General features: G+C 72.2%; 38 protein-coding genes and 2 pseudogenes (1 of these 40 only partly in view). 15 read left to right on the top strand and 25 right to left on the bottom strand.

Annotated elements, in window-relative coordinates; translation table 11 throughout:
* Positions 1-288 carry the final stretch of a cytochrome bc complex cytochrome b subunit gene (locus ACIRF9_RS18165; protein ID WP_403822614.1) on the top strand. The gene continues 1,332 nt to the left of window position 1, outside the view, so the window shows 288 of its 1,620 coding nt (coding positions 1,333-1,620); its start codon lies beyond the left edge, outside the window; the stop codon is at positions 286-288.
* A 22-nt stretch (positions 289-310) separates the two neighbouring features.
* Here ACIRF9_RS18165 and ACIRF9_RS18170 read toward each other — a convergent pair whose 3' ends face one another.
* The 3 genes from ACIRF9_RS18170 to ACIRF9_RS18180 all read right to left on the bottom strand — a co-directional run bounded on the left by ACIRF9_RS18170 (position 311) and on the right by ACIRF9_RS18180 (position 4,664).
* Positions 311-3,079, bottom strand: coding sequence for an ATP-binding protein (locus tag ACIRF9_RS18170; protein WP_403822617.1), 2,769 nt, complete (start codon positions 3,077-3,079; stop codon positions 311-313).
* An 87-nt stretch (positions 3,080-3,166) separates the two neighbouring features.
* Positions 3,167-3,895 (bottom strand): SDR family oxidoreductase, encoded by a 729-nt coding sequence (locus ACIRF9_RS18175; protein WP_403822620.1) that lies wholly within the window; start codon positions 3,893-3,895, stop codon positions 3,167-3,169.
* A 100-nt stretch (positions 3,896-3,995) separates the two neighbouring features.
* On the bottom strand, positions 3,996-4,664 hold the full coding sequence (locus ACIRF9_RS18180; RefSeq protein WP_403822623.1) for a nitroreductase: 669 nt from the start codon (positions 4,662-4,664) through the stop codon (positions 3,996-3,998).
* 151 nt (positions 4,665-4,815) lie between these two features.
* On the opposite strand from ACIRF9_RS18180, the gene ACIRF9_RS18185 reads away from it, so the two are divergent.
* The gene (locus tag ACIRF9_RS18185) at positions 4,816-5,466 is read left to right on the top strand and encodes an FMN-dependent NADH-azoreductase (protein WP_403822626.1); all 651 of its coding nucleotides are present in this window, start codon (positions 4,816-4,818) and stop codon (positions 5,464-5,466) included.
* A gap of 65 nt (positions 5,467-5,531) precedes the next feature.
* Here the strand turns inward: ACIRF9_RS18185 and ACIRF9_RS18190 are convergent, their stop codons facing one another.
* The gene (locus tag ACIRF9_RS18190; RefSeq protein WP_403822629.1) at positions 5,532-6,017 is read right to left on the bottom strand and encodes a MarR family winged helix-turn-helix transcriptional regulator; all 486 of its coding nucleotides are present in this window, start codon (positions 6,015-6,017) and stop codon (positions 5,532-5,534) included.
* A 216-nt stretch (positions 6,018-6,233) separates the two neighbouring features.
* On the opposite strand from ACIRF9_RS18190, the gene ACIRF9_RS18195 reads away from it, so the two are divergent.
* Positions 6,234-6,980: a sigma-70 family RNA polymerase sigma factor gene (locus ACIRF9_RS18195; protein ID WP_403822631.1), complete on the top strand. Its 747-nt coding sequence runs from the start codon at positions 6,234-6,236 to the stop codon at positions 6,978-6,980.
* 39 nt (positions 6,981-7,019) lie between these two features.
* Here ACIRF9_RS18195 and ACIRF9_RS18200 read toward each other — a convergent pair whose 3' ends face one another.
* From ACIRF9_RS18200 to ACIRF9_RS18215, 4 genes and pseudogenes are all read right to left on the bottom strand, one after another.
* Positions 7,020-7,421, bottom strand: coding sequence for a hypothetical protein (locus tag ACIRF9_RS18200; RefSeq protein ID WP_403822634.1), 402 nt, complete (start codon positions 7,419-7,421; stop codon positions 7,020-7,022).
* A 56-nt stretch (positions 7,422-7,477) separates the two neighbouring features.
* Positions 7,478-8,047 (bottom strand): YceI family protein, encoded by a 570-nt coding sequence (locus ACIRF9_RS18205; RefSeq protein WP_403822637.1) that lies wholly within the window; start codon positions 8,045-8,047, stop codon positions 7,478-7,480.
* A gap of 153 nt (positions 8,048-8,200) precedes the next feature.
* Positions 8,201-8,836 (bottom strand): annotated as a pseudogene (locus tag ACIRF9_RS18210) (SDR family oxidoreductase); the annotation flags it as partial.
* Between the two features lie 66 nt (positions 8,837-8,902).
* Positions 8,903-10,218, bottom strand: a pseudogene (locus ACIRF9_RS18215) (FAD-binding protein); the annotation flags it as partial.
* Positions 10,219-10,898: 680 nt separating this feature from the next.
* Here ACIRF9_RS18215 and ACIRF9_RS18220 point away from each other — a divergent pair.
* Positions 10,899-11,480 carry a hypothetical protein gene (locus ACIRF9_RS18220; protein ID WP_403822640.1) on the top strand — a complete coding sequence of 194 codons (582 nt, stop codon included), beginning with the start codon at positions 10,899-10,901 and terminating at the stop codon, positions 11,478-11,480.
* Between the two features lie 117 nt (positions 11,481-11,597).
* On the opposite strand, the gene ACIRF9_RS18225 is transcribed toward ACIRF9_RS18220, so the two are convergent.
* From ACIRF9_RS18225 to ACIRF9_RS18260, 8 genes are all read right to left on the bottom strand, one after another.
* Entirely contained in the window at positions 11,598-12,095 is a 498-nt protein-coding gene (locus ACIRF9_RS18225) for an Ohr family peroxiredoxin (protein ID WP_403822643.1), read from the bottom strand.
* 322 nt (positions 12,096-12,417) lie between these two features.
* Positions 12,418-15,105: a pyruvate dehydrogenase (acetyl-transferring), homodimeric type gene (gene aceE / locus ACIRF9_RS18230; protein WP_403822645.1), complete on the bottom strand. Its 2,688-nt coding sequence runs from the start codon at positions 15,103-15,105 to the stop codon at positions 12,418-12,420.
* The gene (locus ACIRF9_RS18235) at positions 15,102-15,863 is read right to left on the bottom strand and encodes an SDR family oxidoreductase (protein WP_403822647.1); all 762 of its coding nucleotides are present in this window, start codon (positions 15,861-15,863) and stop codon (positions 15,102-15,104) included. The genes aceE and ACIRF9_RS18235 overlap by 4 nt, the downstream gene beginning before the upstream one ends.
* Before the next feature lie 224 nt (positions 15,864-16,087).
* On the bottom strand, positions 16,088-17,035 hold the full coding sequence (locus ACIRF9_RS18240; protein ID WP_403822650.1) for a hypothetical protein: 948 nt from the start codon (positions 17,033-17,035) through the stop codon (positions 16,088-16,090).
* On the bottom strand, positions 17,032-17,514 hold the full coding sequence (locus ACIRF9_RS18245) for a hypothetical protein (protein WP_403822653.1): 483 nt from the start codon (positions 17,512-17,514) through the stop codon (positions 17,032-17,034). The genes ACIRF9_RS18240 and ACIRF9_RS18245 overlap by 4 nt, the downstream gene beginning before the upstream one ends.
* A gap of 3 nt (positions 17,515-17,517) precedes the next feature.
* Positions 17,518-18,741: a macrolide family glycosyltransferase gene (locus ACIRF9_RS18250; protein WP_403822656.1), complete on the bottom strand. Its 1,224-nt coding sequence runs from the start codon at positions 18,739-18,741 to the stop codon at positions 17,518-17,520.
* On the bottom strand, positions 18,738-19,673 hold the full coding sequence (locus ACIRF9_RS18255) for a patatin-like phospholipase family protein (protein ID WP_403822659.1): 936 nt from the start codon (positions 19,671-19,673) through the stop codon (positions 18,738-18,740). The genes ACIRF9_RS18250 and ACIRF9_RS18255 overlap by 4 nt, the downstream gene beginning before the upstream one ends.
* A 14-nt stretch (positions 19,674-19,687) precedes the next feature.
* Entirely contained in the window at positions 19,688-20,161 is a 474-nt protein-coding gene (locus tag ACIRF9_RS18260) for a carboxymuconolactone decarboxylase family protein (protein WP_403822662.1), read from the bottom strand.
* Between the two features lie 225 nt (positions 20,162-20,386).
* Between ACIRF9_RS18260 and ACIRF9_RS18265 the strand changes: the two genes are divergently transcribed.
* The gene (locus ACIRF9_RS18265) at positions 20,387-21,592 is read left to right on the top strand and encodes an NAD(P)/FAD-dependent oxidoreductase (protein ID WP_403822665.1); all 1,206 of its coding nucleotides are present in this window, start codon (positions 20,387-20,389) and stop codon (positions 21,590-21,592) included.
* Between the two features lie 84 nt (positions 21,593-21,676).
* On the opposite strand, the gene ACIRF9_RS18270 is transcribed toward ACIRF9_RS18265, so the two are convergent.
* Entirely contained in the window at positions 21,677-22,471 is a 795-nt protein-coding gene (locus ACIRF9_RS18270) for an FG-GAP repeat domain-containing protein (protein ID WP_403822668.1), read from the bottom strand.
* Entirely contained in the window at positions 22,438-23,286 is an 849-nt protein-coding gene (locus tag ACIRF9_RS18275) for a S1 family peptidase (RefSeq protein ID WP_403822670.1), read from the bottom strand. Before ACIRF9_RS18275 ends, ACIRF9_RS18270 begins: the two co-directional genes overlap by 34 nt.
* Before the next feature lie 726 nt (positions 23,287-24,012).
* Between ACIRF9_RS18275 and ACIRF9_RS18280 the strand changes: the two genes are divergently transcribed.
* The 8 genes from ACIRF9_RS18280 to ACIRF9_RS18315 are packed head-to-tail and all read left to right on the top strand — an operon-like array spanning position 24,013 to position 32,680.
* Positions 24,013-25,311 (top strand): extracellular solute-binding protein, encoded by a 1,299-nt coding sequence (locus ACIRF9_RS18280; RefSeq protein WP_403822673.1) that lies wholly within the window; start codon positions 24,013-24,015, stop codon positions 25,309-25,311.
* 7 nt (positions 25,312-25,318) lie between these two features.
* The gene (locus ACIRF9_RS18285) at positions 25,319-26,272 is read left to right on the top strand and encodes a carbohydrate ABC transporter permease (RefSeq protein ID WP_403822675.1); all 954 of its coding nucleotides are present in this window, start codon (positions 25,319-25,321) and stop codon (positions 26,270-26,272) included.
* The gene (locus tag ACIRF9_RS18290; RefSeq protein ID WP_403822678.1) at positions 26,269-27,090 is read left to right on the top strand and encodes a carbohydrate ABC transporter permease; all 822 of its coding nucleotides are present in this window, start codon (positions 26,269-26,271) and stop codon (positions 27,088-27,090) included. The genes ACIRF9_RS18285 and ACIRF9_RS18290 overlap by 4 nt, the downstream gene beginning before the upstream one ends.
* Positions 27,087-28,418: a carboxylesterase family protein gene (locus ACIRF9_RS18295; protein ID WP_403822681.1), complete on the top strand. Its 1,332-nt coding sequence runs from the start codon at positions 27,087-27,089 to the stop codon at positions 28,416-28,418. Before ACIRF9_RS18290 ends, ACIRF9_RS18295 begins: the two co-directional genes overlap by 4 nt.
* 8 nt (positions 28,419-28,426) lie before the next feature.
* Positions 28,427-29,557, top strand: a complete 1,131-nt coding sequence (locus ACIRF9_RS18300) for an ROK family protein (protein ID WP_403823606.1) — start codon at positions 28,427-28,429, stop codon at positions 29,555-29,557.
* A 27-nt stretch (positions 29,558-29,584) separates the two neighbouring features.
* Positions 29,585-31,126, top strand: coding sequence for a GMC oxidoreductase (locus tag ACIRF9_RS18305; RefSeq protein WP_403822684.1), 1,542 nt, complete (start codon positions 29,585-29,587; stop codon positions 31,124-31,126).
* Between the two features lie 22 nt (positions 31,127-31,148).
* Complete coding sequence (locus ACIRF9_RS18310; RefSeq protein WP_403822686.1) at positions 31,149-31,757, top strand: nucleoside deaminase; 609 nt, start codon at positions 31,149-31,151, stop codon at positions 31,755-31,757.
* Complete coding sequence (locus ACIRF9_RS18315; protein ID WP_403822689.1) at positions 31,754-32,680, top strand: sugar phosphate isomerase/epimerase family protein; 927 nt, start codon at positions 31,754-31,756, stop codon at positions 32,678-32,680. The genes ACIRF9_RS18310 and ACIRF9_RS18315 overlap by 4 nt, the downstream gene beginning before the upstream one ends.
* A 3-nt stretch (positions 32,681-32,683) precedes the next feature.
* On the opposite strand, the gene ACIRF9_RS18320 is transcribed toward ACIRF9_RS18315, so the two are convergent.
* The 7 genes from ACIRF9_RS18320 to pelF all read right to left on the bottom strand — a co-directional run bounded on the left by ACIRF9_RS18320 (position 32,684) and on the right by pelF (position 39,826).
* Positions 32,684-33,490 (bottom strand): endo alpha-1,4 polygalactosaminidase, encoded by an 807-nt coding sequence (locus ACIRF9_RS18320; RefSeq protein ID WP_403822692.1) that lies wholly within the window; start codon positions 33,488-33,490, stop codon positions 32,684-32,686.
* Positions 33,487-34,149, bottom strand: a complete 663-nt coding sequence (locus tag ACIRF9_RS18325; RefSeq protein WP_403822693.1) for a spherulation-specific family 4 protein — start codon at positions 34,147-34,149, stop codon at positions 33,487-33,489. The genes ACIRF9_RS18320 and ACIRF9_RS18325 overlap by 4 nt, the downstream gene beginning before the upstream one ends.
* Complete coding sequence (locus ACIRF9_RS18330) at positions 34,146-35,045, bottom strand: NAD-dependent epimerase/dehydratase family protein (RefSeq protein ID WP_403822696.1); 900 nt, start codon at positions 35,043-35,045, stop codon at positions 34,146-34,148. Before ACIRF9_RS18330 ends, ACIRF9_RS18325 begins: the two co-directional genes overlap by 4 nt.
* Positions 35,046-35,052: 7 nt before the next feature.
* On the bottom strand, positions 35,053-35,766 hold the full coding sequence (locus ACIRF9_RS18335; RefSeq protein ID WP_403822699.1) for an NDP-sugar synthase: 714 nt from the start codon (positions 35,764-35,766) through the stop codon (positions 35,053-35,055).
* Between the two features lie 47 nt (positions 35,767-35,813).
* Entirely contained in the window at positions 35,814-36,815 is a 1,002-nt protein-coding gene (locus ACIRF9_RS18340) for a GDP-mannose 4,6-dehydratase (RefSeq protein WP_403822702.1), read from the bottom strand.
* An 84-nt stretch (positions 36,816-36,899) separates the two neighbouring features.
* Positions 36,900-38,318, bottom strand: a complete 1,419-nt coding sequence (locus ACIRF9_RS18345; RefSeq protein ID WP_403822705.1) for a hypothetical protein — start codon at positions 38,316-38,318, stop codon at positions 36,900-36,902.
* Positions 38,315-39,826, bottom strand: a complete 1,512-nt coding sequence (gene pelF / locus ACIRF9_RS18350; protein WP_403822708.1) for a GT4 family glycosyltransferase PelF — start codon at positions 39,824-39,826, stop codon at positions 38,315-38,317. Before pelF ends, ACIRF9_RS18345 begins: the two co-directional genes overlap by 4 nt.
* Positions 39,827-40,400: 574 nt before the next feature.
* Here pelF and ACIRF9_RS18355 point away from each other — a divergent pair.
* Both ACIRF9_RS18355 and ACIRF9_RS18360 read left to right on the top strand, forming a co-directional pair.
* Positions 40,401-42,446 (top strand): phosphocholine-specific phospholipase C, encoded by a 2,046-nt coding sequence (locus ACIRF9_RS18355; RefSeq protein WP_403822711.1) that lies wholly within the window; start codon positions 40,401-40,403, stop codon positions 42,444-42,446.
* Positions 42,447-42,512: 66 nt separating this feature from the next.
* Positions 42,513-43,325 (top strand): phospholipid scramblase-related protein, encoded by an 813-nt coding sequence (locus ACIRF9_RS18360; RefSeq protein ID WP_403822713.1) that lies wholly within the window; start codon positions 42,513-42,515, stop codon positions 43,323-43,325.
* The last annotated feature ends 208 nt before the right edge of the window (positions 43,326-43,533 follow it).

Raw genomic sequence — 43,533 nt, forward strand, 5'->3', positions numbered from 1 at the left:
GACAAGGTGCTGCACGGCCGTGAGACGGGAATGATCAAGCGTTTGCCACACGGCGAGTTCGTCGAGGTGCACGAGCCGCTCAGCCAGGAGCAACTGCACGTTCTCACCCAGCACGACCAGTACGAACCGATCAGCGCCGGAGCTGTCTGTGTCAACGGTGCCGCCGAATCCCGCCTCGCTCAGCGCCTGCGTGCCAGGCTCAGCCGGAGCCTCTACGGCGAAGGCACGCAGATCATCAAGCCGACGGCCCATGAGTACAAGGAGATCACCGGCAAGAACCGACACTGAGGGCTTGAAACACCGGCCCGGCCTAGGCAGAGGTCGCCTCGTCCTCGAGTCGCAGGGTGCGGATCTCCCTGCGGGAGGAGATGCCGAGCTTGGAGAACACCTTGCGGAGATGCCATTCGACGGTGTGGGGGCTGATGAACAACTGGGCGCCGATCTCCGGATTCGTGAGCCCCGCGCCGGCGAGGCGGGCGATCTGCGCTTCCTGGGACGTGAGGGCGGCCCGCGTCGTGACGGTGTGGTTGCGGACCTTCGCTCCCGTGGCCTGCAGCTCCCTGCGGGCGCGTTCGGCGAACGCCTCGGCCCCGATCCGGCTGAACATCTCGTGCGCGGAGCTCAGTTGGGCGCGGGCATCGACACGGCGGTTCTCGCGGCGCAGCCACTCGCCGTACAGCAGGTGGGCACGGGCGAGTTCCACCCGGACCCGGGTGCGGTCGAGCCGCTCGGTCGCCTCGCGGTAGAGCCGTTCCGCGGCGTCGCCCCCGCTCAGGAGGGCCCGTGAGCGCGCTTCCACGCCCAGTGCCCAGTCCGTGCCGCTGGCCTGCGTCGTCTCCGAGAGCTGCTCGAGCGCGTCGGCCGCCAGCTCGGGTGAGCCGCTGCGTACGGCCGCCTCGACCAGTTCGACCAGGCCCCATTGCGGTGAGGTGAACTCCTGCCGGTGGGCGGCGGCCTCTTGGGCCGCGGTCCGCGCGTCCGCGTACTGGCCGAGGCCGTTGCACAGCACCGCGTGGTACCAGTGTGCGACGGTGACGGCGGCCCCCTGGCCCCGCGGGACGGCCTCGCTCATGATCGCGTCGATCAGTGCGCGGGCCTCGTGCTCGCGACCACGCCAGACCGCCAGGCCGAGCGGCCCGACGCGCGCCGGGGTGCTCCCCGTCGCCGCACACACCGTTCTGACCTCCTCCACCAGCGACGCGGCCGCCGTCAGCTCCCCGGCGAAGAGGTGCGATGACGCGAGGGAGTCGAGCGCATCGGGGAGCGCGCTGAGCGCGCCCGCCTCGCGGGTGATCGTCACATGACGGGTCGCGACCAGGTGCCAGCGCTCGTCGTCCCACAGATCCGCGGCGAGGACCGATGCGAGCCAGAGCCAGCGCAGCGCCTCCTGATAGGGGATCGCCTCGTCGCAGAACGCCGCGAGGACTCGCTCCATCATCGGTGCCGAAGCCGCGTATCCGTCGGTGAGACGCGCGGCGACGGCATCCAGCAGCAGATCGGGCACGCGCGGCAGCTGCGGCCGCGGTGCGGCGCGGGCAGCCCTGCCCACCTCCCGCAGGCCCGGGCCGCGCGCCAGACGGCCGGCGAATATCGCCGCCGCGACGGCGTTCAAGTAGGTGTCACGGGCGAGTGTGACGTCGAGCCGCCCGAATCGGTCGGCCGCGGCGAGCAGCAGCGCGGGAGCCTCGGTGCCACGGTTCTGGGCGAACGCGATCTCGGCACGCAGCACATCGATGCGGGCGCGCCCGAGTTCGTCGAGGGGTCCGGCCTCCGCCGCGGCGAGAAGGGTGGCCGCCGCCTCGAACGCCCCGGCCTGGAGTTTCGCCCTTGCCGCAGCCACCGCGCGCTGCGCACGCAGGACCGGATCCTGCGTCAGAGCGGTCGCGCGCTGGAGGAACGCGGCCGCCGCCGCGATGCCGCCGCGTGCCTGCGCCCGGCCCGCGGAGCGCTCCAGCTCGGCGGCCACCGTCTCGTCGGCTCCCGCGGTCGCGGCGGCCAGATGCCAGGCACGACGATCGGGATCGACCTGGGCGTCGGTCGCGTCGGCCAGCGCCCGGTGCACCTCGAGCCGGTCGGTCGGGCTCGCCGCGCGATAGACCGCCGAGCGCACCAGGGGGTGCCGGAACCGCACCCGGGTGCCGAGAGTGATCAGCTCCGCCGCGTCGGCGTGCGACACGGCCGCGTCGACGTCGATCCCCAGCCGCTCGGCCGCTCGCCGCAACAAGGTCACGTCGCCCACGGGCTCGGCGGCTGCCGTGAACAGCAGGCGTTGCGTCTCGGCCGGGAGCGACTGGACGCGGCGGAGGAATCCCTGCTCGATCTGGCCGGACAACGGCCAGGCGTCCGGACGTCCGAAGCCGCCGGCCAGCTCCGCCGCGGTCAATCCGTGGGGCAGTTCGAGCAGGGCGAGTGGGTTGCCGCGCGACTCGGCGATGATGCGGTCGCGCACCCGTTGGTCGAGCGGGCCGGTGACGACCGAGTCGAGGAGTGTGCGGGAGTCGGGCTCGGTCAGCCCCGTGACGGGCATCGCGGGAAGGCTGCCGAGAGCCTCGTTCGCGCTCGGCTCGCGGACGGCGAAGACGAGCACGACCGATTCCGCGAGCAGTCGGCGGGCGACGAACTCCAAGGTCAGAGCCGATGCGTGATCCAGCCACTGTGCGTCGTCGACGAGGCAGACCAGGGGCCGGTCGCCTCCGGAGTCCGCGAGGAGGCTCAGCGTGGCCAGGCCCACGAGGAACCGGTCGGGCGCAGCGCCGGCGCGCAGACCGAACGCGGTGCCGAGCGCGTCGCGCTGAGGCTCGGGAAGACCGTCGAGGCCGGCCAGCAGCGGGGCGCAGAGCTGGTGCAGGCCGGCGTAGGAGAGCTCCATCTCGGACTGGACGCCGCCCACCTCGACGGTGCGGCATCCAGTGGCACGATCGCGGAGGTACTTCAGGAGCTCGGTCTTCCCGATCCCTGCCTCACCGCGCAGGACCACGATCCCACTGCGCCCGGCCCTGCCGCCCGCCAGGAGGTCGTCGAGCACCTGGCACTCGTGCTGCCTCCCGAGGAGCCCGGCTCTCGAACCGCTCCTCGCCATGGCAGCTCCCCTGTCAGGACACCTCGATCGGTATGGTAATACGTGTCCGGATCAGTGCACCCGTGGTTCCACGGGGAGCTGGATCTGTCAGGAGAGCCAGTCCGTGTAGCGGGTGGGGGCGAGTCGGGCGTCCTTGTTCGTGAGGACGTCCCCCTTGACGAGGGCGAACATGCCGGCGGTGGGGTCGGTGACGACGGTGCGGTGGTCGCCCTTGTGGGACAGGGTGATCCGGCCCAGTTCGTCCAGGGAGAAGATCTCGGGCCCGCCGATGTCGCGTGTGCCGTTCAGCGGAGCGCCCGCCGCGACCTCCGCCACGGCGGCGGCCACGTCCTTGGCGGCGATCGGCTGGATCGGCGTGGCGGGCAACCGGACGGTGTCGCCGTCGGAGGTCCAGGACAGGACGGCGTCCATGAACTCCATGAACTGCGTCGCCCGCACGATCGAGTAGGGGATCGGCCCGGCCTTGAGGAGGTCCTCCTGGAGGAGCTTGGCCTTGTAGTAGTCCAGCTCCGGCACCTGGTCCACGCCGACGATCGAGAGGATGACGAAGTGGCCGACGCCGCCCTTGCGGGCCGCGGCCAGAAGGTTGTCCATCGAGGTCCGGAAGAAGGCCGGGGAGGCTTCGTCGAAGGTCGGGGAGTTCGTCAGGTTGACGACGACGTCGGCTCCCGCCACCGCCTCGTCCACTCCCTGACCGCTGATGACGTCGAGTCCGGTGGACTTCGCGTGCGGTACCGCCTCGTGCCCGGCGGCGTTCAGGCTGCTGACGACCTGCGATCCGATCAGCCCGGTACCGCCGATAACTGCGAAGTTCATGACATGCCTCTCTTTCGTAGGTATGGGCGAAATATGGCATAGATGCCGTTATGTGGACGCGGCAACGAACCGCACCTCGGTTGGCTGCGGGTCGGCGGTGTCAGTGGCCGTCGGCGAAGGTGACCGTCTCGCCGAACGGTGCCCGGCCCGTACGGGGGTGATCCACGGTGGCGTCCTCGAATCCGATGGACATGCCACAGAAGAGGATGAGCTCGTCCGGGGGCGACAGGACCTCCGCCACGGTCCTGTGATACTTCGCCCATGCCATCTGCGTGCAGCTGTGCAGCCCTTCGGCGCGGAGCAGCAGCATGACGCTCTGCAGGTACATGCCGACGTCGGACCACTGGGCCGGGCCCATGGCGCGGTCGATGTAGCAGAACAGGGCGGCGGGCGCGCCGAAGCATTCCCAGTTTGCGGCAGCGGCCCTCTGGCGTGCCTCCAGGTCCTCGCGCGGGATGCCGAGCGCGCCGTAGCGCTGCTCGCCGAAGGCGGACCGGCGTTCGCGGTACGGGGACTTCAGATCGGGCGGGTACTGCTCGTACTCCGGCTCGTCCCAGGGGTCGCCCGTGGCCACGCGTTCGCCGGTGCGCTTCTTGAGCTCGGCCAGTGACGTGCCGGTCAGTACGTAGGCGTGCCACGGCTGGAGGTTCGATGCGGACGGCGCCCAGGCCGCGGCGGTGAGGACGCGTTCCAGCGCCTCCCGCGGGACTTGCCGGCCGGTGAATCCGCGTACCGCCCGTCGGCTCGTGACCGCCCCGTAGACGTCCAAGACCGCCTACCTCCTCCGTCTGTTCGACGTGTTCCCTCTTCGTTGCAGTCGCGATGGTATCATTCGATACTGTCTCGTGTTTAACTATCGTCGAGCGCAAGTCTTCCGCCCGTGGGCCCCCGCCCCGGACGCCGCACCTTGGAGAAAGCCCATGGCCACGCTGCTGCACATCGACTCGTCCGTGCTTCCCGGCGAGGCGTCCTCGTCCCGTTCGGTCGCGGGCGCCTTCCGCAGGGCCTGGGAGGAGCAGCACCCGCAGGGCACGGTCCTCCACCGCGACCTCGCCGCCGACCCCGTCCCGCACATCACCGCCGCCGCCTGGTCCGCCGGCTACACCGCCCCGTCCGAGCGCACCCCGGAGCAGTCCGCCGCGTTCGCCGCGCGCGTGAGGCTCATCGAGGAACTGGAGCAGGCGGACGCCGTCGTGATCGGCGCGCCCATGCACAACTTCTCGATCCCGTCGACCCTCAAGGCATGGCTGGACGCCGTGCTCCTGCCCGGCCGCACCACGGGCGAGAGCCCCTCCGCCCAGGGCACCCCGGTCGTCGTGGTCGCCAGCCGCGGCGGCTCCTACGCGCCGGGCACGCCGCGCGAGGGCTTCGAGTTCGTACAGAACTACCTGGAGGCCGTCCTCGGGCGCACCCTCGGCCTGGACCTCGACTTCATCGTCCCCGAACTCACCATGGCCACGCGCAACCCGGCCATGAACGAACTGATCCCCCTCTACGAGGCCTCCCGCGCCTGCGCCTTCGAGGCGGCGACCGCCAAGGCCAAGGCGCTCGCGGAGCGCCTCGCGGCGTGATCCGAGCCGTCCGGGTGCGCAGGACGGCGTACGCCGCGACGACGGCCACGGCTCTCAGGGCGCGCCTACTCCTCGGCGCCCGTGGGATGGGCGAACCGGGTCAGCAGATCCCTCAGCCGCTCGGGCTCGCCGGGCGCCAGTTCGGCGACCAGCCGCTCGGCCAGCGGCTCCGCCGCCACATGAGCCGCGTCGAAGAGCTCGACACCCCGGGGCGTGATCTCCACTGCCCGTACCCGCCGGTCCCCCGGAACGGACCTGCGTACGGCCAGCCCCTTGCGCTCCAGGTCGTCCACGACCCGCATGACGCCCGCCTTGTCCGACCCCGTCGCCGCCACCAGGTCCCGCTGCACCGTGGGACCACGGTCGACCAGCACGATCAGCACGGCGAAATGCCGCAACTCGATGCCGAGCGGCCGAAGCGCCTCCTCCATCACCGCGGCCGCGCGCCAGTGCGCCCGGCGCAGCAGCAGGCCGAGCGCGAAGGGCGAGGCATCTCCGGGGCGGTCGGTCACGCGCGCGGGGGTGGTGCGGGGAGGGACGTCGGCGGTCATGACGCCACGTTACAGCGCTCCACTCGTTCGAGACGGTCGCAAGTGAAACCGAACCCGCTGCTGGTCAGACGGCTCCTGAGGTTCGGCCACGGTTCCACCACGGCATGACCACGCAGCGGCCTACGGCTTTCCAAGGGCGCGGTCGACCACCCCCGGGCGCGACGTTGGTGGTGGGCGGCCAACAGGCCGCCGACCCACGGAGCAGAGGAGTCGGTCGTGGACACACAGCTGGCCGAAGCCGGGCAAGGGCGGGAAACGGCGGGCACGACGGCCGCCCCGACGGCCACTCCGACGGTCGACGACCTGGACGACGCGACGTCGGTTTTCGTCCGCGCCAGGCCCGGACTGCTCAAGATCGCCAACCGCATCGTCGGGAACACGGGCGAGGCCGAAGACGTGATCCAGGAGGCGTGGCTGCGGTGGCAGGGCACGGATCGTACGGCCGTCTCGAACCCGTCGGCGCTGCTCAGGACGACGACGGTCCGGCTGGCCATCAATGTCGTCCAGTCCGCCCGGAGACGTCGGGAATCCTGTGCCAGTCCCTGGCTCCCGGAGTCGGTGGATACCCGCGCGACGCCGGAAGCGGTGGCCGAGCGACAGGATGCCGTGGAGCGAGCGGTTTTCCTGCTGATGGAGACACTGACGCCGAGACAACGCGCCGTGTATGTCCTGCGGGAGGGTTTCGGCTACTCGTACAGCCGGATCTCCGAGCTGTTGTGCCTCAGCGCCGCCAATACGAGGCAGCAGGTCACACGAGCCCAGGAGCGTCTCGCCGGGGACCGTCGCCGACAGCCCGTGGACCCGGCCGCGCATCGGCGGCTCGTCCAGGCGTTCTTCATGGCGGCGCAGTCCGGTGACTTCGCGTGTCTGGAACGGGTCCTCACCGCGGACGCCGACGAGCGGGTGGTTGTCGCCGGTGTGGTGCACCAGAAAACTCGAGGGCTGTCTCTGCTCGGCCGGTGAACCGCCAGTGGTCTTCCGGTGTACGGGCAGTCGTTCGACCTACAGGCAGTCGTTCAGGCTGAGACGGCCGATGGCATCCCGATGGATCCGCTGGACTTCGACCCGATCGGCCTGATCGACCCCGGTCCGGGGCCAGCCCAGGGCGACCCGCTCCGGTTCACTGCCGGCACGCTGGATGGCCGCGCGCACTGCCTGAGCCGTGTCGAAGGCTTCATCCACGACGTAGTAAAGCCAAACGGTTCGGCATTTCTCGGTGTGGAATTGCAGCCCCACGAGCCACTTGTCGATATTCCGGACGCGAGAGCCGCAACGAACTCGCTCACCGCCTGCGGAACCACGCCCGTTTCCCTCGGAGAAGCGGGACCCAGAAATCGTCTCGGCACCGGAAGTGCCGACCGCGGACGCGCCCTGCACAAGGCACTTTTGCGTCTGGACCAGCATGTTGATTCATCTCCTCTGGGGGAGTTTTCCCTTCGGTATATGTGGCTGGGGAGGGCCTACGGCTGAGTCCGCGGCACCTCTACGGCCGAGATGTCGAGCAGCAGCTTCACCTTGTCGCTGATCAGGACCCCACCCGTTGCCAGGGGTGTGTTCCAGTCGAGGCCCCAGTCGGAGCGCTGCAAGGTGGCTCTGCCCTCGAAACCGACACGGTTTTGGCCGTCGGTGTCCTGGCTCGCTCCGCCGAACTCGAGGTCGATGCGGATCGGCAGTTCGACGTCCTTGATGCGGAGGTATCCCCCCACGCGGAACCGGTCGTCCCCGGCGTCGAAGACTCCGATGGAGCGGAAGCTCATGAGGGGGAAGGTCGCCGAGTCGAGGAAGTCCGGGCCGGCGACCTGCGCGTCGCGCTCGGGGACACCCGTGTCCACGCTGCCGGTCTGGACGGTGAGGTAGGCCTCCGACCGGGTGGGACGAGTCCCGTCGAGTTTGAGGATCCCCTCGAAGGCGGTGAACCTTCCGCGCACGTTGGCGATCATGGCGTGTCGGACGGAGAACCCGATCGTGCTGTGCAGGGGGTCGACGGTGTAGACGCCGGTCAGCCCCGCATGGCGAGCGGTACGGGACATGACGGTTTCCTCGCGGTTGAGCATGGCGAGTCAGTTCCTTCGTGCCGGGGATCTCGGACGGGGCGGGCGATGCGGTGCGGAGGACTCGAACGGCTCGTCCTGGCAAGCCACCACGTGGCCCCCGGCCCGTCGGCAGGGGGCCACGTCCAGGGGCTGCTGCCGCGTGAGCCGGTCGGCGAACGGGTCTCGGCGATGTGCGCGTCAGGACCGGGCAGCAGCGTGGTCTCCTCCAGCTCGGCGCCGGAGTACGGGGCGTGCGGGTCCGTGACGACCGTACGGGGGTCGTTCTTGGCGGCGAGACCCTTGCTGATCAGCTCGTCGAGCCGGCACCGGTCGGGCCCCGCGACCTCCACCACACCGCCCACCGGGGAGCCGACCGCGGCGCGGCCGACGGCCGCCGCCACGTCGCCGGGAGTAGATGGGCTGGATCTTCACCGGGGCCAGACGCAGGGTGTCGCCCTCGGTCGACATGTCCGCGATCCCCACAGGAACTCGAAGAACTGTGTGGCGTGGACGATGGAGTACGGCATCCCGGACGCCCTGATCAGCTCCTCCTGGACCTGCTTGGTGCGGAAGTACCCGCTCTCCTGGAGGCGCTCGGTGCCGACGACCGACAGCGCCACATGGTGCGTCACGCCGGCCTCGCCCTCCGCCTTCGAGGAAGGAGGGGGAGTTGGACACGTCCACCACGACCGCCGCGCCCTCCAGGACCTCGGCCAGGCCCTCGCCCGTCAGCGTGTTGCCACCCGTGTCGGGCGCGGCGACCGCCTCGTGCCCTACGTCCCTCATGACGGATTCCTCTCGGAGGTTCACTGGAAAAGACAGGACAGTGGTTCGAGTTGTGACAATGGGCCGCTATTCGGCCAGCTTTCCTTCGGTAGAGACTTCTTCCATCAGGGAGGAGATCTCGTCCGGGACGGCCGGAATGCTTTCGCGGGTGATACCGGTCGTCGGGGACCACACGAGATTCACCACCTCTTCTCGATCACCTCGAGTTCCGCCAGCCCGGCGCGCAGGCCCTCCTCGTCGCGGACGACTCCCGCGGCACTAGGTCATCGTGGTGCGGATGGCGCGCTGCAGGGCGCGGAGGTTCTCCGGGCCGTCTGCGGCGAGGAGTTCGTCGACCTCGGCGCGGGCCTCGGCCGCCGCCGACGCCGACCGCGGCTGCGCGGTCGGGGACTCCGAGTAGGCGGCGGCCGCGCGCCCGGTGATACGGCCGTGGACCAGCAGCTCGATGAGACTGTTCCCGCCGAGGCGGTTGGCGCCGTGCAGCCCGCTCGACGCCTCGCCGATGGCGTACAGGCCCCGCACATCGGTGCTGTGGTCCTCCGGACGCACCCACACCCCGCCCATCGAGTAGTGCGCGGTGGGAGCGATCTCGATGGGCTCGCGGGTGATGTCCAGCATCTGCAGGTCGAGCATCGTCTGGTACACCCGGGGCAACCGGTTCATGATCGTCTGCCGGGGGAGGTGGGAGACGTCGAGCCACACCCCGCCCTTGGGCGTCCCGCGGCCTTCCTTGATCTCCGTGTAGGAGGCCAGTGCCACGCGGTCGCGGGTGGACAGCTCCATCCGGTCCGGGTCGTAGCGGGCCATGAAGCGTTCCCCGAGGGCGTTGCGCAGGATCCCGCCCTCGCCCCGGGCGGCCTCGCTGACCAGGGTGCCGGCCGCGTTCTCCGGCTCGATGATCCCGGAGGGATGGGAACTGGACCAGTTCGGGGTCGCGCAGGCGGGCTCCGGCCTCCACGGCCAGCCGGAAGGAGTCGCCCGTGTTCTCGTCGCGCTGTGAGGAGGTGCGCCGCCAGATGCGGGTGTGGCCGCCCGCGGCCAGGACGACCGCGTCGGCGTGGATCAGGTGGCGCCGTCCGCTCGTGAGATCGAAGCCCGTAGGCACCGAAGACGGCGCCGTCGTGCACCAGCAGCCGGGTGACGCAGACACCGTCGAGCACGGGGACGTCGAGCTGCTCCGCACGCTTGACGAGGGTGCGCTGGATCTCCAGACCGGTGGAGTCGCCGGCGAAGGCGGTCCGCCGGAACTTGTGCGCGCCGAAGAACCGCTGGGAGATCCGGCCGTCCTCCTCACGGGCGAAGGCCATGCCGTAGCGCTCCAGGTCGTCGATGCCCCGGGCGGCGCCCTGGGCGACGATCTGGACGGTGCGGGGGTCGGCGAGGCTGCCCGGTCGAGGCGATCTTCCCGGAAGCGGACGTCCCGGAGCGCTGGGCGCACTTCACGGCCATCAACGCCGAGTACTTCCAGGGGGCCTCGGATCGGACGGACGAGCCGTCGCGGAGGCAGCCGACGCCGACCTGTGGTTCCCCTCCTGACCGGGTTTGCGGCAGTGTCCGGCCGAAAGGCGGGGAGGGCCGGGTCATGACGGTGGGCACGGTGACGACCGGGACCTCCCGGGTCAGGAGACGGTGCACGGGACAGCGCCCCGCCACCGCCAGCAGCTGCTTCACCTGGCAGGGCTCCAGGCCGCTGGTCAGCCGCAGGCTCTTGACGTCCGCGGTCAGCGCATGAGGACCGACCGTGATGGAGCGGGCGAGGCGCCGGCCCTCCCCCACGGACACGATGCGTGCGTTCATCACTCTTCCTTTCGGCGGTGAGGCGCGTCGGGATGCCGTGACTCGTCCCGCTACCGCTAAGACAAGGAGACACACGCACATGTGAAACCTTTTGCACACGGCATGTCACAGACGCGGTCCCCGCTCTGTCTTCCCTGTGAAGCAAGTTGTGCGAGCCCGGAGCCGACGCACACGAGCGTCCGGGGCGGGCCCATCTGCGCGCCCCGTGTCCCTCCGCCTGATCGCTTCCGTCCTCGCAGTCCGCCGTGCCCGGAGGGATACACACATGCTGAAACGAGGTGGCAGGGTGCCGCTCTGGCGCTGGCGGCGCAACCCGCTCAGACGGCGCTCCGACGTCGTCGAGGCGTGGATCGGCGTGGCAGCGGTGACGCTGCTGCTCGCGGCGCCCGCGGTGGGCGTGGTGACGGCCGACGTCGCCGAGCGCTCCGCTCTCGACCAGGCGCGGGGCCTGCACCGTACCGCCGCGCGCCTCGTCGAGGACGCCGCCCCCGCGACGCCGTCACGGCTCTCCGGTACGGCGGACGGTGACGCGCGGGCGACCGTGCGGTGGACGACCACCGACGGCTCCGTCCAGACCGGTGAGGCTCCCGTGGCAGCGGGCAGCAGAGCGGGCTCGCCCGTCACGGTGTGGCTCGACGACGAGGGCCGTTCGCGTCCTGCGCCGCCCACCCCGGCCCGGGCCAGGTCCCACGGAGCGGCCGTCGGCGTGGCCACCGGGGGAGGCCTGGGCCTGCTGGTGGTGAGCGGCTGGTGGGTCGCTCGGGTGCGGCTGGAGGTGCGCCGGGGGGCGCAGTGGGGCCGGGCCTGGGCCGAGTTCGACACCGACCGGGGTCACCGGCAGGCGTGAACGGCCGCCGCCGCGGGGCCCGCACCCGTCCCGGTCGGGCGGGCCGTCGTGTGACGAGCCGCCGTGCGTCGGCAGGGACGCACGGCGGCTCCGGACACTGCCCGGGACCGGCGCCGGCTAGGGAGCCAGCGTGATCGTCGTCGGCGTCCCCTCCCAGGCCATCCTCGCGTAGGGGCACAGCGAATCGGCGGTCTCCAGGAGTGGGGCGGCGATCTCACGGTCGACGTCCGGCCAGTTCACCACCAGGTCGACGCGCAACAAGTAGCCGCCGTCTCCCGGGTCCCGCCCGAACGCCACCGTCGCCTCCACGGAGATCGCGGCGGGATCGAGCCCGGCCTGTCGCGCCACCAGGCTCAGCGCCCCGTGGAAGCAGGCGGCGAATCCGGCCGCGAACAGCTGCTCGGGATTCGTTCCCCGGCCGTCTCCTCCCAGTTCGGCAGGCATGCGCAGGTCGAGATCCAGGACTCCGTCGTCGGAGCGTGCCCGCCCCGAGGCCCGCCCGTGACTCGCGATCCCACCGCTCACCCTCACCGTCGTGGTGTAAAGGGGGGCGAAGGACTCTCCGTCGAAGTCCTTGGTGACGGACAGCTCGGGCAACCGGATCTCCTCGGTCAACGCAGGCCTCCGTCGACATCGCGGCTGCGGTAGGAGCCCAGCGGGCGAATCATGCCGGATTTCATGTGTCACGCACCTCTGCTCGTGAGGACGTCCGGGGATTCGGACAGCTGGTTGACCGACAAGTCACCCGGGTTGTGACAGCGGCCGATCCCGGAACTCACCAGCTCCCCGATCACCTCGGTACGTGACGCGGGGCCACATCCAGAAACGGCTCCGCGGGCAGCGGGGTCGAGAGGGACGACGGACACATCCGAGGGAGAAGGGTGCACTCGCCCGCCGTGCAAAATCCGTCGCGGCTCCACACGTGTCCGAGGGGTGCTCAGCCCTGCCGGCCGTGGCGGTCGCGCGCCTTGACGACCGTCTCCGGGGCGACGGCGCCGGCCCGGGCCAACAGGTCCAGGGCGGCGACGACGATCGACTCGGCGTCCACCCGGAAATAGCGGCGCACCGCATCCCGGGTGTCCGAGAGCCCGAAGCCGTCCGTTCCCAGGGACGAGTAGTCCTGTTCCACCCACTGACCGATCTGATCGGGCACCTGCCGCATCCAGTCGCTGACCGCCAGGACGGGTGCCTCGGTGCCCGACAGCGCAGCCGTCACGTACGGAACGCGCTCCTCTCCCCGCAGCCGCGCCCGGTCGGCCTCCAGGGCGTCGCGGCGCAGCTCCGTCCAGGAGGTCACCGACCAGACGTCGGCGCGGACTTCCCACTGGGACGTCAGCAACTCCTGGGCTTCCAGCGCCCAGTGGATGGCCGTACCGGAGGCCAGCAACCGGATCCGCGGCCCCGCGTCGCCGGGCTCCGCCTGTCGGAACAGGTACAGGCCGCGCAGGATGCCCTCCTCGACCGAGGACCCGGTGGGTATGGGGGGCTGCCGTTTGGGCTCGTTGTAGACCGTCAGGTAGTAGAAGACGTCCTCGGGCTGTTTGCCGTACATCCGTCGCAGCCCTTCCCTGACGATCACCCCGATCTCGTAGGCGAAGGCCGGGTCGTAGCTCACCGCCGCCGGATTGGTCGAGGCCAGCAGATGTGAGTGCCCGTCGGCGTGCTGCAGTCCCTCGCCGGTCATGGTCGTCCGACCGGCCGTGGCTCCGATGACGAATCCGCGTCCCATCTGATCGGCGAGCGCCCAGAACTGGTCACCGGTGCGCTGGAAACCGAACATGGCGTAGAAGATGTAGAAGGGGATCATGGGTTCGCCGTGTGTGGCGTACGAGGTCGCCGCCGCCGTGAACTCGGCCAGGGAACCGGCTTCGGTGATGCCCTCGTCGATGAGCTGGCCGTTCCTGGCCTCGCGGTAGTGGAGCAGCTGGTCCGCGTCGACCGGTTCGTAGGTCTGCCCCTGCGGCGAGTAGATCCCGGCCGTCGGGAACAGGGCTTCCATGCCGAAGGTGCGTGCCTCGTCCGGGATGATCGGCACCCAGCGCTGCCCGGTCTCCTTGTCCCGCATCAGGTCCTTGACCAGCCGGACCAGGGCCATGGTGGTGGCCACCTCCTGCGTGCCGAAGCCCTTCAGGAGGGCTTCGAAGCGTGCGGACGGCGGCTGCTCGAGCGGTTTGTTCACCACCCTGCGGACGGGGACGGGCCCTGCCAGATCGGATCGCCGGTCACGCAGGTACCGCACCTCTTCGGAGTCCTCACCGGGGTGCCAGTACGGCACCAGGTCCCCGCTCAGCGCGCTGTCCGGGATGGGCAGTTCCAGCGCGTCGCGCATCTGGCGGAACTGGGCCATGGTCAGCTTCTTCATCTGATGGTTGGCGTTGCGGGACTCGAAGGCCGCTCCCAGGGTGTGGCCCTTCACCGTCTGGGCGAGGACGACGGTCGGCTTCCCCGCGTACTCGACGGCGGCCCGGTAGGCGGCGTAGACCTTGAGGGGTTCATGGCCGCCCCGGGAGTTCGCGAACAGGTCGGTGAGCTGTGCGTCGCTCAGGCCCGCCGCGAGGCGGGACAGCGCGTCGCCGGTGAAGAAGTGCTTGCGGATGTACGCGGCGTCCCGGGCGGCGTACGTCTGCATCTGGGCGTCGGGCACCTCGCCTAGGCGGTGGACGAGGGCACCGTCGGTGTCCTGTCGCAGTACGGGGTCCCAGGCCTCGCCCCAGAGGGTCTTCACCACATGCCAGCCCGCGCCACGGAACCGGGCCTCCAGCTCCTGGACGATCTTCGAGTTGGACCGTACGGGGCCGTCCAGGCGTTGCAGGTTGCAGTTGACGACGAAGGTGAGGTTGTCGAGCCCCTCACGGGCGGCGAGCGTCAGCGCCGCGGTCGACTCGGGCTCGTCCGTCTCTCCGTCGCCGAGGAAGGCCCACACCCGGGAGGCAGAGGTGTCCTTGATGCCCCGGTCGTGCAGGTAGCGGTTGAACCTGGCCTGGTAGACGGCGGCGAGCGGGCCGAGACCCATGGACACCGTCGGGAACTCCCACAGCCACGGCAGGCGCCTGGGGTGCGGGTAGGACGGCAGTCCATGACCGTCGGCCTCTCGCCGGAATCCGTCCAACTGCCGCTCGCTCAGGCGCCCTTCGAGGAACACCCGGGCGTAGATGCCGGGTGAGGCATGCCCCTGCAGGTACAGCTGGTCACCCGAGCCGTCGCGGTCCTTGCCCCGGAAGAAGTGGTGGAAGCCGATCTCGTAGAGCCAGGCCGCCGAAGCGTACGTCGAGATGTGGCCGCCGAGTCCCAGCCGGGAACCGCGGGTCACCATCGCGGCGGCGTTCCAACGGTTCAGGGCGGTGATGCGCGACTCCATGGCGACGTCACCCGGAAAGGCCGGCTGGGACGAGGCCGGGATCGTGTTGACGTAGTCCGTGGACAGCAGTCCCGGCAGGGCCACGCCGGACCTGGCCGCGTACTCGTACACGCGCCGCAGCAGGTACACGGCGCGATCGGGCCCCGCGTGCCGGATGACGGCGTCGAGCGACGCCTGCCATTCCGCGGTCTCCTCGGCGTCGGGGTCGGGTAGCTGGTCGAGCTCACTCGTCGCGAAGGGCTCCGCGGGCCGGGCGGGGTCACTCATGACAGTGTCTCCGGGACGACGGGCTGCGCGAGCCACTCGGTGAACGACTTCTGGCCCACGTGGGCGTCCGCCCCGGGCAGCAGCGTCCGTTCCTCCAACTCGGCACCGAAGTAACGGGCCTGTGGGTCGGGAACGACGACTCGCCCGTCCCGGCGGGCCGTCAGCACCTCGCCTGCGAGGTCGTCGAGGCGACGCACGTCCGGGCCGGCGGTCTCGAGGACGCCGAACCGCGGAAGGCCCACGGCGACATGGGCGACGGCGACGGCCACGTCGTCCGTCGACACGGGTTGCACGAGCACCGGCGCGACATGCACGCGGTCGTAGACGGTGTTCTTCTCCACCATGACTTCGATGGACTCGAAGAACGGCGTGGCCCGCACGATCGAGTGGGGAACGGGCGAGTTCCGTACGATCTCCTCCTGGAGCAGCTTCGCGCGGAAGTAGTCCGACCACAGCCAGTCGGCTCCCACGACGGAGAGGACCATGTGGTGCTCCACACCGGCCGCGACCGCCGCGGCCAGCAGATTGGTCGTGGCGGTGTGGAAGAACTGAAGGCCCGCCCCCTCGGTGCGTGTGGGCGCGTCGGTGACGTCCACCAGCACCTCGGCGCCCCGCAGGGCTTCGCCCAGACCGTCTCCCGTGATCACGTCGACACCGTGACGGCGTGACACGGGCACGACCTCCACCCCGTGGTCACGGAGCCTCGCAACCGTCCTGGAGCCGATCCGGCCGGTGGCCCCGGCGACAACTACCCTCATCTGGATCCCTTTTCGTCGACGGGGCGGCGCGCCCCTGGTGTCCTGGCGTCCTGGTGACGGCGAAGTCGCCGTATGCACTACGTACGACAATCCACTCACCCATGTTGTGACACCGGCGCCGTGCCGCGACGACGGTGTGCTGTGTCTCCTTGCGACCCACCTGGGCACGTCGTGATGCTCCTCGTCCACCACTGACGGTCGAGGAGCTCGCGCGGCTCCGTCGCTCAATGCCCTCCGGGCAACGGCTCGTTCGTCTGCGCGGTCGCGCCGTGAAAGGCGCGGACGAGCGCGATCACGGTGTCGGCGGTGTGGTCGAGGTAGCTGCGGCCGTCGGGCAGCAGGCCCACGGGGCTGATGTAGCTGCGGGGTCCGAGGTGTGTGGCGGGGTCGAGCCGATGCACGGTGATCTTCCCGGCGCGGCGGGCGCGGTTCCATCCGCTGCGCCGGAACAGACGCCGGCGCTGGGGGAAGATCCAGGTGCCGACCCGCTCGATCCGGTCGCTCGCACTGGTGAGTTGATGCACGTGCGCGGCGTGCGTGAGGTCGTTCGCGCCGTTGTGGAACCCACCGAGCGTGATCAGCAGGAGCGGGCAGCCCAGTCGGGTGTGGAGCGCGTCGACCGCGCCGGTGGCGACCTGGGCGCCGCCGCTGTAGCTGAGCAGCACCACGGGGATGCCGCTGCCGGGCGAGTAGCCGGCGAGCCGGAGCTGGGTGGCGATCTGGGAGCCGACGGCCCGGTTGTACAGGGGGCGGTACCGGTGGTCGGCGGCGACGAAGATCTGCATGACGTTGTGCAGGAACAGCACCAGCCCGACGTGGTGGCGCAGCCACGCCCACACCGGCCGGTCGGCGAGCGGGTCGGCCAGCGGCGAGTAGGGCTGCACCTGTCCCAGCACCCGCAGTTCCGGCGCCCCGGCGAGCACGGCCTCGACCAGCCGGCCGCCGTCCCGGGTGTCGCGGACGCGACGCTTGCCGATGCCGTCCAGGTAGACCACGTAGGCGGCGGGCGGACTGTCGGGGGCCGCGCCCCGGGCGTAGGGCACGCCCTCCGGGAGTTCGGTGACCGGGGCCCGCCAGCCCGCGCCGTACGCCATCACCTCGTAGCGGGCCAGCAGTCCTTCGGCGAGCAGCACCGGCCCCAGCAGGCAGAGCCAGAGCAGCAGGTCGTTCATACGAGTGCCTCCGGTGCACGCGTCGTACTGATCCTCACGACCAGACGGCGCACGGTCTCCACGGCGACACCGAGCCCGGCCCCGGCGAGGGCCACGCACCCGGCGGCGTCCCACCAGCCGAGCCCGCTCGCCGCCGCGAGCGGCTCGGCCAGACCGGCTCCTACCCCCACGAAGAGCAGCAGGTGGAGCAGGGGCCCGAGCAACGGGAACGCGAGGACGGCGGAGAGCACGAGCGGGGCGACCAGGCCGGGTGTCCACACCGGCTCGGTGCCCGGTGGCGAGGACACCACCACCTCGGCCAGGGTCCACGCGGTCAGCGGCCAGAGCGCGAACACCACACCCTCGACGACGCCACCGGTCAGCACCAGGCCGGCCACGACGGTCCGTGACATGCCGGGCCGGTGCGACACCAGCGGCAGGATGCGCCCGGCGGCCTCCGACAGCCCGGCGCACAGCAGCAGGACGACGACGGATGACATCGCTCAGCCTCGCCCTGACGGATCGACGGGCGCCGGCCGGCCGACCGGGCCGACCGCTCGCAGATACCGCTCGAGTTCGTCGGCGGCCCGCCGATGCCCGCCCGCCTTCCGCTGGGCGGCCCGCAGGGTGCCCGCGGCCGCCCGGAACCGGTCTTCCTGGAGCAGGCGCCGGGCGAGCGTGCGCACGGCGCCCCTGGCGACGTCCCGGGTCCGGATCGACAGTCCGGCGCCGAGCTCCACGACGCGACGGGCCACCATCGGCTGGTCGGCGCCCTGCGGGACCACCAGCATCGGAACCCCGGCGTACAGGGCCTCGTTGACGCTGTTCATCCCGCCGTGGGTGACGAACAGCGCCGCGCGGGCCAGCACCTCCGGCTGCGGCACGGAGCGGCGGACGAGCACGTTGGCCGGCAGCGGCCCCAGCGCGTCGGGATCGGTCTGCCCGGTCGAGACGATCACGGTGCCGCCCAGCGGGGCGAGCGCGGTGGCCAGGCCGCGCAGCAGGTGCGGGTCGGCGTTGAACACCGTGCCCAGCGAGGCGTACAGGACCGGGTCCTGGAGCCGGTCGGCCGGGAACGACGGGTCGGCCGGCCGGGCGCCGACGCTGGGGCCGACGAACCGGTAGGACCCGTCGAAGTCCTCGACGGCGGGCTGGAACTCCCGCGACGTGTAGACCAGATTGAGCGGCTGGCGGATGTTCCCCAGGTCGACCAGGGGCAACCCCCGCGCGTCGAAGCGGCGGTGCAGCTCCCAGCGGGACCGCACATAGCCCCGGAGGGTGCGGGGGCGGGTCCTCGCCTCGGCCAGCAGGTCCCACGAGCCGTGGGTGGGGCTGGGCACGTGCCGGTCGAACGCGAAGGTGGTGTACGACGACGCCGCCGGCACCCCGAGTTCACGGGCGGCGACCGCCCCCCACGGACAGGCGCTGTCGTGGACGATCAGGTCGGGCCGGACGCGGCGCAGATCGGTGAGCACGGCGGGCAGCATGCGTACGGCGGCGCCCGCGAGCCCCTCCAGCAGGGTGAGCGGCGTCGGCGGATCGGGCAGCGGCTGGTCGCCCCCGGGGTAGAGGCACACGGTCGCCCCGGCGGCCTCGATCTCCCCGCGGAACGCGGGCGAGGTGTGGTACGTGACGGTGTGGCCGCGCCGGACGAGATCGGCCACGACCGGGAGGGTCGGGTTGACGCGTCCGTGCATGGCGATGTTGAGGAACGCGATGGCACTCACAGGTCGACTCCCCCTGCGGAAGTAGTGGATACGTGATCCGGACCGGCGGACCCGGCCGCAGGGCCGTCGACCCGGTACAGGCCCGGCCCGCTGACGCGCAGCCCGTCGAGGAAGCGCCCCGCCGTGCGGGAGGCGGTGCTGATCAGCCGCTGCGAGTGGCCGAAGTCCCAGGGTGCGGGCCAGGTCTCGATGCCTGTCGGCAGGACGACGGTCGGGATGTGCCGGGCCACCTCCTGCAGATCACCCTCGATCTGATGGTGCAACAGCAGCAGCCCTGCCCTGGCGGCGATCGCACCGGCACGCCGGCGCGGACCGAGGGGGCCCGGCGGTGAGCTCTCCGGCCCGGTCGCGATGACCACCACGCTGGCCGCCCCGGCCTGCAGGGCTGCCCGGACCGGGACATAGGCGACCACCCCGCCGTCGACGAGCGTCCGGCCCGCACGGTCCACCGGGGGCAGCATCCCGGGAATGGCCGCGCTGGCCAGCAGCGCGGACTCGAGGTCTCCCTCGTCGAGCAGCACCGCGGCGCCGGTGCCCAGGTCCATGGCCACCGCCGTGAAGGGGACCGCCAGTTGCTCGATCCGGGGCGGCAGCCCGGCTCGGGCGATCAGCCGGCGCAGGCCACGATCGGTGAACACACTGGCCCGTGAGGACAGATGGCCGAGCGGATACACCTCACGGCGACGCAACCGCGTCCACACATGGTCCAGCCAGGGCGCGGCCCGGTCGGGGTGGGCGGCCGCGATGGCCCCGTTGAGGGCACCCACCGAGGTTCCGATGATCATGTCCGGGACGAACCCGCGCTGCTCCAGCGCGTGTCCGACGCCGACATGCGCCGCTCCGAGCACGCCACCGGCGCCCACCACCGCGGCCACGGGACGGGGAAGGGCGCGCAGGCCGGCCGGCACCGGGTCCCCGGGCGATCCGAACACAGTGTGTGACACTGTCAGCCGAACTGGCCGGGCCGGTAGTCGCCGGCGGGCTGCTGGTTGATGACGTTGACGCGGTTGTAGGCGTTGATGACGGCGATGAGGGAGAGCAGCGCGACGAGCTGTTCCTCGTCGAAGTGCTTCGCGGCGTTCGCCCAGGCCTCGTCGGTGACACCGCCGGCCGCGTCGGCGATGCGGGTGCCCTGTTCCGCCAGTTCCAGCGCGGCGCGCTCGGCCTCGGTGAACACCTTGGCCTCGCGCCAGGCCGCGACCAGGTGGAGGCGCTGGGCGGTCTCCCCGGCGGCGGTGGCGTCCTTGGTGTGCATGTCGGTGCAGAAACCGCAGCCGTTGATCTGGCTGGCCCTGATCTTCACCAGTTCCTGGGTCGCGGAAGGCAGGGCCGAGTCCGCGACCAGCTTGCCGGCCGAGTTGATGTGCCTCAGCACCTTGCCCGCGAGGGGGTGGCCGAAGTAGTCGAGACGCGGCTCCATGATGATCTCCTTGTCGAGGGGGCGCCTACGCACTACTGACCGGGGAGGCCAGGGATGTGTGACAGGAAGCGTCGGATGACCCCGTGTGACAAGGTGTTGATCTCAACGGTATGTTCGTTGTGGGCGCCTCACTGCAGAGTGTCAATTCCGTGCTGCAGCACTCACCGGCGCCGGACCAGCCCCGCGTGTGATCGCCGGCGGCCCTTTTCGACAACGGAGTAGTTCATGAAGGATGTCCTGATCATCGGTGGCGGCTTCGCCGGCGTGTGGAGCGCGGCGGGAGCCGTGCGGGCCGCCCGTCAGGCGGGCGACGCCGGTGACGACCTGCGGGTGACGCTGGTCAGCGGCGGCGACGACCTGGTCATCCGCCCCCGCCTGTACGAGGACGCCCCCGACGGCATGCGGGTCGCCCTCGACCGTGTCCTCGGCCCGATCGGCGTCCGCCGGGTCACGGCGACCGTCACGGGGATCGACACCGAGGCGCGCACCGTACGCGCCGTGGGGCGCACGGGTGAGGAACTGGACCTGTCCTACGACAAGTTGGTGCTGGCCACGGGAAGCCAGCTGGTGCGGCCGGAGTTCCCCGGCTCCCAGGACGTCTTCGACGTCGACACCCTTCCGGCGGCGGCCGCCCTCGACCACCACCTCCGGCGGCTGCCCGACCGGGCGCCGTCCATGGGCCGCTACACCGCCGTCGTGGTCGGCGCCGGCTTCACCGGCGTGGAACTCGCCACCGCGCTGGGCGAACGGCTCCGGGCGATCGCCGCCCGCCAGGGCGCGGCCGAGGACGTCCGGGTCGTCCTCGTCGACCTCGCCGACGTCGTGGGCCCGGAACTCGGCCCCGGCCCGCGCCCGACCATCGACGGTGCGATCGACGAACTGAAGATCGAGCGCCGCCTGGGACGCACCGTGGCGGCGGTGACCCGCCAGGACGTCACCCTGTCGGACGGCGAAGTGATCCCCGCGGCAACGGTCGTGTGGACGGCCGGTATGGCGGCGAGCCCCCTCACCGCCCAGATCCCCGGCGAGCGCGACCGCCTGGGACGGCTGAGCGTCGACGCCCACCTGCGGGTGATCGGGGTGCCCGACGTCTACGCGGCCGGCGACACCGCGCTCGCCCCCGCCGAGGACGGGCGCACCACGACGCAGTCCTGCCAGCACGCCCTGCCCATGGGCAAGTTCGCCGGTCACAACGTCGCCGCCGACCTCCTGGGCGACGCCCTGCTGCCCTTCACCCCCGACCCCTACGTCACCTGCCTTGACCTCGGTCCCGCGGGAGCCGTCTACACGGAGGGCTGGGACCGCAGGGTCGCGCTGACCGGCGAGGAGGCCAAGACCCTCAAGCAGAACATCAACGCGATCTGGATCTACCCGCCGACCGACGACGCGGAGCAGCTCCTCGCCCAGGCGGGCCGCTTCTCCAACGGCTGACGGCCGAGCCGACGAAGCCTCCGGGACGGCACCGCCGTCCCGGAGGCTTCGCGTGCCCCGCCCCGCTGAGACGCGGGCCTCCTCTCAGCCCAAGAGGTTGAAGGAGCTGAGGCCGGTGGCGCCCTTCACCGCGGTCGCGAACGTCCCGTTCCCCTTGCCCTTGTGGAGCCACAGGGCCCCGGAGGCGGTCCGGGCGACCAGATCCGCCTTGCCGTCGCCGTTCACGTCACCGACGGCCACCAGGGCCGTGGCCGACTTGAACACCGTCCGGCTCACCAGCTTGCGGGTGCCGAACGGGTAGGTGCCGGTCGTGCTGCTCGGGTGGACGTACAGGGCCCCGGCCGAGGTGCGGCCCACGAGGTCCGGGCGCCCGTCGCCGGTGAAGTCGCCGTGCGCGACGACCTGGGTGTACGTCTTCCAGCCCGAGCCGATCTTCACCCGGCTGCCGAAGCCGCCCCGGCCGTTGCCCGGGTAGCGCCACAGCGTGCCCGCCGAGTCCACGGTCACCAGATCCGGCAGCGCGTCACCGGTGACGTCACCGGGAGCCACGATCTGCCGGACGCCCCTCCACCCGGTGGCGATCCGGCTGTTCACCCACTGCCCCGAGGACAGATGCCGCCAGCGCACGACTCCCGCCGTGGTGCGCGCGACGTAGTCGACGACGCCGTCACGGTCGAGGTCGGTCTGCAGCACCTTGTCGTACCCGCCCCAGCCGCTGCCCGCCGAACTCCGGGTCTTGAGCGTCGTACCCCTGTACGCGTACGCCGTGCCCCCGCTCGACCTGCGGGCGAACAGATCGGCCCGGCCGTCACCGGAGAAGTCGGTGTCGAAGGTCTGCGCACGCGTCACCCCGGCATAGGCGCCGGTCCGGGTGAACACGGGATAGGTGCCCTCCACCCCGCACCACTTCTCGCTGTCGACGACGCCCAGGAGAAGACGCCCACGATGCGGCCGCTCACGACCAACGGGGCGCCGGCGTCGCTCATGCAGGGCGTGGTGGTCGTGGTGTCGTCGGCGCCGGCGGGCCGGCCGGCGCAGGTCATCACGGACTCCACGAAGGCGTCCTGGCCGCCCAGTGCCGTTCTCAGCGCGGTGTCGCAGGTGGAGTCCGCCTGGACCGGCAGGGCAGCCTCCTTCAGCGCGCCCGACTCGCCCGACTGACCCCGTGCGGTACCGGTCACGCCCCAGCCGTAGACCGTGGCCTCGACCCCCGGCTGGTACAGCACGCTGTCGCTGCCGAGCGCGACCCGGGCGGGGGTGTAGGGCAGTGTGCCGTTGAGCGTGAGGACGGCGAGGTCGTGGGCGACGCCCGACGGGCTGTACGAGGGGTGCACCCACTGGCGCTTGATCCCGATCCGGATGCTGTGGTCGAGGTCCGCCCACGTCGCCGTGCCGCCCAGCACCACGGCCTTGTCCCGGTTGGTCAGCGTGCGGCCGTCGACGCACTGGGCCGCGGTCAGCACCTTGTTCGGCGCGATCAGGGCGCCGTTGCAGAACCACAGCGTGTCGGCGCTGTCCAGGTAGAAGAGCTGGACCATGTACGGGGCCTTGGCGATGGTGGTCTCCGAACCGCCCACGATCATGGGGGTGACGGTGCCCGAGGAGCTCCCGGTGCCGTTCTCCGCGGCGAACTCACGGATGCTGCCGTCCACCGCCGCCTCCCCCGGCGCGGCGGTGGCCGGAGTCGCGGTCATGCCGCTGCCGACCAGCCCTCATGCGATCGCGGCGGCGGCGAGGGACCGCCGTACGCGGCGTTTCCACGGACCCTGTCCGTGCTGTACGTGCATCACCCAACCTCCAGGCGGAGAAGGAGCACGCCCCCGAGCGTGCTCACGTCGACCGGACACCGACGATCTTCTGCCGTCGGCGGGCTCACCCTAACCACCGCCGTGGGCGGCGGTTCGTCCCCGAATCGGCGTGCGTGAGCGGCTCGTTGGCCGCGTGGGGGAGCGGGGGCGGTGGGTCCGGAGGGCGCGTCCGGCGCGCCGGATCCCCTCGCCGACGGTGGGGCGAGCGGTCGCGCCGGGGCGAGGGAAGTAGCTGCTCGGACGGGGTGCGGCCGAGCGGTGCGCCGTACCGGGGCCGCCACGGCCGCGCCCTGCCCCCAGCCGGCGGGCGCGGGGCGCGGGAGCACGGGGTGAACCCCGCCCCGCGCCCGCCGGCGCGTCCCGGGCCCCGAGGAAGTGCAGTAACGCACATACGTAAGTCACGTACGCCTGCCGACCGGACCGATTTCGCTACACGTTCCGAAATTATTCGAGGTGAGGGCCGCCACGCGGCGGAAACACGGCGTTCGTAGCGTCATCGCCGTCGGCCGCACACACCCCATCCGGCCCATGGGGTCCATGCCGCGCAAAACGCTACTTCCCCCCGAAAAGAAGCATCACTGTCCTCAGCGCCCTCATGAGACAGGAGTCCCCGTGTCCCACCTCACCCGCCGCGGCGCCCTCAGACTGGCCGCCGGTCTGGCCCTCGGCTCCACCCTTCCCCTGGCCGGCTGCGGACGCGGCGACGGCACGGCCGCCACCGGCACCGCCGAGCCCGTCGACAGCTCCCCGGCCACCGGCACCGTCAGCGTCTGGGCGGCCCAGGGCGACGCCGATGTGCTCGACAAGGTCATCAAGCCCTTCAAGAAGGCGAACCCGGACGTCGACGTGACGTTCACGCTGATCCCGAACGCCGAGTACTACACCAAGCTCCAGGCGGCGATCGCCGCGGGCAAGGGACCGGACGTCGCCCAGTTCTTCCCCGAGTCCCAGGCGCAGTTCCTCGACGCGTCGACCCTGAAGCCCGTCCCGGACGGCCTCGTCGACCCCGACGCGTTCTTCACGAGCCTGTGGGACGCGGGAGTGGTCGACGACGTGGCCTACACGGTGCCCTGGTACGCGTACACGTACGCCCTCGTCTACCGCTCCGACCTCGCCGCGAAGGCCGGGGTGACGGCGCCGGCCACCTGGGACGCCATGACGCCGTTCCTGAAGGCGCTGCAGGGCGTCGGGGCCGGGCACGGCCTCGGGGCGGACATCGGCTGGGACATCTTCAACGGCCAGGACGTGGCGATGTACGCCTGGCAGGCCGGCGGCTCGCTGCTGTCGTCCGGCGGCAGGTGGACCTTGGACACACGGGCGATGGCCGACGCGCTGCGGTACAACGCGTCCTTCTTCACCTCGGGCACCGCCGACACCGGCGGCCCCACGTTCCTCGACGCCCAGCCCTACTTCGTCAGCGGGAAGACCGCGAGCATGATCACGGGCCCGTGGGTGATCGGCCAGCTCGACACCGTCGCGAAGAAGACCGGCTGGACCGCGTCCCACGTCGCCACCGCACCGCTGCCCGCCGGGTCCTCGGGCAGTGTGTCGTTCTCCGCCGGCGGCAGCTGGGGCGTGCTCGCCGACAGCGGCAACGCCGACGCGTCCTGGAAGCTCATCCGCCATCTGGCGCGGCCGAGCACCCAGGTCGCGCAGTTCGAGGCGTACAGCTCGCTGCCCGCCGTGATCTCCGCCTGGGACGACTCCGCGATCAAGGAACAGCCGCTGCTCGACGCCTTCTTCACCCAGCTGAAGAACACCCGGGCGTTCCCGCGGGTGGCCACCTGGCAGCAGGTCGCCACCCGGATCGGCAAGGAGGTCGAGGCCGTGGCCAAGGGCAGGGAGACCCCGGCGAAGGCCGCCGCGAACATCCAGACGTACGCCGAGAGCGTCGGCACCGGGTCGAAGTGAGCCGCCGATGACGACCACCCTGATCCCGCGGACCCGGGGGAAACCGCTCCCGGCCCCGGTGCCCCGTACGGCCCGCCGGCGCTCCCGCCCCGCCGCCCGCCGTACGGCCGTCGCCTGGCTGTTCCTCGCCCCGTTCACCCTCGTGTTCCTGCTCTACACGCTGATCCCGACCGTCGCCGCGCTCGGCTTCAGCCTCACCGATCTGCGGGGCGCCGATCTGCGGACCCCGCTCGCGGTGAACTTCACGGGCGCGGAGAACTACCTGCGGCTGCTGCGCGACCCGAGCTTCCTGCGGGACGTCCTGAACACCGGCCTGTTCGTGGTCGTGGGCGTGCCCCTGACCATGGGGACCGGGTTCGCGCTGGCCCTGGCGCTCGACTCCGGGATCCGGCGGCTGCGCGGGGTGTTGCGCACGGTGTTCTTCGCGCCGGTCGTCACCAACGTCGTGGCGGTCGCCCTGATCTGGCAGTACGCCTTCAACGCCCACGGCACCGTCAACGAGGTCCTCGGCGCCGCCGGTCTCGCCGGACCGAACTGGCTGGACGACCCCGACCTGGCCATGCCGGTCGTCATCCTGCTCGGCGTCTGGCGCAACTTCGGCACGGCGATGGTCCTGTTCCTCGCCGGGCTCCAGGCCATTCCCCGGGACGTGTACGAGGCCGCCTCGCTGGACGGGGCCGGCCGGTGGCGGCAGCTGCGGCACATCACCCTCCCGCTCCTGCTGCCCACCACCCTCCTGGTCTCCGTCCTGCTGACGGTCTTCTACCTCCAGGTCTTCGACGAGCCCTATCTGCTCACCGGGGGCGGCCCGCTCGGCTCCACCGAGTCCGTCGCGCTCTACACCTACCGCCAGTTCGGCGCGGGCGAGTTCGGCATGTCCTCGGCGGCGTCCTTCGTGACACTCGTCCTGGTGGCCGTGGTGAGCGCCGTCCAGTTCAGGCTGCTGAGGTCCCGCACATGACCAGACTCCGACAGCCCCTGCTGTACGCCGCCCTCCTCGGGTGCGCGCTGCTGACGCTGCTGCCCTTCGTCTGGGTGGTCGGCGGCTCGCTGCGCAGCCTCGACGAGATCCGCTCCGACCCGGGCGCCTGGCTCCCGCACCACGTCACCCTCGGCAACTTCACCCGGCTGTTCGCGACCGAGGGCTTCGGCAGGTTCCTCACCAACAGCGTGGTCGTCGCCGTCGTCGTGGTCGCCGGCAACATCGTGGCGGCCTCGGCCGCCGGCTACGCGCTCGCCAAACTGGACTTCGCGGGCAGGCGGCTCGCGTTCGGCGCGGTGATGGCGGCGATGATGGTGCCGCTGACCACGCTGTTCGTCACCCAGTTCGTGATCACCGTGGACCTGGGTCTGGCGGACACCCCGGCCGGGATCGCCCTGCCCGGCGTGGCCATGCCCCTGTCGGTCTTCGTCGTGCGGCAGTACGCGCTGTCGATCCCCGACGAACTCCTGGAGGCGGCCCGCATCGACGGCGCGGGCGAGTTCCGCATCTTCTTCCGGATCTTCCTGCCGCTCGCCGGTCCCGCTCTCGCGACCGTCACGATCATGTCGTTCCTCTCCTCCTGGAACTCCTTCATCTGGCCGCTGATCGTCGCCCAGAGCATGTCCGCCTACACCCTCCCGGTGGGCCTCGCCGCCACCAGCCAGGCCGCCGCGCACGTCACCGACTACGGCCTGCTGCTCGCCGGGGCGGTCGTCGTGATGCTGCCGGTCCTCCTCCTGTTCCTCTTCCTGCAGCGCTACTTCGTGCAGGGCATCGCCGGGACGGGGATGCGGTGACCGGCACGGAGACCGTCGCGACACCCGCGGGCACGATCGTCGGCCTGCGCGGCGCCCGGATGCGGCGCTTCCTCGGCATCCCCTACGCCGAGGCGCCCACCGGCGCACGCCGGTTCGCCGCGCCCGTCCCGCGCGCCCGGTTCACCCACCCCTTCGACGCGACCCGGCCCGGCGCCACCGCGCAGCGCGTCCCGCTGTCCGCCACGACCACCGTGCCGGAGCCGTCGATCGCGGGCGACGACATCCTCAATCTCGCCGTCGACGCCCCCCTCGCGCACGGCACACCGGCCCCGCTCCCGGTCCTGGTGTGGATCCACGGCGGCGGCTTCCTCGCCGGCAGCCCGGCCAGTCCCTGGTACGACGGCCGCTCCTTCGTCCGCGACGGAGTCGTCCGTGTGACGGTCGGACACCGGCTCGGCGTCGACGGGTTCGCCCCGCTGGACGGCGTCCCCGCCAACCTCGGCCTGCGCGATCTGCTGCTCGCCCTGGACTGGGTGCGGGAGAACATCGCCGCGTTCGGCGGCGACCCGGAGCGGATCACGGTCGCCGGCCAGTCGGCCGGGGGAGCGGCCGTGCTCGCGCTGCTGTCCTCGCCCGCCGGACGGGGCCGTTTCCGCGGCGCGGTCTGTCTCTCCGGGGGCTTCTTCGACGCGGGTCCGCCGGACGGCTTCCTCGAACGACTGGGGGACCGGCTCGGCGTGGCACCGACCCGCGCCGGATTCCTCGGCTGCCCGCCCGAACGCGTCCAGCGGGCCGTCCTCGACGTGCGGGGCGACGACGCGCTCGTCCTCGGCCCGGTGGCCGGCGACGACGTCCTGCCGGTACCGGTCGCCGATGGACTCGCCGCCCACGGGCACGACGTACCGCTGCTGCTCGGCGCGACCGGCGACGAGTTCGACACGCCCTCGGACCCCGTCGGACGGGCCGCCGGCACCCGTGTCACCGACACCCTCTTCCGCTCCGCGTGCCCGCGCGCCGCAGCGGCCCGGCGCCACGCCCCCGCCGGTACCTGGCTGTACTCCTTCGAATGGCCCTCCCCGGTGTCCGGCGGGTCCGCTCACTGCACCGACCTGCCCTTCTTCTTCGACCTCCTCGACGCACCGGGCGTCCCCGAGGCCCTCGGCACGGACCCGCCCGCCGGGCTGGCCGCGCGGATGCACGCCGACCTCGTCGCCTTCGTCCACGACGGCACACCGGCGTGGGGCAGGGCCACCGGCCGGACCGGGGACCCGGCGCGCGAGTACGGCAGACCCGGCGCGCCCCAAGTCGCCGACACGACAGGTGTGTTCGACCCCGTGGTCCCGGACCGGGAGGAGCCGGCGTGCTGATGTCGGGCATGAACCAGAGCGCCGTACGCCGGGTCAACACCTCCGTGATCCTGCGAGCGTTGGCGGTGTCGGCCGGGCCGACGACGATGACCGGGCTCGCCGCACGCACCGGACTCTCCCGCCGCACGATCGAGTTGATCCTGGACACGCTCGTGGAGGCGGGCTGGGTCAGGGAGCTGGACCGCGTCCCGGTCAGCGGCTCCGCCGGCCGCCCGGCCCGGCGCTACGAACTGCGCGCCGAACACGCCCTGCTGGCCGCCGTACGCGTCACGACGGTGGACGTGTCGGCCGTCGTCGCGGACGTGCGCGGCCGCATCCTCGGCCGGGCCCACCGCCCGCTGCGCTCCTACCAGGACCCGCGCGCCACCCTCGACGACGCGGCGGAACTGGTCCTGGCGGCGCTCGACGACGCCGGCGGCACGGCGGACCGGCTGCGCGCGGGCGCCGTTGCGAGCGGGGGCGCCATCGACGACGACGGGGTCGTACGACGTCTGGTGCACACCACCCGCTGGGAGGGCGTCCACCTGCCCGACGAACTCGCGCGGCGCGTCCGGGTGCCCTGGTTCGCCGACAACGACACCAACCTCGGCGCGCTCGCGGAACGCTGGCGCGGAGTGGCCGGTGACCACGACAACGTCGTCTGGGCGATGCTCGGCAACCGCACCGGCCTCGGCATCCTCATCCGAGGGGCCGTGCACCGGGGTCTGGACGGCGCCGCCGGCGAGATCGTCGAGGCGCGGTCGATGCCGGCCGGGTCGGTCGAGCACCGCCCGGTCGCCTGGCTCACCTCGCCCGAGCCCGCCCAACGGGCCGTCGCCCACGCCCGGTTCGACGCCGCCCGCACCGGAGATCCGGCCGCGCTCGCCGAGGTCGACGAGTTCGTGGAGAACATCGCGTCGATCCTCACCACCCTGTCCTGGACGGTCGCGCCCTCCCTCATCGTGCTCGGCGGTGGCCTCGAGGACGCGGCCGACGTGCTGCTGCCCCGGGTCCGCGCCGCCCTGCGCGAGGCCCGCACCCCCGCGGTCGAACTGCGCGCCACCGGCCTCGGCCACGACGGCCCGCTCGTCGGCGCCGTGAAGCTGGCCCTCGACCGCATGGACACCGAACTGTTCGGCCCCCCAGCCCCCACCGCGTGACCTCACGCGCCCCCAGGGAGTCCCACCGTGACCTGCACCCCCCGCATCGACGGCACCGACGTCCTCGTAGTGGGCAGCGGAATCATGGGATCCGCCGTGGCCCGACTGCTGCGCGAGGCCGATCCCGCCCTGCGCATCACGATGGTCGACGGCGGATCCCCGATCGGCCCCGCGCCCGGCCTGCACCTGCACGACCTCGACGACCCCGACCTGTGGGCCCGCTACAACGAACGGGTCGCCACCGGCATCCAGGGCATGTACACGGGCGCCGAGGTGGTGCGCGAGACCGCCGACAGCCTCACCGCCCTGACGCCCGGCATGTTCCACGCGCTGGCGTTCGGCGAGGACACCGAGGCGATGCCGCGGGCCGCGCTCGCCTGGAACGCCGGCGGCATGGGCGTCCACTGGACCGCCGCGACCCCCTGGCCGTACGGCGACGAGGTGTTCGACTTCGGCGACCCGGCGCGCTGGGCGGCCGACCTCGCCACCGCGCACCGGCTGCTGGCCGTCACCCCCGCCCCGATCGGCCCGACCCGGCCCGGCCGCCTCGTCCTCGACGTCCTCGACCGCCGCTACGCCTCGACCGGCCCCGCCGGTCGGCGCGCCCGGCCCATGCCCATGGCCGTCACCCCGACCGCCTCCGGCCCCCTGCCGCGCACCGCGCCGGGCACGATCTTCCCGCCCCTCGCGACCGGCGGCGACCCCGCCTTCACCCTGCTCACCGGCACCCTCGCGACCTCACTGAGGCGCTCGGGCACCCGGATCACCGGCGCCCGGCTGCGCCGCGTCGCCGACGGCGGCACCTACGACCTCGACGCGGACGCGGTCGTGGTGTGCGCGGACGCGCTGCGCACCCCCCAACTGCTGTACGCCTCCGGCATCCGGCCCCCCGCCCTCGGCCGCCGGCTCAACGAGCACGCGTTCGTCACCGCCCGGGTCCTGCTCGATCTCGACCGGTTCGGCCTCACCCTCGACGAGCTGCCCCTGCCGCGCCCCGGCGAGTTCAGCACCGACTCCCTCTGGCTGCCGCACGACGGCCCGGCCCAGCCCTTCCACGGCCAGATCATGAACCGCACCTACGTCGACGAGGACGGCCGCCCGCTCGCGCACTCCGTCGGCATCTCCCTGTACGTCCCCGTCGAGTCCCGCCCCGAGAACCGGCTCGTGTTCTCCCCGACCGCCACCGACCTCGCCGGACTGCCGCGCATCGGCGTCGAGTTCGGCCACTCCGCCGCGGACCGCGCCCTCGTGCGGCGGGCGCTCCACGAAGTCCGCTCCCTGGCCGAGGAGTTCGGGCCGTTCGACCCCGCCACCGAGAGCGCCCTGCTGCCGCCAGGCTCCTCCCTGCACCTGACCGGCACCGTACGGGCCGGCGCCGTCGACGACGGCACCAGTGTGTGCGACCCGGACGGCCGGGTGTGGGGCCACGACAACCTGTACGTCGCCGGCAACGGTGTGATCCCCACCCCGATGGCCGCCAACGTCACCCTGACCGGCGTGATCACGGCGGTGCGCACCGCCCGCGCCGTCGCCGCGCGGAACACTGTGCTCGCCGCCCACCGACCCTGACCGACGACAGAAAGGCACCCCCGTGATCGACATCGCCAAGGAATACCGCGTCGCCCTGCCGGCCTGGATCGACGACGAACTGGCCGACGTGCCCGCCGTGATTCCCGGCGTCCAGGACCGGATGCGTCTGGTGCACCGGCTCGCCGACCGCAACTGGCGGGAGGGCAACGGCGGCCCCTTCGCGGCGCTCGTCGCCGAACGGGCGACCGGCCGGATCGTCTCCGTCGGCGTGAACGTCGTCCTCGCCACGGGTGTCTCCAGCGCCCACGCCGAGGTCGTCGCCCTCGGCCTGGCCCAGACCGCGGCCGGCGGCTGGGACCTCGGCGGCGACGGCCTGCCCACGCACGAACTGGTGGTCAACTGGCGTCCCTGCGTGCAGTGTTACGGCGCCACCCTGTGGTCCGGGGTGCGCGGCCTGGTCGTCGCCGGCGAGGGCCCGGAGCTGGAGGAGATCACCACGTTCGACGAGGGCCCGCTCGGCGCGGACTGGGCCGAGCAGTGCGAGGCGCGCGGCATCGAGGTCGTCCACGACGTCCTCAGGGAGGAGGCCCTCGCCGTGTTCCGGAACTACCGAAAGGCCGTCGACGGGGGCGACATCGTCGTCTACAACGCGCGCGGCGGTGACGCATGACCCCGCCGAGGCTGGCCACCGACGTCATCACCTTCTACCACCCGGCCTTCTGGGGGCTCGACTCGGCCGAGGCCCTGCGTGCCTGGGCCGCCCGCAACCCCGTGGCCTTCTGGGAGCGGGTGATGGACACGCTGGCCGAGGCCGGGGTCACCGGCGTCGAACTGACCTTCGCGCCCGGGGACATCGACTCGGCCCTGCGCGCCTACGGCAGCGCGCCCGCCTTCCGCCGCGCCCTCGCCGACCGGGGCCTCGCCGTCGTGAGCGCCTTCGTCGCGGACGCCGACGCCCCGGACTGGCGGCAGGAGGGCGCCCTGCCCGCGATCGTCGCCGACGCCGAGCGCCGCGCGGCCTTCCTCGCCGAGGCGGGCGCGCGGCTCCTCGTCACCGGACTGCCCATGCGGACCACGTTCGGGACCCGTCCGCCCTTCTTCGTCGACGCCGCGTACATGACCCGGATGGCGGACATCGCCCATGTGGTCGGCGAGGCCGTGGCCCGCCACGGCGTACGGCTCGCCTTCCACACCGAGTCGAACAGCACCCTCTGGTACGAGCGGGACATCGACCTGTTCATGGCCCTGACCGACCCGCGCTATGTCTGGCTGTGCCCCGACTCCTGCCACATCGCCCTCGGCGGCGGCGACCCCGTGGCCGTCGCCCGCCGCCATGCCCCGCGCATAGCCCTCGCCCACTGGAAGGACGCGGTCGGGCCCATCGAAGGCGAACTCACCGTCGACGAGACGGTGTTCGCCCAGCAGCAGCCGTACATGACGGAGCTCGGCACGGGCGTCGTGGACTGGCGGGGCTGGTCCGAGGCCATGTCCCGCACGCCCGGGGCCGCCACGGTGCTCATCGAACTGGACGAGGCCGCCGACCCCGTGGCCGCCCTCAGGGCGGGGGCAGCCGTGGTGCGGGCGGCTCGGTAGGGCTCAGCAGGGCTTGCGCCACACCCCCAGTTCCAGCTTCTTCCGCATCGACGACAGCCTCAGCCGCCGCGACTCGGCGCAGAAGCTGCTCGTGGGCTCGGCGTACTCCACGTGGAACACCGCCTTCCCGGCCGCGATGAACGGAGTGAGCCGGGCGCACTCGCCGTACTGGGCGCACTCCTCGTTGACCGCGAAGTCGAAGTCGGCGAGGAGCTGGGGGATCTGCGCCAGGTCGTTCTTCAGGCCCACCGACATGCCCCGCTCGTGCGCGATCCTCGCGATCATGCGGTTGTAGCGGAGCTGGTCGCGCGCGGTGAGCGGGAAGCCGGTCGCGTTGCCATACCCCTCCACCAGGTCCGGCTCCACCGCGTCGAAGCCCTTGTCGCGGCACATGTCGAAGCGCCGCTCCATGAGCGGCCGCAGCACGGAGATCTTCCGGATGTCCAGCCAGCGCTCGCCCGCCCAGCCGTTCCGCTTCCCCAGGACCGACCGGGGGAAGGCGTTCTTGTCGGGCCGGAAGTCCTCCCAGGCCCCGACGTTGACGTAACAGACGACCTTGCGCCCGTCCCGGTGCAGCCGGGCCACGTCCGCCGCCGTGTTCTCGAAGCCGTCGATGTCGTAGACCGGCACGTCCACCGACGGGTCGACCCTGCCGTCGAGCTGCCACTGCCAGGCCAGGCCCGGCTGCGGCCGCCAGCGGTGCTGCGGCCCCGAACGGTCCGACGAGGACGTGGTGCCGTCATCGCCCCCGGAACAGCCCGCCAGGACCAGGACGGCCGCCAGCAGGGCCGCTCGTACCGTATGCCTCATGGCTCCGTTCCGGTCAGTGCGGGGGTCAAATCACCCCACGGATTGGGCAGTTCGCCCGTCACGGGACCGCACACCGCCGCGCCCCGCTCACCCGCGGTGCGCACCGCGAGCGGCACGAGCGCCTCGGGGACGCCGTAGACGAGATGGCACAGTTGCCCGGGCGGATGCCGTACGGCCCACGCCGGTCGGCTGAACGCCGAGACGTACGTGGACCAGTGGCCCTCGAAGGTGACGGTCAGATCGGCGAGGCGGGCGTAGCCGGGCGCCGGGTGCACCCCGGGGTTGAGGACGACCGTCCCGGCGCCCAGCTTGCGTACGGTCCGCACCAGCCGGCGGCAGGCGGGCAGCGCGTCCGGGGTCGCCGTCACCTGGTCGAGGAAGCAGCCGTCGGCCGCGTACCACTCCTGGTGCCGGCGGACGTCGGCCACGACCTCGGCGTGCTCGCGCACCCCGTAGTCCGTGTCGACGTACCCGAGGACGCGCGCACCCGCCTCCCGCAGGGCCCCGGCCGCCGCGGCGAACGCGGGGTCGGGTCCCTCGCCGGGCCCGTTCGCGGGGTTGAGGATCACGCCGTACGTACGCCCGGCCGCCTGGATCAGGCGGTGCCACGCGCCCGGGTCGTCGGCCGGGTGCACGTACAGCGGAATCAGCAGGCTCACGGCGTGCCGTCGCCTTCCCACAGCGCGGCCAGCGCCTCGTCGAGGGTGTGGGCGGGCCGCCAGCCCAGGGACTCCGCGGCGGCCGTGATGTCGGAGCACTGCCACGACACCTCGCCCGAGCGGATCGAGCGGCCGCCGCCCGCGCTCTCCTCGATACGGCCCCGGAAACCGGCCTTCGACGCCAGACCGAGGACCAACTCGCGCACCGGGACCGCGCTGCCGGCGCCGATGTTCAGCACCCGCGGCAGCGGACCGGGGACCGTGACCGCCAGCTCCGCCGCCCGTGCCACGTCGCGCACGTCCACGAAGTCACGGTACGCGGACAGATCGCCGAGCCGCAGCACCGCGTCCGGGTCCCGGCCGGCCTCCCGCAGCAGACCGGCCAGCCGGCCGGGCAGCCCCGCGGGCGGCGCCCCCGGCCCCACCGGGTTGCCCACCCGCAGCACCACCGCGTCCAGGCCGGAGGCGGTCACCACGGCCGTGCCCGCCAGCTTGGTCGCGCCGTACGCTCCGGCCGGACAGGTGGCCGCGGACTCCGTCACCGGCGTGCCCCACACGCCCGGCCCGTACTCGGCGGCCGACCCCAGGTGCACCAGGCGCGCCCCCGGCGCCGCCTCCCGCAGCGCGGCGCACAGCACGGCCGGACCACGGGCGTTGACCTCGGCGAGGGTCACGGCGTCACCGGCGGTCGCGCCCGCGCAGTTGACCACCGCGTCGGGCTCGGCCGAGGCCAGGGTCCCGGCCAGCTCCTCCGGCCGGGCCGACGCGAGGTCGACCGCGAACTCGGCGTCGGGGGACCGGCCGGCGCCGAGGACCCGCACGCCCGGCAGGGCGCGCAGCCGGTCGGCGACATGGGCTCCGAGATAGCCGGTGAAGCCCAGGACGAGAATGCGCATGGGGGGCTCAGGCTCCCTTGAGGAGATGGGACTTGCGGGTGGTGAACTCGGCGTTGGCGCGGTCGTAGTCGTCGGGGCGCCCGATGTCCAGCCAGTAGCCGCCGAACTCGTAGGCGTGCGGCTCCTTCTGGGCTCCGATCAGATCGAGGACCAACTCGTCGAAGCCGAGCGGCAGTCCGGGTGTGTACCCCTCCAGCGTGGAGCGGGACAGTCCGTACACGCCCATGGAGACGCGGTAGTCCATGCTGGGCTTCTCGGTGAAGGCGACCACCTTCGAGGAGTCGGTGGTCAGCACCCCGAAGTCGATGTGCACCTTGCGGGCGTACGTGGCGATGGTCAGCGGCGCCCCCGACGCGCGGTGCGTTCTCAGGACGTCCGCGTAGTCGAGGTCGGTCAGGACGTCGCCGTTCATCACCAGGAACGTCTCGGGCAGCCGCTCGCGCAGGGTGAGCAGCGGGCCCAGGGTGCCCAGCGGGCTCTCCTCGGTCGCGTAGTCGATCGACAGCCCCCAGGCGGCGCCGTCGCCGACGTAGGCGCGGATGATCTCCCCGAGGTGACCGATGGCGATGGTGCAGTGGGTGAAGCCGGACTGGGACAGCTGGCGCAGCACGATCTCCAGGATGGCGTGCTGGTCACCGATGGGCACCAGCGGCTTGGGCAGCGCGGTGGTGTAGGGCCGCAGCCGGACGCCCTTGCCCCCGGCCAGGATCACTGCGTGCATGGGATGGTTACTCCTTCGTGTCCTTGGCGCGCAGACGTGCCGGACGGTCAGATGTTGTAGATGCCGGTCTTGTAGCGGGCCAGGTTGGCCGGGTCGCGGAAGAACTCCACGGTGTGCGCGAGCCCCTCCTCCAGGGTGTGCGCGGGCTGCCAGCCGGTGGCCGCGGCGAGCCGGCTCGCGTCCGCGACCAGCCGCATCACCTCGGAGTTCGCGGGCCGGATGCGCGCGGTGTCCTCCCGTACGTCGAGCGCGGTGTCCATCACCTTCCCGATCAGCCCGACCAGGTCGCCGACCGAGATCTCCCCGCCGGTCCCGGCGTTGAAGGTGCGGCCCACCACCTGCTCGGCGGGCGCGGTGCCGACGGCGAGGAACGCCTGCGCGGTGTCCTTGACGAAGGTGAAGTCCCGTGTGGGCCGCAGATCGCCGAGGGTGATCGTGCGTTCCCCGGCGGCCACCTGGCCGATCACGGTGGGGATGACCGCGCGCATCGACTGGCGCGGCCCGAAGGTGTTGAACGGCCGCAGCGTCACCACGGGAGTGCCGAAGCTGGCGTGGTAGCTGTCGGCCAGCCGGTCCCCGCCCGCCTTCGAAGCGGCGTACGGGGACTGGGTGTTGATCGGGTGGTCCTCGGTGATCGGCACGGTCCGCGCGGTGCCGTACGTCTCACTGGTGGAGGTGTGCACCAGCCGGGGCGTGCCGAGGGCGCGTACCGCCTCCAGCACGTTCAGCGTGCCGGTGACATTGGTGTCCACGTAGCTGTGCGGCGCCTGGTACGAGTAGGGGATCGCGATCAGCGCGGCCAGGTGGTAGGCGGTGTCGGCCCCGTCGAGCAGGCCGCGCACCGAGCCGGGGTCCCGTACGTCGCCCAGGACGATCTCCACCTGGTCGAGGACGTCCGGGTGCAGGGTCTCCAGCCAGCCGTACGAGGAGAAGGAGTTGTACTGGGCCATGGCCCGCACCCGGTGCCCGGAGGCGACCAGCGCCTCGGTGAGATGCGAGCCGATGAATCCCTCGGCCCCGGTGACGGCGGCGAGCGGTGTGGAGGTCAACTCCGGTGTCCTTCCGGTCGGTTCGATGTGGGGGGTGTGAACAGGCGTGGGGAGGGCGGCACACGCGCGAGACGGGCGCGGTGCTCAGGCGTGCGGCGCGGGGCGGCCGAGCCGCCACAGCGCGCACACCGACAGACAGAGCGCGGCGGCGCCGCAGCCCAGGGAGAGCGCCCCGGCGGGACCGGGCGGCAGGTCGAGCAGGGTGACCGCGCCGGCACCTCCCGCCGCGGCGAGACAGATCACGGCCGACGACCAGGCCGCGCCGAACGCCTGCAGCAGCAGGGCGGTCCACAGGGCGGCGGCGAGCGGCAGCAGCGCGCCCGGCGCCGCCCCGGTGAACAGGGCCGCCGGCACCAGCGGCAGGAGAAAGGCGAGCAGACAGACGGCGAGGACGCCGGCCGAGCGCAGCAGGAACCCGGCGGGTGTCGCGGTGGCGCGCAGCGCCGCCACCGACAGGCCCCGGTAGCGGTACAGCAGCCACTCCGCGGGCCCCATGGCGACGGTCAGCACGATCACCGCGTACGGCTCCTCGCGCCCCTCCAGCAGCACCAGCACTCCGGCGGCCAGCCCGAACAGCCCGTACGGCAGGGACCACCACAGGCGCGGCCGGGCCGCACCGGGCGCGGCGGGCGCGGCGAGGGCCGACCTGAGCGCCAGGCCGGTCACGGCGAGCGTGCCCAGCAGGGCCAGCGCCGTCAGCCCGGCGCGCGGCGCGCGGCCCGGATCCCACCACGGCAGCACGGCGGCACCGGCGACCAGCGGGGAGAGCGCGACCAGCAGCAGCCGCTCCCGCGCCAGCACCAGCAGGACGCCCGCCGCCGCCAGGTACAGCGACTGCGCGGCCGCGACCAGCACCACCGGGGCGCTCCCGGCGAACGGTACGGCGGCCGCCGTGGCCAGGACGGCTCCCACGGGCGCACCGGCCAGCAGCGTACGGCCCGCCTCCCGCCGCCCGGTCGCCATCCGCAGGTGGGCGCGGTGACCGAGCGCCTGTCCCCAGGCCCAGGAGACCAGCCCGGCCACGATCAGCGCGGGGGCGTGCCGCCCGGCGTTCCACAGCGGGTGGGTGAGCAGGTAGGCCAGGCCCGGCAGCGCGAACAGCACGCCCCGCAGCAGACAGCGCACGGTGTCCGGGCGCCACACGTCGGCCGCCGGGGCGGGCTCCGGGAAGGTTCGCGGCACCCGGTCGTACAGCGCCGCGGCCAGCGAGAAGAGGTTCGGGTGGCCGTACCGCTCCTTGATCAGCGAGGCGGGCAGGCCCTCCGCCTCCAGCAGCGCGGCCACCTCGTACGGGTGGACGGCGGGCCCGATCCGGTCGGCGAGCTCGGCGGCGAGCCGGCTCACCGCCTCCTCGTCGGGGCCGTGCCGGGGCATCCGGAGGGCGAGCGTGGCGTCGTCGGAGGCCCAGCGCGGGCGGTGGCGAGCCGGGCCGGACGCGGCCAGCCGCAGCGCGAGGGCGTCCTGCTCGGACCCGCCGGGTTCGAGGGAGAGCGGCCCGCTCATCCGGCCACCGTGCCGACCGGTGTGCGCGGCTGCGGCGGGACGGGTATCGCCGCGGGTTCCTCCCGCGCCGGCGTGGGCAGTTCGCGGTAGATGGAGCGGAACGTGTCGATGGTCTGGCGCAGGGTGAACTGCTCGATCACCCTCAGCCGCGCCGCCTCGCCCATCGCCCGGCGCCGCGCCGGGTCGCCCAGCAGCTCCAGCGCCGCCCCGGCCATCGCCCGCGGATCGCGCGGCGGCACCACGAGCCCGGTGTCGCCGACCGCCTCGCGCACCCCGCCCACGTCGGTGGAGACGGTCGCCCGCCCGCACGACATGGCCTCGATCAGCGTGAACGGGAAGCCCTCGCTGATGCTGGACAGCATCACCACGCTGCCCGCCGCGTACGCGTCCTTGATGTCGTCGACCCGGCCCTCGAAGGTGACGGCGTCCGCGTGCCCCAGCTCGGCGGCGAGCGCCTCGCACCGCTCCCGGTACGCCTCCCCGCCGCGCGGGGTGCCGCCGAACAACCGCAGCCGTACGTCGGGGAGTTCGGCGCGGACGAGCGCGAAGGCCCGGACGAGGGTCTCCAGGTCCTTGATCGGGTCGACCCGGCCCGCCCAGCTGAGGGTGAGTGCCTCGGGCTCGGGACCGGCCGGCGGGAACGCGGCCGGGTCCACGCCGTTGTAGACCGTGCGGATCGACTCCGGGGCGGCGCCGCCCTGCTCCTCCCAGAGCCGGTTGTACCGGTTGCCCGGGGTGATCAGGGCCGCCCGCCGGTAGCTCTCCTCCGCCAGCAGCCGGAAGAAGCCGAGGACGACCGCCTTCACCGGCCAGCGGTAGGGCGCGGTGCGGTAGCCGAGGTAGCGCTCGCGCAGATAGACGCCGTGCTCGGTCAACAGCAGCGGTACGCCGTGCCGGTCGAGTGCGGCGAGGCCCGGCAGGACGGCGACGCCCCCGCTGACCGCGTGCGCCACTCCGGCCCGTGGGGCGGGTGCCGCGAGCGGGCGCAGGGCGTGCTCCAGGAGCGCGGTCGCGGTGAGCGCGTCGTGCAGGGTCGGGCCGGCCTCGCGCACCGCCAGGCCCGGGCGGTTCCACACCGACGTGAGGATCGCGATCGCCCGGTCGCCGCGCAGGAAGGGGCTGAGCGCCCCGTCCGCCGCGGCCCGCGCCAGCGCGTACAGGGCGGGGGCGAAGCCGTCCTCGGCCCGCGGGTCGAGCAGCGCGGTGAGGAACTCCTCGTAGTGGGCGGCGAGTCGGCGGCGGGCGCGGCCCCGGGGCGCGCGGCCCCCGGGCGGGTCGCCCCACATGGGGACGGGCAGCACACGCGTGACGTGGTCGGGCAGGTCCCAGACGACCGCCTCCCGTCCGGTGCCGGTGACGGCGATGACGTCGAAGTCGATGTCGGGCATGCCCTGGACGAGCTGGTCGCACCAGACGCTCACGCCGCCGTGACTGTGCGGGTAGGTGCCTTCGGTGAGCAGGGTGACGCGCGTCGCGCCGGAGCGGCGCGCGCCATGGGGAACGTGCATGTGTGTGGTCCGCTTCATGCGGTGAAGTCCCCCCTTGCCGGGCAGGGGTGAGCACGGCTCCCATGGAGCCGACGCACCCCCTTGCGGGACGCCGGCTCCCCCTCCGAGGCCGGTCGTCGCCGCATCCGTTGCGCCAACATAGTGAGGTGTCTGTGTGGGTTGTGTGATCTTGCTGCGAAACATGACGGAAAAGTGTGCGTGATCCGCACATTCCGCTGACAAGCGAATGATGTGTTTTTCGGTCCGATGTGTCCGCGAGGTCCGCTCGGCGAGTGCCGGGTGTGCTGGTCCGGGCCCTGTTCGGTGCGCCGACGGACCCCTCGGGCCCGCCGGCCGAACCGCCAATGGTCCATACCCTGAGGGTGGTCGGCATCAGGCCGGAATCGGATCACCCTCAAGGAGTACGGCGGCGACGCTGTGGACGCCTTTTGAGGGGCCCTTGGCGCACTGCACATCTCGCGTACCGTCGACCTTCACGCCGGCGCCATCGCACCCTTCCCTGACGTTCGATGCCCTTGGAACACTCGCATCCCGTCACGTGAGAAACGCCTTCCGCACGAGAGGTCCCTCACCCATGTCCGAGGTCAACCGGCGCCGCTTCCTCCAACTCGCGGGCGCCACCACGGCGTTCACCGCGCTCTCCGGCAGCATCGAGCGTGCCGCCGCGCTGCCCGCGAACCACCGCACGGGGTCGATCGAGGACGTCGAGCACATCGTCGTCCTGATGCAGGAGAACCGCTCCTTCGACCACTACTTCGGCACCCTGAGGGGCGTCCGCGGCTTCGGCGACCCGCGCCCGGTGTCGCTCGCGAACGGCAGATCGGTCTGGCACCAGTCCGACGGCACCAAGGACGTCCTGCCCTTCCACCCCGACGCCGACGACTTGGGGCTGGCCTTCCTCCAGGACCTCCCGCACGGCTGGAACGACGGCCACGCCGCGTTCCACGGCGGCAAGTACGACGGCTGGATCGCGGCCAAGTCCGCGACCACGATGGCGTACCTGAACCGCCAGGACATCCCGTTCCACTACGCTCTCGCCGACGCCTTCACCATCTGCGACGCCTACCACTGCTCCTTCATCGGCTCGACCGACCCCAACCGCTACTACCTGTGGACCGGTTACACCGGCAACGACGGCAAGGGCGGCGGCCCGGTCCTCGGCAACGACGAGGTCGGCTACAACTGGACGACGTACCCGGAGCGGCTGGAGAAGGCGGGCGTCTCCTGGAAGATCTACCAGGACGTCGGCGACGGCCTCGACAAGGCCGGCAGCTGGGGCTGGATCCAGGACGCCTACCGCGGCAACTACGGCGACAACTCGCTGCTGTACTTCACCCAGTACCAGAACGCCCAGCCCGGCGACCCCCTGTACGACAAGGCCCGCACCGGCACCGACGCCCGCAAGGGCGAGGGCTTCTTCGACCAGCTGAAGGCGGACGTCCAGGGCGGGAAGCTGCCGCAGATCTCCTGGATCGTCGCCCCCGAGGCCTTCACCGAGCACCCCAACTGGCCCGCGAACTACGGCGCCTGGTACGTCGCCCAGGTCCTCGACGCCCTCACCTCCGACCCGGCGGTGTGGGCGAAGACCGCCCTGTTCATCACCTACGACGAGAACGACGGCTTCTTCGACCACATGGTCCCGGCGTTCCCGCCGGCCTCCGCCGCGCAGGGCAGGTCCACCGTCGACGTCGGCCCGGACCTGTTCAAGGGCGACAGCGGCCATGTCGCCGGCCCCTACGGCCTCGGCCAGCGCGTGCCGATGCTCGTCGTCTCCCCCTGGAGCAAGGGCGGTTACGTCTGCTCCGAGACCCTCGACCACACCTCGGTCATCCGCTTCATGGAGCGCCGCTTCGGCGTCCACGAGCCGAACATCTCGCCCTGGCGGCGCGCGGTCTGCGGCGATCTGACCGCCGCGTTCGACTTCGGCCGCAAGGACACCCGCCCGGTCTCCCTGCCCGGGACCGACGGTTACCGGCCGCCGGACAAGGACCGCCACCCGGACTACGTCCCCACCCCGCCCGCCAACCCGGTCCTGCCGAAGCAGGAGCGCGGCCACCGCCCGACCCGCCCCCTCAGGTACGCGCCCTTCGTGGACGGTTCGGCGAACGGCGCGGCCGGGGAGATCACGCTCACCTTCGCCTCCGGCGCCAAGGCCGGTGCCGCCTTCCTCGTCACCTCCGGCAACCGCGCCGACGGGCCGTGGAGCTACACGACGAGCGCCGGCAAGACCGTCTCCGACACCTGGAACTCCGCGTACTCCGGCGGCTCCTACGACCTGACGGTGCACGGTCCGAACGGCTTCCTGCGGTCCTTCAAGGGCAAGGAGGCCGGGCTCGAGGCGGTCGCGCGGCACGTCGGCGACGGCCTCGAACTCACCCTCACCAACAGGACCTCCGGCACGGCCGTGCTGCGGCTGGCCGACGGTTACCGCGGCCGCGCCACGTACGTCCGGGTGCGATCCGGCGCCGTCGTGCGCCACTCGGTCGAACTCGCGAGGAGCCACCGCTGGTACGACCTCACCGTCACCTCCGACGCCGACAAGGCCTTTGTGCGGCGGTTCGCCGGACATGTCGAGAACGGCCTTCCCGGCGTCAGCGACCCGGCGATCGTCACGGAGTAAATGCACGGTGAACACCGCATCGTGGGGACTGGTCAGGTCCTGGTGGGCTCGGGGTAGTGTGCCCCGGTGACCACGCATTCGAACACACCTGCAGGCTGGTACCCGGATCCGCACGGTGCGGCCCAGACCCTGCGCTACTGGGACGGCACCCAGTGGACCGACCACACCCACGCGGGCCAGCAGGCGCCGGCCGTGCCGCAGCAGCCGGCCGGTCCGGACCCGCGGGTCCAGCGCCAGGTGCAGCAGCAGGCCGGGGTCGCCCCGAGCGGCTCCGGCGGCGGCACGCTGTTCAGCGAGCCGGTGCTGGTGGTGAACCAGAAGGCCAAGCTCATCGAGCTGACCAACGAGTACAAGGTCATGGACCAGCAGGGCAACCAGCTCGGCACGGTCGTCCAGGTCGGCCAGAGCGCCCTGCGCAAGGTCCTGCGGTTCGTCGCCAGCATCGACCAGTACCTGACGCACCGGCTGGAGATCCGCGACGCCTACGGGCAGCCGGTGCTGCTGCTGACGCGTCCGGCGAAGATCTTCAAGTCCCGGGTGATCGTGACGCGCCCCGACGGGCAGCAGGTCGGCGAGATCGTCCAGCAGAACGTCTTCGGGAAGATCAACTTCGCGATCAACGCCGGTGGCCAGCAGATCGGGGCGATCAAGGCGGAGAACTGGCGGGCGTGGAACTTCGCCATCGTCGACCACGCGGAGAACGAGGTCGCCCGGATCACCAAGACCTGGGAGGGCCTCGCCAAGACGATGTTCACCACCGCGGACAACTACGTCCTGCAGATCCACTACCAACTGCCCGAACCCCTGCTGAGCCTGGTCGTCGCCACGGCCCTGACCGTGGACACCGCACTCAAGCAGGACGCCCGCGGCCTGGGCTGACACTCCGCGAGGGTTCGTTTCGGCTGACGCCGGCGTGGTGGCGGGCACGGCTTCTGACGCCGGAGCGGCGGGCACAGCCTCTGCCACTTGCGCGCCGGCGCGGCACAGCCTCTGGCACCTGCGGGCTGGGCGGGCGCAGCTTCTGGCGCGGGGGTCGTGGAGTGTGCAGGCTCTGGCGTCGGTGCCATGGGGGGTGGCGTTGGATGCC

The sequence above is a fragment of the Streptomyces sp. NPDC096132 genome (assembly GCF_044763345.1).
Lineage (GTDB): Bacteria > Actinomycetota > Actinomycetes > Streptomycetales > Streptomycetaceae > Streptomyces.

Bases quoted from the DNA above. Each gene is read 5' to 3' on its own strand.
- ACIRF9_RS18170 (WP_403822617.1), bottom strand. From the start codon at position 3,079: ATGGCGAGGAGCGGTTCGAGAGCCGGGCTCCTCGGGAGGCAGCACGAG.
- ACIRF9_RS18175 (WP_403822620.1), bottom strand. From the start codon at position 3,895: ATGAACTTCGCAGTTATCGGCGGTACCGGGCTGATCGGATCGCAGGTC.
- ACIRF9_RS18185 (WP_403822626.1), top strand. From the start codon at position 4,816: ATGGCCACGCTGCTGCACATCGACTCGTCCGTGCTTCCCGGCGAGGCG.
- ACIRF9_RS18190 (WP_403822629.1), bottom strand. From the start codon at position 6,017: ATGACCGCCGACGTCCCTCCCCGCACCACCCCCGCGCGCGTGACCGAC.
- ACIRF9_RS18200 (WP_403822634.1), bottom strand. From the start codon at position 7,421: ATGCTGGTCCAGACGCAAAAGTGCCTTGTGCAGGGCGCGTCCGCGGTC.
- ACIRF9_RS18205 (WP_403822637.1), bottom strand. From the start codon at position 8,047: ATGTCCCGTACCGCTCGCCATGCGGGGCTGACCGGCGTCTACACCGTC.
- ACIRF9_RS18220 (WP_403822640.1), top strand. From the start codon at position 10,899: ATGCTGAAACGAGGTGGCAGGGTGCCGCTCTGGCGCTGGCGGCGCAAC.
- aceE (WP_403822645.1), bottom strand. From the start codon at position 15,105: ATGAGTGACCCCGCCCGGCCCGCGGAGCCCTTCGCGACGAGTGAGCTC.
- ACIRF9_RS18235 (WP_403822647.1), bottom strand. From the start codon at position 15,863: ATGAGGGTAGTTGTCGCCGGGGCCACCGGCCGGATCGGCTCCAGGACG.
- ACIRF9_RS18240 (WP_403822650.1), bottom strand. From the start codon at position 17,035: ATGAACGACCTGCTGCTCTGGCTCTGCCTGCTGGGGCCGGTGCTGCTC.
- ACIRF9_RS18245 (WP_403822653.1), bottom strand. From the start codon at position 17,514: ATGTCATCCGTCGTCGTCCTGCTGCTGTGCGCCGGGCTGTCGGAGGCC.
- ACIRF9_RS18260 (WP_403822662.1), bottom strand. From the start codon at position 20,161: ATGGAGCCGCGTCTCGACTACTTCGGCCACCCCCTCGCGGGCAAGGTG.
- ACIRF9_RS18265 (WP_403822665.1), top strand. From the start codon at position 20,387: ATGAAGGATGTCCTGATCATCGGTGGCGGCTTCGCCGGCGTGTGGAGC.
- ACIRF9_RS18275 (WP_403822670.1), bottom strand. From the start codon at position 23,286: ATGACCGCGACTCCGGCCACCGCCGCGCCGGGGGAGGCGGCGGTGGAC.
- ACIRF9_RS18285 (WP_403822675.1), top strand. From the start codon at position 25,319: ATGACGACCACCCTGATCCCGCGGACCCGGGGGAAACCGCTCCCGGCC.
- ACIRF9_RS18290 (WP_403822678.1), top strand. From the start codon at position 26,269: ATGACCAGACTCCGACAGCCCCTGCTGTACGCCGCCCTCCTCGGGTGC.
- ACIRF9_RS18300 (WP_403823606.1), top strand. From the start codon at position 28,427: ATGAACCAGAGCGCCGTACGCCGGGTCAACACCTCCGTGATCCTGCGA.
- ACIRF9_RS18315 (WP_403822689.1), top strand. From the start codon at position 31,754: ATGACCCCGCCGAGGCTGGCCACCGACGTCATCACCTTCTACCACCCG.
- ACIRF9_RS18320 (WP_403822692.1), bottom strand. From the start codon at position 33,490: ATGAGGCATACGGTACGAGCGGCCCTGCTGGCGGCCGTCCTGGTCCTG.
- ACIRF9_RS18330 (WP_403822696.1), bottom strand. From the start codon at position 35,045: ATGCGCATTCTCGTCCTGGGCTTCACCGGCTATCTCGGAGCCCATGTC.
- ACIRF9_RS18335 (WP_403822699.1), bottom strand. From the start codon at position 35,766: ATGCACGCAGTGATCCTGGCCGGGGGCAAGGGCGTCCGGCTGCGGCCC.
- ACIRF9_RS18345 (WP_403822705.1), bottom strand. From the start codon at position 38,318: ATGAGCGGGCCGCTCTCCCTCGAACCCGGCGGGTCCGAGCAGGACGCC.
- pelF (WP_403822708.1), bottom strand. From the start codon at position 39,826: ATGCACGTTCCCCATGGCGCGCGCCGCTCCGGCGCGACGCGCGTCACC.
- ACIRF9_RS18355 (WP_403822711.1), top strand. From the start codon at position 40,401: ATGTCCGAGGTCAACCGGCGCCGCTTCCTCCAACTCGCGGGCGCCACC.